This window comes from Kingella negevensis (assembly GCF_030177895.1).
In the GTDB taxonomy this organism is placed as follows: domain Bacteria; phylum Pseudomonadota; class Gammaproteobacteria; order Burkholderiales; family Neisseriaceae; genus Kingella_C; species Kingella_C negevensis.
This window is the reverse complement of sequence record NZ_CP123448.1, coordinates 1824229-1881899: the sequence shown is the minus strand read 5'-3', so window position 1 is coordinate 1881899 and position 57671 is coordinate 1824229. Positions and strand designations below refer to the sequence as shown.

Sequence of the window (57671 nt, the reverse complement as noted above, 5' to 3'; positions counted from 1 at the left end):
CGCGCACTTCATCTTTAAACAAATCGCGCAACGGTTCAAGCAATTTCAATTTCATGTTTTCAGGCAGCCCACCAACATTGTGGTGCGATTTAATCGCGTGGGCTTTTTTCGTTTTCGCACCAGCCGATTCAATCACATCAGGGTAAATCGTGCCTTGCGCCAACCATTTCGCGTTGGTTAATTTTTTCTCTTCCGCGTCAAAGACTTCAATAAATTCTGCGCCGATGATTTTGCGTTTTTGTTCAGGGTCGGTAACGCCAGCCAATTTGCCCATAAATTGCTCAGTCGCGTCAATGTGAACCACTTTCACGCCCAAATTACGCGCAAACATATCCATCACATTTTTGCCTTCATTCAAACGCAGCAAGCCATGGTCCACAAACACACAGGTTAATTGGTCGCCAATCGCACGATGAATCAACGCCGCCGCCACAGAAGAATCCACGCCGCCCGACAAGCCCAAAATTACTTCTTCATTGCCGACTTGTTCACGGATTTTCACAATCGCTTCTTCGATGTAATTCGGCATCGTCCAGCTCGGTTTCGCGCCGCAAATATCCAAAACAAAACGATTTAACAAAGCCTTACCTTGTTTCGTGTGGGTAACTTCGGGGTGGAATTGAATGCCGTAGAATTGTTTTTCCGCGTGTTCCATCATCGCAATCGGGCAAGACGGCGTGTCGCCAATCACAGCGAAACCCGTTGGCAATTTAGACACTTTGTCGCCATGGCTCATCCACACGTCCAACACGTTTGGCGTGCCGTCATGAATATCGCGCGTGAGTTCGCAATCAATCGTTTTCACTTGCGCGTAACCAAATTCGCGCTGATTGCCCGCCGACACTTCGCCTCCCAAATGGTGCGCCATAAATTGCATACCGTAGCAAATACCCAGCACAGGCACGCCCAAATCAAACAAACCCACGTCGGCTTGATAATCCGATTCATACACTGAATTAGGACCGCCAGATAAAATAATACCCTTTGGATTGAATGCTTTAATTTCGTCCAAAGGCATATCAAAAGAATGAAGTTCGCAGTAAACGTGCGCTTCACGAACACGACGCGCAATCAGTTGGGTAACTTGCGAGCCGAAATCTAAAATCAGAATTTTGTCTTGTTGCATGATGATGAGCTTTGTAAAGAGAAAAATGGATGAAAAAGTGTCGTTTTTGTAAGAAAGTGTTGCTTAAATTACAACACCAAAATTTATAAAAGCAATGACTATTTTAACATAGCGGGAAAATAAAGAATAATTTAATACAACTTATTGAAATTTATAAATATTTAATAAAAAATAGCTAAATCAATCACCAACAGTACATTTAATTATGATGATTAATAAATGCATCTTTTCCTATACTGGATAATTTATTTAAATATTTCCCCTATTTACTTAATTTATGGCGAGTTTTATAATTTCGGATAGTTTCTAGGCAGCAAAACAAACCAGTAATATAAAGCTGGTAAGTGGGAACCTGGTAACCATTAGGTCATGCAATAACACTGTTTTCGCATAAGCCTATGTGTTCAAAGTGAAGCTATTTCAGCTTTAAATCGCATATTTACATATATTATTTAGGAGCCTTTAAGAATGAATTACGATAACGCCGTATCTCAAATGTTGAATGTTGATGGTGCATTAGCTGCTGCCGTTGTAGACTTTTCAAGTGGTATGTTGTTGGCTGGTGGCGGTTCTGCTGCTATCGACTTGGAAATCGCTGCTGCTGGTAACACTGAAGTAATGCGCGCTAAAATGAAAACTATGCAAATGTTGGGTTTGAAAGACAGCATTGAAGACATCTTGATTACCTTGGGTAAACAATACCACTTATTGCGCCCATTGACTAAACACGATGGCTTGTTCTTGTACTCTGTATTGGATCGTTCTAAATCTAATTTGGCATTGGCTCGCCGCTCTTTGGTTGATACTGAAAACAGCCTGTAATCCATTTTATTCATTTATTAAAATGAAAAAAGCCAAACAACAATTTTGTTGTTTGGCTTTTATTTTTATTTTAAATCTGATTTTTTTCAAAGTTGATTTTACTCGTCTTTTCTTGCTTTTTCTTAGATTTTGCTAGACTTTTGGGGCTAATTTCGCCAAAATTGCGACTTCATAGCTAAAGATTCTTTAATCTTGCTGATTAAATTCTACAAAAATATGTTTTCAGGCAGCCTGAAAACATATTTTGCATAACTTGTTATTTTATACAGAAAGTATTTCAAAAATGGATTTACGTAAATTAAAAAAATTGATTGATTTGGTTGAAGAATCAGGCATTGCAGAAATTGAAGTAACCGAAGGCGAAGAAAAAGTGCGTATCACGCGCTCAGTGGCAGCACCTGCTGTGCAAACAGTTTACACGGCTGCACCACAAGCAGCACCTGCTCAAGCGGCTGCGTCTGTGGCAACTGCACCCGTTGCGGCTGCTCCTGCTGCACCAGCGAATAATCTAGCAAACGCGCAAAAATCGCCAATGGTCGGCACATTCTACCGCTCGGCTAGCCCAAGCTCGCCAGCATTTGTGGAAGTGGGCAGTACCGTAAAAGCTGGCGACACTTTGTGCATTATCGAAGCCATGAAACTGATGAACGAAATTGAAGCGGAAAAATCAGGCGTGGTTAAAGAAATTTTGGTGGAAAATGGTCAGCCTGTGGAATATGGCGAGCCATTATTTATCATTGAATAATGGTTTTCAGGCAGCCTGAAAACTAAAATTTAAGGAAACACCATGTTAAAAAAAGTATTAATCGCCAATCGCGGTGAAATTGCCTTGCGTGTGCTACGCGCTTGCCGCGAAATGGGCAGTGCAACCGTGGCAGTGCATTCCGAAGCCGACCGCGAAAGTTTACACGTTAAATTAGCAGACGAAAGCGTTTGTATTGGTCCTGCGCCATCGCCACAGAGTTATTTGAATATTCCTGCGCTGATTGCAGCAGCAGAAGTAACAGGTGCGGACGCAATCCACCCTGGGTACGGTTTCTTAGCTGAAAACGCGAATTTTGCCGAACAAGTGGAACAATCAGGTTTTATTTTCATCGGCCCACGCGCGGATACCATTCGCTTAATGGGCGATAAAGTTTCAGCGAAAAAAGCGATGATTGAAGCAGGCGTACCCTGCGTGCCAGGCTCTGATGGTGCGCTGCCTGAAAACCCTGATGAAATCTTAAAAATCGCGGACAAAGTCGGTTTTCCTGTGATTATTAAAGCATCGGCTGGCGGCGGCGGTCGCGGTATGCGTGTCGTTGAAAAGAAAGAAGATTTGCTGAAATCGATCGAGATGACCAAAGCGGAAGCTGAAGCAGCATTTGGCAACTCAATGGTTTACATGGAACGCTTTTTGCAACGCCCACGCCATGTGGAAATTCAAGTGTTGGCGGACGAACACGGCAACGCGATTTATTTGGGCGAACGCGATTGTTCAATGCAACGTCGTCATCAGAAAATCATTGAAGAAGCCCCTGCCCCATTCATCACACCTGAAGAGCGCGCAAAAATCGGCACAGCTTGCGCGGACGCTTGTAAACGCATTGGTTATCGCGGTGCAGGCACGTTTGAATTTTTGTATGAAGACGGCGAATTTTTCTTCATTGAAATGAATACGCGTGTGCAAGTGGAACACCCGATTACAGAATTGATTACCGATGTGGATATTGTGCAAGAGCAGTTACGCGTGGCGGCTGGTTTGCCATTGCAGTATGAGCAAAAAAACATCACAATCAAGGGACACGCGTTTGAATGCCGTATCAATGCGGAAGACCCCTACACGTTTATTCCAAGCCCCGGCTTGATTGATTCTTGCCATTTACCAGGTGGTTTCGGGATTCGCGTGGATAGCCATATTTATCAGGGCTACCGTATTCCGCCAAACTACGATAGTTTGATTGGCAAAATCTGCGTTCACGGCAAAACGCGCGAGCAAGCAATGGCAAAAATGCGCGTGGCAATGGCTGAATTGACCGTAAATGGCATTAAAACCAATGCGCCGTTGCATTTGGATTTGTTCAATGATGAAGGCTTTAGCAAAGGTGGCGTGAGCATTCATTATTTGGAACATTGGCTAGCAGAACGTAAAGCAAAGTTGGCAAAATAATCTGTTTTCAGGCTGCCTGAAAACAACAAAAACAGGACAGAGAAATATCTGTCCTGTTTTTGTTTGCAGCTTGAAAATGAAAAGTCGGCTTGGAAAGCCGACCTACCATTATTCGCAGCCTGAAAAATCAATCTGCATACTGTTTCTTCATGCGTTCACGGCGTTCTTGCGCTTCAACGGATAAAGTTGCCGTTGGGCGCGCCAGCAAACGACGCAAACCAATCGGCTCGCCTGTATCGCGGCAGAAACCGTATTCACCCTCTTCAATATCACGCAACGCAGCCTGAATTTTCGCCAACAATTTGCGTTCACGGTCACGGGTGCGCAATTCCAATGCGTATTCTTCTTCTTGAGAAGCGCGGTCTGCTGGATCGGGTGCAGCTTCGTGTTCTTTCATGTGCGTGGTGGTTTCGCCAGCTTTATGAATTAACTCATCTTGTTGTTTCAACAATAATTCTTTGAAAAATTCCAAGTGCTGGTCATTCATGTAATCGGCTTCGTCGCCGTTCCAAGCCACAATGTCTTGTTCAGTTAGTTTTGCCATAGTTATTTCATCCTTCTCATATTGTTAAGGCTGTTTGCAAAGCGGCGCATAATAGCACGTTTTTGCATGTGCGGCGTAAATTTGGATATAATGAATGAACAATTTTCAGGCTGCCTGAAAATCTTTACTTATCTTTTCATTTTGAAAGACAAAATCATGAAAAAATTTTTATTGACGACTGCGCTGTCTGCCATGATTGCCCAACCTGTTTTTGCAGAAGAATTGCATTACAACATTGTGGAATTTTACGAAAGTGCCAGCGTTTCTGTGCCAAACGATACGATGAACATTGTTTTGCGTGTGCAAGAAACGGGCAAATCGCGCAACGATGTGAGCAACAAAGTGAGCCGCCGCGTGAATGCGGTGTTAGCGAAAGCCAAAGCCAATCATGCGTTTGAAGTGGAATCGGGCAACCGCAGCGTGTACCCTGAATACGGCGAAAAGCGCACGATTACCAACTGGACAGATTCAGCAGATATTCGCGTGAAAAGCACGGATTTTGACGCGTTGAGCAAATTGGCGGCAGAGACGCAAGATGTGGCAATGTTGGAAAACGTGTCGTTTAGCGTATCGCCGGAAAAACGCGCGGCGGCGGTTGAGCAATCCAGTGAACAGGCATTGAAAGCATTTCAAACTCGTGCGAAAAGTGTGAGCAATAGCTTGGGTTTTAGCAGCTACAAAATTGTGCGTGTGCAGCTCAATCAATCGTTTGAAAACATGGACGACGTGATAAACTATTCTGCACCTATGGAGGCTTCTTTGCGTATGGTAAAAGTGCAATCTAATGATGTGATGAACACCAGCCCTGGCATGCAGGAAATCCGTCAAACGGTGCATGGTTCGGTTCAAATGCAATAACGAAAAAAGCAGCCTGAAAACATTTTCAGGCTGCTTTTTATAGTTGATGCAATTATTTTTTAAGACAAGGCGACAACGCCCGCCGTGTACAAATAGTACATAAGGGCGTTGGCAACGCTGTACTAATCTAAATTTAATTCACTATAACGTTTGCAGGCTGCAATTTTGAAGATTATGCAGCCCGAAATATAATCCTCCCATCACTTTTCAGGCTGCATTCTATGATTTACCACCACATCGCGCTCAACACCATTCTCCCCTTGCTCACTTATGCCCACCCCACCGAACTCCCACACGGTCGTCGCGTCATCGTGAAACTGCGCGGCAAGCCGCAAATCGGCATTGTATGGGCGAACCACGTCCAGCCTGATATTGACCCCAGCAAAATTCTGCCGATAGAACAAGTCTTTGAAAACGAGCCATTGCTGCCTGAAAACTGGCGCGATTTGGTGCAATTTACCGCGCGTTATTACCACTATCCGCTCGGTCAAACCGTGTTCACAGCCCTGCCAGCCCCACTCAAAGAAACCAAGCCGCTCGCCATTCCCGAACCTGAACTTTTTTACACGCTGAACGAAACAGGTAAAGCACAAACGCCGCCGTCTGAATCACGCGCTAAAAAGCAATGGCAATTTTGGCAAGCTCTGCTTTCAGGCTGCCTGAATGTGTCTGCGTTGAAAAAAATTCATCCGCAAGCCAAAACGCTGTTGGCAGAATACGCGGCGCAAAATTGGTTGGAAATCAGCACCGCCGCCACGCCAACCATTCCGCCATCTCAGCATATTTTGAATGAAGACCAATCTCGCGCCAGTCAATCGATTCAAAATCAATTGGATAATTATCACGTTCATTTGTTGCACGGCATCACGGGCAGCGGCAAGACGGAAGTGTATTTTGACATTATGGCAAATGTGTTGGCGCACGGTAAACAGGTGCTTTTTTTGCTGCCTGAAATCAATCTCACGCCGCAATTGTTGCAGCGCATTACGCAGCGTTTTCCTGATATGCCGACTGCGGTGTTGCACAGCCAAACCGCCGCAGGGCAACGTGGTCGTGATTATTTACGCGCGATGTTGGGGCAGGCGAAATTGGTTATTGGTACGAGATTGTCGGTGTTCACGCCGATTGAGCAGTTGGGGCTAATCGTGGTTGATGAAGAACACGATGGTTCATTTAAGCAGGACAATGAATTGCGCTATCACGCGCGTGATTTGGCGATTTGGCGCGCGAAACAGGCGAATTGTCCGATTATTTTGGGCAGTGCAACGCCAAGTTTGGAAACGTGGCACAAGGCGCAAATGGGGCAATATCAGTTGCACAGTTTGCCGAAACGGGCGAATGCTCAAGCGGTGCTGCCTGAAATTCAGTTGCTGGATATTCGCCGTCAGAAATTGGACAATGGTTTTTCTGCGCCTGCGTTGGCATTGTTGCAGGAGAATTATCGTCAGGGTGGTTTGTCGCTGGTGTATTTGAATCGGCGTGGGTTTGCGCCTGCATTGTTTTGTGGGGATTGTGGGCATACGTTTGGTTGTCCGCATTGTTCGGCGAAAATGGTGTTGCATCAACGTGCTGGGCAGTTGCGTTGCCATCATTGTGATTTCAGGCTGCCTATTCCACGCGCTTGTTCAGAATGTGGTAATCAGGATTTAACGGCGGTTGGGCAGGGTACGCAGCGTGTGGAAGAGACGTTGCGCCAAGCGATGCCGAATGCGAAAGTGATTCGTGTGGATAGGGACAGTACGCATCGTAAAACGGATTGGGCGAATTTGTATCGGGATATTCAGGAAAATCAGGTGGATATTTTGGTGGGAACGCAGATGTTGGCAAAGGGGCATGATTTTGCGAAATTGAATTTGGTGGTGATTTTGAATGCGGACGGTTCGTTATTTAGCAGTGATTTTCGTGCACCTGAGCGGTTGTTTACGGAATTGACGCAGGTGTCGGGTCGGGCGGGTCGGGCGGAAAAGGCGGGGAAGGTGTTGATTCAAACGCAATTGCCGAATCATGAGGTGTTTGCGGCGGTGAAGGCGCAGGATTATGTGCAGTTTGCAAATCATGAATTGGCGCAGCGTGAGTTGTTTAGTTTGCCGCCGTTTGGTTTTCAGGCTGCGATTCGGACGGACGCGTTGAAAATGGACGATGCGGTGTTGTTTTTGAATGAAATCAATAGCTTGGTTGCGCCGTTGTTGCCTGAAAATGTGTTTGTGTTTGGTGCGATTCCGATGTTAATGGCGCGTTTGGCGAAACGTGAACGGGCGCAGGTGTTTTTGGAAAGTACGGATAGGGTGGCGTTGCATCGGGCAATTTCGTTGTGGGAACAGGTGTTGGTGCAGTATCGTGATGCGCGGATTCGTTGGCATATTGATGTGGATTATCAGGAGATGTGAATAGCGTGGTCATTGTCGCCTTGTCCTGATTTGAATTTATAGTAAATTCAAAATAAAATAGTACAATTCTAATTTTATCTTTAAGGTACATAAAATGGCATATTCAATTGATTTACGAGAAAAAGCATTAAATTGTTACAAGCAATGTAACAATGCAAGTAAAGCTGCCAAAACCTATGGTATCTCAAGAAATACGCTTTACCTTTGGATTAAATTAGAAGAACAAACAGGTAGCCTGAAACATCAAGTCAAAGGGCAAAATGCCACTAAATTGGATACACAAGCACTCAAACAATATATTGAACAAAATCCTGATGCTTATCTCTATGAAATGGCTGAAATGTTTAGTTGCTCCACATCAACTATTTTTTATGCGCTCAAAAAATTAGGTATCACGCGTAAAAAAAGACCACCACTTACAAAGAACAAGACCCAAAAAAAGTAGCTCATTATTTAGCTCAGTTAGCCCAATTTTCGGACTACCCGCTTGTTTATTTGGATGAAACAGGATTTGATACCTCTTTCTTTCGTCCGTATGCTCGTAATCCGAAAGGGGAAATTGTTAAAACCAAGATAAGCGGTAGAAAATACCAACGCTTATCATTTAGTTGCAGCGCAAATTGGGCAAAATTTAATTGCGCCAATGATTTATCAAAATACAATGACCAGCGATTTTTTTGAAGCATGGCTTGAAACTATGCTATTGCCCAATTTACCTGAAAAGTCATTATGGGCAAATATTAAGAAATATATGCGTTCAATTTTGCCTAGTTATGATAATTTCACAGATGCGCTACTGTCCTATTTTTATTTTAATTAACTATAAACCACTATAAAAAAGCAGCCTGAAAACCAATTTCCTAGTTTTCAGGCTGCTTTTTGATTATTTTGCAGCAGCTAATGCTTGTTCCAAATCAGCTAACAAATCATCAATGTGTTCAATGCCAATACTCAAACGAATCATATCGGCAGGCACACCTGCGGCGGCGAGTTCGGTTTCGCCTAACTGGCGGTGCGTGGTAGTGGCTGGGTGAGTTGCCAGCGATTTGGCATCGCCGATGTTTACCAAACGCAAAAAGAGTTGTAATGCGTCAATGAATTTCGCGCCTGCTTCGCGTCCGCCTTTAATGCCAAAGCTGAGCAAGCCTGATGCTTTGCCGTTGTAATCGCGGTCAATCAGGGCTTTGTATGGGCTGCTGGCGAGTGCTGGGTAATTTACCCATGCAACTTGTGGATGATTTTGCAAAAATGCGGCAACTTTTTCGGCATTTTCGCAATGGCGTTCCATGCGTAGGGCGAGCGTTTCTAAGCCTTGTAATAACAAAAATGCGCTTTGTGGCGATAAGGCTGCGCCTGTGTTGCGCAGTGGTACAACGCGTGCGCGTGCAATATAGGCGGCTGCACCGAAGTGTTCGCAGTAGTTTACACCGTGATAGGACGGGTCAGGGTGGTTAAAAATGGCGTCAAATCGTGGATTGCCTGCCCATTGAAATTTGCCGCTATCGATGATTGCGCCACCAATGGTGGTGCCGTGTCCGCCGATGTATTTTGTTAGCGACTGCACAACGATGTCTGCGCCGTGTTCAATTGGGCGGAACAGGGCTGGCGATGGGACGGTGTTATCCACCACCAAAGGCAAACCTTGTGCGTGGGCGGCTTGGGCAAATGCTGGAATATCCACCACGTTAATCGCGGGATTGCCAATGGATTCGCAATAAACTAGGCGTGTGCGTTCATCTGTTTTGGCGGCGATTTCTTCTGGATTATTCGGGTCGATAAAGCGGACTTCTATGCCTTGGCGTGGCAAGGTGTGGGCGAAGAAGTTATATGTACCGCCGTATAGCGTTTGTGTGGCGATGATGTTGTCGCCTGCTTGAACGAGCGTTTGCACAGCATAGGTTACAGATGCCATGCCACTGGCAAGGGCAAGCGCAGCAATTCCGCCTTCTAGTTGCGCCACGCGTTCTTCCAGCACGGCGGTGGTGGGGTTCATAATGCGTGTGTAAATATTGCCTGCTACGTTTAAGTTGAACAAATCTGCGCCGTGTTGGGTGTCGTCAAATGTGTATGACGTGGTTTGATAAATGGGAACGGCGGCAGATTTGGTGGTGGGGTCAGATTTGTATCCTGCGTGTAGGGCGATGGTTTCGCGTTTCATGATGGCTTCCTTTTATGATTGATGATGTTTTTCAGGCTGCGACAGCCTGAAAACTATCTTATTCCTATATGAAACAATTGCCAAATGCGAAAATTTTGTCTTTTAAATGAACGTATTTCATGTAAATTTATTTCAAAACAAAATAATTCATAAAAAAGCAGCCTGAAAACCAGTTTCCTAGTTTTCAGGCTGCTTTTTATATCAGGTTAGACGTGGATTACATCATGCCGCCCATACCACCCATGCCACCCATAGGTGCAGCAGGAGCAGGTTTGTCTTCAGGGATTTCAGCAACCATGCAATCAGTTGTCAGCATCAAACCAGCGATAGAAGCCGCGTGTTGCAATGCAGAACGAGTAACTTTTGCAGGGTCTAACACACCCATAGCAATCATGTCACCATAAGTGTCGTTACCAGCGTTGTAACCAAAGTTACCTTCGCCTTCCAACACTTTGTTCACTACTACAGACGCTTCGCCGCCAGCGTTAGCAACGATTTGACGCAACGGTGCTTCAATCGCGCGCAATACAATTTTCACGCCAGCTTCTTGGTCAGCGTTGTCCGCAGCAACAGATTTCAATGCAGAACGTGCGCGTAACAGAGCCACGCCACCACCTGCAACGATACCTTCTTCAACCGCAGCGCGAGTCGCATGCAAAGCATCGTCCACGCGGTCTTTTTTCTCTTTCATTTCCACTTCAGTTGCCGCGCCCACTTTAATCACAGCCACGCCACCTGCCAATTTAGCAATGCGTTCTTGCAATTTTTCGCGGTCGTAATCGCTGTTTGTGGTTTCCAAGTGTTTACGCAATTCAGCCACACGCGCATCAACTGCTTCTTTACTGCCGAAACCATCAATGATGGTAGTGTTGTCTTTGCTCACTTCAATACGTTTTGCTTGACCCAGTTGTTCCAAAGTAGCGGTTTCCAAAGACAAGCCCACTTCTTCTGAAATCACAGTACCGTTAGTCAAAATTGCGATGTCGCGCAAAGTAGCCAAACGACGGTCGCCAAAACCTGGGGCTTTCACCGCGCAAGTACGCAATACGCCGCGAATGTTGTTCACAACCAAAGTTGCCAACGCTTCGCCTTCAATATCTTCCGCAATAATCATCAATGGGCGGTTGGTTTTTGCCACTTGTTCCAAAACTGGCAACAATTCGCGGATGTTGCTGATTTTTTTGTCAAACAACAATACCCAAGGGTTATCCAAACCAACGATTTGTTTTTCCATGTCGTTCACAAAATATGGAGACAAGTAACCGCGTTCAAATTGCATACCTTTCACAACAGCCAATTCATTTTCCAATGATTTGCCGTCTTCCACAGTAATCACGCCTTCTTTGCCCACTTCTTGCATTGCGTCTGCAATGATTTTGCCGATTTGTTCGTCCGCATTTGCAGAGATAGAACCTACTTGCGCGATTTGTTCGTAAGTTTCGCAAGGTTTAGCGATGTTTTTCAATTCATCAACCAAAGCCACCACAGCTTTATCAATACCACGTTTCAAATCAGTTGGGTTCATGCCTGCGGTAACAAATTTCATGCCTTCGGTCACAATCGCTTGCGCCAACACAGTTGCGGTAGTTGTACCGTCGCCAGCTACGTCGTTGGTTTTAGAAGCAACTTCTTTCACCATTTGCGCGCCCATGTTTTGGAATTTGTCTTTCAGCTCGATTTCTTTTGCTACAGACACACCATCTTTAGTGATGTATGGACCGCCGAAAGAGCGGTCTAATACCACGTTGCGCCCTTTAGGGCCCAAAGTTACGCGAACAGCGTTTGCCAATACGTTTACGCCATCAACCATTTTTTGACGCACATCTGCGCCGAATTGAACGTCTTTTGCTGTCATTTTGTATTCTCCAAAAATTAAAATTTTATTGCAGCCTGAAAACCGTTTTCAGGCTGCGTGAATCTTATTCTACGATACCGAAGATGTCTTCTTCACGCATCACCAGCAATTCCACGCCATCAGCTTTCACAGTTTGACCAGAATATTTGCCGAAAATCACTTTATCGCCCACTTTCACATCTAAAGCGCGGCGATTGCCATCTTTACCCACTTTGCCTTCACCAACTGCAATCACTTCACCCATATCAGGTTTTTCAGCAGCCGCACCCGGCAAAATAATACCAGAAGCTGTTTTCTCTTCAGCTTCCAAACGTTTCACGACAACACGGTCATGTAAAGGACGAATTTTCATTGTATTACTCCTATAAAGTGAGACGAAATTTAAATTTAAAGCAAACACTGCTTCAATAACAGTTTGCTACATTAAGGCACGCAGCCTGAAATTCAAGCACGATATTTTAAAAATTTTTAAAATATATATAACAAATTGATTAGCTAGAAAAAGTTTTTTATTTGCAAACATTTTTCAGGCTGTCATTTAAGTCGCATAAAATAACCAAAACGCTGCCTGAAAACATATTCTTACAAAAAATCACGAAATCTTGAATTTCTACTTGCATGAAACCCCATTTTTTTGTTTAATCCGCCTTGCTGCCGACCAACGAGTTTGGAACTAGGTGTTTTCCGAACGGCAACAACTTTATCCACTTTTATATGGGAATACACAATGAACAAAACACTGTTGGTTGCCGCGCTGACCTTATTCTTGGGTGCATGCGGCGGTTCGGACAAAAAAGCACAATCAGCCCAAGGCGGCAATCAGGCTGCTGCGTCCGAATCCGCAAATATCCCTCTAATCGCCACAAACGAATTAAATCTCTATATTTGGTCAGATTATTCTGACCCCTCAACCGTTACTCAATTTGGTAAAGACAACAAATTAACGATTAACGAATCGTTTTACGACAGCAACGAAATGTTGGAAGCCAAAGTGCTGACAGGTAAATCAGGCTATGACTTGGTTGCGCCATCACTTTCTAACGTTGCCCGTCAAATCAATGCAGGCGCATATCGCCCGATAGACAAAAGCCAAATCCCAAACTACAACAACATCGACCCATCGCTGTTAAAAATGATGGCGCAAGTGGACCCTGGTAATCAGTACGCCGTGCCATACTTCTGGGGGATTAACACTTTAGCAATTAACACCGATTTGGTTACCAAGCATTTAGGCACAGACAAGCTGCCTGAAAATGAGTGGGACTTGGTCTTCAATCCAGAATATACCCAAAAATTAAAACATTGTGGCATAAGCTTTTTCGATAGCCCAACCGAACAATTCCCATTGGTGTTGAACTACATCGGCAAAGACCCGAACAGCAGCAACCCTGATGATTACAAAGCTGCTTTGGAAGCCATGAAAAAAGTCCGCAATGATATTAAACGTTTCAGTTCATCAGGCTATATCGACAACATGGCACAAGGTGAATTGTGTGTCGCCATTGGTTACGGTGGCGATTTGAACATTGCTAAACGCCGTGCAGAAGAAGCTGGCAACAATATTCACATTAAAGTGCTAACTCCTAAATCGGGTGTCGGTATTTGGGTTGATTCGCTGATGATTCCAAAAGATGCGAAAAACGTTGCCAATGCGTATAAATACATCAATCATACTTTAGACCCTGTGATTGCAGCTAAAAATAGTAGTTATGTTACTTACGCGCCATCTAGTTTACCTGCACGTGAACACATGGATGCAGAGTTAGCAAAAGATGAATCTATCTTACCAAATGAACAAACCATGTCGCATAGCTTTGTAGTATTGCCAAAATCTACAGAAATCATGCGTTTACAAAATAATTTATGGTTATCATTGAAAGCAAATCGTTAAATGCAAAAAGAACAGAGATTGAAAAATCTCTGTTCTTTTTTTCAGGCTGCATTCAAATCAAAGCACCAAAAACAGCAAAGCCACCAAGCAGCAAATACGCCAACTGAATACACGTAGCAACCCAGCGCAAAATACGGAATTGCTTTTCCGCTTTTGGGCGACTGCGCTGACTGGCTTGCAAATATTACTGGCACGCCATTTCGCAGCTCATTTGAAAATCGGTTTCTTCATGCGAGAGCTTTTCCCAAAACGGCGAAAAGTCCGTGTATTCAGGCTGCGCGGATAATGTAACGCGCAGTAAACTGCTGATAATCAACAAAATCAAAGCTGAAATCACAAAGCAAAAAATATACAGCATCCATTCCACGTTTGCCGTGAATTGTTGCTCCATCAAAATTCGCCACACCAGTACCGAGAAAATCGTAAACAGCAAGCCTGTAAACGACCCCATGCGCACGGCGTTTTCATTGATTTGGCGATATCAAACAGCATTTTTAATTTTTCAATTTCTGCTTGTGTCATATTTTTCCTTTCTGGCTGCTTGAAATTATTTTGTATAAATAACTTTTTGATTTTTCAGTAAAATAATTTTTTTATCTTGTAAGTGTTGGAATAATTTTTCTACTTCTCCATCGCTGCATTTTGCGTGTGCTTTAATAACATTTTTCAATGATGCCATACGAGTTGGGCGTTTTTCATGTGCTACCGCCAATGATGCCAACACTTTTTGCCACATTTCAGAATTGGGTTGATATTTTTCAGGCTGCTTGGCAGTTTGCGCTACTGCTTGTGGCGGATTAGGAAACGGCGCATATTCAATTTTCCCATTATTTTGGCGAATCAATTCACGTTCACGCATATTCCGCGCTAATCCTTGAATATCGCCAACTTCAATTCTTACATCAAAATCCGCAACGCGTTGCGAAACGGCTGCCTGAAACTCTGCATACGTTTTCGGCTTAATATTTAAAATATAGCGTTGAATTTTCTCAAGAATATCACTATCACTTAAATGATATTGCACCGTATTCCGTTCATCATCAATCGTAATGAATTTTTGCGTTTTCAATTTGTTAATAGCTTCATTGACAATTTTATTGCGGTCATCATCATTTTTATTTTCCAACATATCGCGCAAAATATGAGTACGCAAATTTGATTCCAAATTGTGCAACCGCGTAGGCAAAAATGCGTTAGGTTGGCGCAATGCACGAAAAACAGCTTGAAAATACGGCGCAAGCGATACTGTTTCGGTTACAACTTTTTCTGTTGTTTCAGGCAGCTTTTCCGATTGATTTTCCGCTAAAACAACAGTTTCACTTGATTGAATATGGGCAATTTCTTCCACTTCATTCAAACTAGCCAAACGCACAATATCTTGCGCCTGATGTTCCGCCAAAATGTGTTCAACCAACACATCATAACCGCCATCACGCGATAAAATGCCAATCATCGCATTTTTATCCGTTGCCGTGATTTGCCCCAAATAATAGCTCAAATAAAAATCCAGCGCGTTTTTGCCTGATTTTTGCAACTGAACCAAATGCACACACTCGCCAAATCGTAACAATGATTTAACCAATTCAACCGACAAATTTTTCTGATTAACGCCCAAAAATAACCAAATATGCGTGTCAGTTTCGGGCAATTTATCTAAATTTTGCGGTTGTACATTTTCAAAATCAATCAATAAATGTTTCAATTTATTTCCTTTCAGGCTGCCTGAAATTAAATTTTATTACAAATTTTCAGGCAGCCTTTCTCATCAAAAAACGCTGCCTGAAACCTCAAAAAAATCAATTTTTCATAGACTGCACAGGCGCAGGAATCCGCCCACCGCGATTGATAAACACCTCACAGCTACCCTCTTTAGTCGGCATAATCGGCGCATAACCCAACAAACCGCCAAATTCCACACTCTCGCCCACATCTTTCCCAGTTACAGGAATAATGCGAACCGCAGTCGTTTTGCTGTTAATCATACCGATTGCCGCCTCGTCCACGATAATGCCCGAAATCGTCGCCGCGCTTGTCGTGCCAGCCACCGCAATCATATCCAAGCCCACCGAACAAACCGCCGTCATCGCTTCCAATTTATCCAGCGTTAAAATGCCGCTTTCTGCCGCCGCAATCATGCCCTCGTCTTCCGACACAGGAATGAACGCGCCACTCAAACCACCCACCGCACTGCTTGCCATCATGCCACCTTTTTTCACCGCGTCATTGAGCAACGCCAAAGCCGCCGTTGTACCGTGCGTACCACAAACCGACAAACCCATGCTTTCCAAAATTCGCGCTACGCTGTCGCCAATCGCAGGGGTTGGCGCAAGCGACAAATCCAAAATGCCAAACGGAATATTCAACATTTTCGCTGCTTCCTGCCCAATCAATTCGCCCACGCGTGTGATTTTGAACGCGGTTTTTTTCACCACTTCCGCAATTTCCGTCAAATCGTGGCTGTCGCAATCTTTCAAAGCAGCCTGCACCACGCCTGGCCCTGAAACGCCCACGTTAATCACTGCGTCCGCTTCGCCTGAACCGTGAAACGCGCCTGCCATAAATGGATTGTCTTCCACCGCATTGCAGAACACGACAATTTTCGCGCAACCGAAACCTTCGGGTGTGATTTCCGCCGTTTGCTTGATGATTTCGCCCGCTAATTTTACCGCGTCCATGTTAATGCCTGCGCGAGTTGAGCCGATGTTGATAGACGAACACACGATGTCGGTCGTTTTCATCGCTTCGGGAATGCTGCGAATCAAAATCTTATCGGCTGGCGACATGCCTTTTTGCACCAACGCCGAAAAGCCGCCAATAAACGATACACCAATCGTTTTTGCCGCCTTGTCCAACGTTTGCGCGATAGAAACGTAACTATCCGCATTGGTTGCCGCCGCGATTTGTGCGATTGGGGTTACGGAAATGCGTTGATTGACAATCGGCACACCGTATTTTGCGGATAAATGTTTGGCGGTTGCCACTAAATCTTTACCAATCGTTGTGATTTTATTGTAAATATTTTGGTTCAACACATTGATGTCGGGGTGAATGCAGTCGTGCAAATCAATGCCAATCGTAATCGTGCGAACGTCAAAATTTTGGTCGGAAACCATGCGAATGGTTTCTAGAATTTCGTTGCTGTGAATGTTGCTCATGTTTTAAGATTTCCTTGTTTTTTTGGTTTTCAGGCAGCCTTTTGGAATTAAAAACAACTATCAAATGTTTTTATTTCTTTTGTGGTAACACGATTTTGCTCGTCTAACCGAATAGTGAGTTCAGTAAAAAGACCATTGCAAGAAATAATGCTGCTTTTAAAAGGAAAATAGCCATTTGGTACGTTAGTAACGTATTTGCGATTGCTTAAATTAGGCTGTTCACCATTTTTGAGTAAACCATTTTGTTTTAACCATTGCGTTAGCTCGGTTTCGTTTGCGCCAACAGGCAAGGTTTCTAACTTGGTTTGCCATTCTTGTTTCACGCGCAATATGGCTTCTTCATCATAATGTCCCAAAGAACAGGCGGTTAATGAAAAGGCGATAACACACAAAGTTAGAACCCGTATTCACAAACAACTATTTGATAAATTTTAATATTTGTGAAATATACCCTAGTTTAACAAAATTTTCAGCAGATAAATTCGTCTGCTCAAAATCTTTTGCTAAACGTCGAGACCAACCTAACCATGCAAACGTTCGTTCTACAATCCAACGTTTGGGCAGAATATGCCAAGAAATATCTTGAATTCTCTTTGAAATCTCAACAGTTAAACCCAATTGCTCTGATACTTCACGCTCAAATGTATTCCGATAACCTGCGTCCGCACAGAAACCTTTTAAACTCGGATAGGTCTCAAACGCTTTTTTTGCTACAAAAATACCTGCTTTTGTGTCATGAATATTGGCTGCATGAACCACAACAGACAATAGATTACCCAACGTATCAACAGCTATATGTCGCTTACGACCTTTGATTTTTTTACCTCCATCAAAACCTTTATCATGTGCGCTAGAAGCTATTTTGACACTTTGTGAATCAATAATGGCATAAGTTGGCATTGCTTGTTTTTGATGGATTAAACGTTTTTTTGAATCAATGCCAAAAGAATTCTATCCCATAAGCCTGATTGGCTCTGCGATAGAAACTCCATACGGTTGAATAAGGTGGAAAATCATTGGGCAGCATACGCCATTGGCAACCTGTTTTGGTGATGTACAAAACGGCATTCACTAATTGACGTTTATCCCATTTGTAGTGGCGTAGCTGGTTAAAATGTGGCTCAATCGCTTGCCATTGGGCATCTGTTAAGTCTGTTGGGTAGGATTTTCTAGTCATAAAGATATTTTATCATTTTTGTGAATACAGGTTCTTAGAAATTTTTTCATGGGTATTTCCTTTTTCAGGCTGCCTGAAATAAAGTTCAGCGAAATTAAAATTTACAAGCGACTATTTGCCACATCATAAACTACGCTTTTATCGCGTTTACCAATGGCGATGACTGTAACCGTAATCACATTATCATCAACACGATAAACGAGACGATAGCCGATTTTACGCAATTTAATTTTGTAGCAATCAGGCATATTATGTAACGCAGCAGATGGAATGCGCGGATTTTCCAAGCGTTTGGCTAGCGCGGATTTAAATTATTGCTTGATGCTGTTGTCTAGCTTGCGCCATTCATCTTCCGCTTCGGCAACAAAGCGGTAATTTATAACTCATCTAGCGAAACCTCGCGGCTTGGTGAGTTAATACGCTCTTGAATGATTTGCGCGTCTTGCAAATCTTCCAAATAATCCATTAACTGCTCGTAATGCTGCGCTGGGATTAAATACGCTTCGGGCTTGTTGTGATTCAACACAGCAACCGCGCCTGTGGCTTCATCAATAATAGAAGCGTAATTGCGCTTTAATTCGGCAACGCTCACGGCGTAATCGGCTAATACGGCTTGCATGATGGATCTCCCAAAAAAATATTGTTGCGAATGTGCAGGCTGCTTTTCATCGCACAAAGCAGCCTGCACTTTTATTCCATTATTCAGCCCAATTTCTCTTTTTAGACGTATGCCCAATGCCCACGTTAAAGCTATTGGTTGGGTCTAATTGGCGATAGAAGGCTTTGAGTTCGGGTTTGGCTTCATACAAATGACCTACGTTGTGTTCCGCAGGATATTGCGCCCCACGTTTGTCCAACAACGCTAACATTTCATGTTCCAAAGCCACCCAATCGTTGCCTTTTTTCACAATGTAATCTTGGTGGAAAACGTGGCAGAAGAAGTGTCCGTAATACAATTTATGGCTGATTTTGCTGTTGATGCTTTCAGGCAGCGTTTCAAACCAGTCTTCATCATTGCGGCGCAAGGCGATGTCCAACGCCAAAATTTCTTCCACTTCATCGGAATGCACGGCGCGATAACGAACCGCCGCGCTTGCCACGGCAAATCGGTGCAACATGGCAGCTTGTGCTTCTTGTGGATTACACTCAAAAAACGCGCCTTTGCTGCTGTCGGCAAACAGATTTTTCAAGTATTCACGCGCTTCTGCCACGCCATCGCCGCCCATTTTGATAATCAGATGATGTTCGTATTGCTTGTGATAATCCATCATGCTTTGCGGCAAATGTTGCGGCAAGAGTTTTGAACCAACTTGCATAAAGCGGTCGGAAAAATCTTTTGGCAACACAGGCATTTTTTTCGCCAATCTGTCCACTTTCGCTTTTAAGTCAAACAGTTTAGGCAAGTTTGCTGTGCCTGCGTGTTTGATGACGTAGAACATATCTTTGCCATAATCCAGTGCAATATCAAACGCATCGCGGTGGATATACTCGCCTGAAATCGGCAAGTTTTTGAATTCTGCCAACATATTTCGGCGGATTTGCGTTAAAACGGCAGTGTTGTTTGTGCCAACGTAGAACACGGCGGTGTTTTTTTCAGAGACGAATGTGTCCAAACGTACGGCGAACACGGCTAATTTACCTGCGCTGCCTGATGCTTCGTAGTGGCGTGCTGGGTCTGCATTGAAACGCGCTGGCGTGTCGGCATCCACTTGGCGGACGTGATTGCAATAAGAATGGTCGTGTCCTTTGCCGCCCTCGTGAACGTCTTTGCGTTGATAATGATGTCCTTGTAAATTCGTCAAAATTTCTTCTGGCGTGTCGCCCAAATCAATGCCCAAGTGATTCACCAATTCCAATTCGCCGTTTTCGCCGATTTGAGCATACAAGGCCATTTCGGTGTAAGCAGGGCCGCGTTGCACCAACGAACCGCCCGAATTGTTGCACACGCCACCAATCACGCTCGCGCCAATGCACGAAGAACCAATCACGGAATGCGGTTCGCGCCCAAGCGGTTTGAGCAGCAATTCCAGTTCGTTCAAAGTTGCACCAGCTAGGCAGACGACTTGCGCGTTGTCGTTAATCAATTGCGTACCTTTGATTTTCATCGTGTTGATGATGACAATATCGCGGTCGTAATCCGAGCCTTGCGGTGTTGAACCGCCTGTTAAGCCTGTGTTTGACGCTTGGCTGATGATAATCACATTGGCATCCACACAGGCTTTAACGACTTGCCATTGTTGTAACAAGGTTTGCGGACGCACAACTGCCAACGCCGCTCCTGAACCAAAACGATAACCCTCGCGGTATTGCGCCGTTTGCGAAGGGTCGGTTAAAACATCTGCATTGCCAACAATTTGGCGAAGTTGTTCAACTAATTTGGGAGAAGCCATGATTTTTTCCTCTTTAAAAAAGTGATTTAGATACGGTGCATAGCGTTAAAAATCTCTTCATTTTGAATACGAATATCCAAAGCCAATTTTTGTCCTTCATTGGCAAACAATTCCGCTAATTCAGTTGGTTTCAGGCTGCATTTTTCAGCGTCCACCAAAATAATCATCGTGAAAAATTCGCCCATCAATTGCTGACTAATGTTCACAATATTAATTTGATTTCCCGCCAATAGCTTAGACACTTCGTACACAATACCCACGCGGTCTTTACCAACCACAGTTACCACAGATTGAGACATCATTTTCCTTTCAAAAAAGCGCGTAAAGGATTTCATTATAAAGCCGACTTTACAGCCTGAAAATCAAAAAATGTCCGTTTGCCAAAATAAGCAATAATCCCTAAAATACGCTTCTTTCAAGCTACTCAATAATAATATCAAGCGAGCATTCTATGGATTCCTTAAACAATTCTTTATCCGCAAAAACCATTGAAGACGGCTGGTTAATCGCCTATCGCCTGTATCAATTTGGCGTTATCAATCAACTTTACCGCGAAAACGAACACGCCGCGCAAGTGATTGCCCAACATTTTGCCACCGTTGCCGCCGCCAATAATTACTGGCGCAACACCCCATCTATTTCAGAATAAATCAACACAAATGCAGCCTGAAAACATTTTCAGGCTGCATTTTATACTAAAAGCTATGCGTTATCCCATTCTATTCAGCGCCCTATTTCTCACAGCCTGCCAAACGCTGCCCGACTTATCCACACGCACCCCCAGCATATACATCCCCACCGTCCATTCCGAGCGACTAGAGCAAGCCCTGCAACTGCCAGCCGCCAGCGAAACCGATACCGAAGTCCAAGCCACGTCCGAAACAAGCAAAGAACCCCTGTTCAACGGACAAGCCTACGTGCTAAACGACACACGCGACGCACTCGCCGCCCGAATCCAACTAATTGAAAACGCAGACGTATCCATAGACGCGCAATACTATATCTGGCACGACGACGTATCAGGCAGAATGCTGCTACGCAAATTGTTTCAGGCTGCCGAGCGTGGCGTACGCATTCGTCTATTATTAGACGACAACAACACGCGCGGCATGGACGACTTACTCGCCGCCGTGAATGCGCACCCCAACATACAAATCCGCCTGTTCAACCCATTTTTGCACCGCAAATGGCGCGCACTCGGCTACCTAAACGACTTTCCGCGCGTGAATCGCCGAATGCACAACAAATCACTTACCGCAGATAACCGCGCCAGCGTTGTAGGTGGACGCAACGTGGGCGACGAATATTTTGATGACAACCACGAAACCGCATTCGTCGACATGGACGTGTTAGTCAGCGGTGGCATCGTTACCCGAATTTCGCAAGAATTTGACCGTTATTGGCGCAGCGATTCAGCCTATCCATTTGAAATGATTGTAAAAAAAGCCAGCATTGAGCGCGGAGAAAAGCGTTTGCAGCAAGATGACACGCAAACCGAAGCGGCACAGCGTTACGCAGAAGATTTGTCGCAAGCCCCGTTAATTCAGGCTGCCGCACAAAAAAACGTGCCGTTTATTCAAACGCAAATGCAGCTTGTCAGCGACGACCCAGCCAAAGCGTTGGACAGAAAAGTGCGCGTAAACGTGAGCGAAGAAATCCGCCGTGCGCTTGGTTCGCCGCAAAAAGATATTTATCTCGTTAGCCCGTATTTTGTGCCGACCAAATCGGGCGTGGACGTGCTGAAGAAAATGGTTGAGCGTGGTGTGAAAACCACCGTTTTAACCAATTCTTTGGCGGCGACTGATGTAGCGGCGGTGCATTCGGGTTATGTGAAATATCGCAAGCCGATGTTGCTCGCTGGCGTCGATTTGTATGAATTTAAGGCGGACGGCAAACCGAGTTTTGCGAAGATGAAAGACACGGGGCTGACGGGCAGTTCGTCTTCCAGCTTACACGCGAAAACTTTTGTGGTGGACAGCAAGCGCGTGTTTGTGGGTTCGTTCAATCTTGACCCACGTTCTGCGCGGTTGAACACGGAAATGGGGCTGGTGTTGCATAGCCCTGTTTTGGCGCAAAACATGAATAGCAGCCTGAAAGATGAAATGGCGGTGGGCGCGTATCATGTTACGCTAAACGACAAAGGGCGTTTGCAATGGAACGACCCTGCGAATGATTTGCTGCCGAGTAAAAAAGAACCTGAAGCGGGCTTTTTCAAAAGAGTAATTAGTCGAGTTTTGTCTTGGTTACCGATTGAAAGATTGTTGTAAAAACAAGTATTTTTTCAGGAAATCATGGGCGAATGGGTTATAATTCATAGCTTTGAATTTACGTCTTTCAGGCTGCTTTTCTATAATGGCAGCCTAAAAATAATTTTTTGAAAACTATGGTTACTGCTCAACAAATCAATGCTCTTCTCCCCCAAACTCAATGCCGCGAATGCGGTTTTTCAGGCTGCTTACCTTATGCTGAAGCATTGGCACAAGGGGAAGCAGCTATCAATTTATGTAGCGCAGGCGGCGAAGTGGTGATGTTGGACGTGGCGAATTTGTTGAATCGCGCACCGTTGCAGCCTGAAAAAATCCAGCCAAAACAACTGGCTTGGATTGATGAAGCGGTGTGTATTGGTTGCACGGCGTGTATTCGAGCGTGTCCTGTTGATGCGATTATGGGCGCGTCTAAGCTGATGCACACGGTGCTGGCAGACGAGTGCATGGGCTGCGGTTTGTGTGTTGCGCCATGTCCTGTGGATTGCATTTATATGCAGCCGACTGAACAGGCGTTTTTGCCGATGGCGCGTGATTTGGCGCAAGGTGGGCAGCCTGAAAGATTTGCAGCGGCGGCGCATGCGTTGGCTCGGTTTGATAATCACACGCGCCGAAAAGCGCGCGATGAACAGGAACGTAAACAGGAAATTGTGGCGCGTCAGGCAAAATTGTTGGCAAAATCGCAGCCTGAAAATGTGAACGTGCCAAAGAAAACGGCGGCGGTGAATCCTGCTGATTTGATTGCTCAGGCAATGGCTCGGGCACAGTCGCAACAGGCGGCGCGTGTTGTGCCGAATAATCGTGAGTCGTTTCGCGAAATGGAAGTGAAAAAGGCGCAGGAAAAGGCGACTTTCCGCCGTTATATGAATACGGCAAAATATGGTTCTGGCGCGGAAAAAGAGGCAGCGATTGAATGGTTGCGTAAGCATAAGGAAGAGCAGGACGCTCGTTTAAGTTGATGTAGGTCGGATTCTTGAATCCGACACTCGTGAAATTTTGAAATGTCGGATTCGAGAATCCGACCTACTTTGTTTGTTGAAGGATTTGGAATGTCTCAAAAGCCTAAGGGTGGTTTGGGTAGGGGTTTGGATTCGCTGATTGCGCTTTCAGGCAGCCTGAATAATATGGAAGATGGCGACCGTTTGACGAATGTGCCTGTGGAGGCGGTTCGTGTGGGGCGTTATCAGGCGCGTGTGCAGATTGATGATGCGGCTTTGCATGAGTTGGCGGAATCGATTAAGGCGCAGGGGATTATTCAGCCTGTGATTGTGCGTGAATATGGTTTGGACGGCTATGAGTTGATTGCTGGGGAACGCCGTTGGCGTGCGGCGCAGTTGGCTGGATTGGCAGAAATTCCTGTGGTGGTGAAGCAAATCAATGATAAGTCTGCGATGGCGATGGGCTTGATTGAGAATATTCAGCGCGAGAATTTGAATCCGATTGAGGAGGCGCAGGGCTTTCGCCGTTTGATTGATGAGTTTGAATTGACGCATGAGGCGGTAGCGGAAGCGGTTGGGCGTAGCCGTAGTGCGATTACGAATAGTCTGCGTTTGCTGAAGTTGCCTGAGCCTGTGCAGGAAATGTTGTTTAGCCGTGATTTGGAAATGGGACACGCGCGTGCGTTGTTGAGTTTGCCTGTGAATGAGCAGCTTGATGTGGCGCAGAAGGCGGTGAAAAATGGCTGGTCGGTGCGCGAAACGGAAAAGCGTGGGCAATCTCTGTTGCAAGGTAAGCAGCCTGAAAAAGTGGCAAGAATTGACCCTGATATTGTGCGAATTGAAGAAGAGCTGACTGAGAAGTTGGGCTTGGTGGTGCAGATTAAGACGCGCGATAGGAAGAAGGGGAGTGTAGTTATTCAGTTTGATTCTGTGGATGGGTTTGAGCGATTATTGAATCAATTAGGTATAAAATCAAATAGTTAATTATGAAATTAAAAAAATTAAGGGGCTGTCCTAGATAACTAGGTCTTGTTGAACATTCATAGCTTGGGCCATTGATACGCAAGGGCTAGAGCGACATTATTTTCATAATTTCGCTTTAGTTTATCAAACCGTGTAGCAATAGCTCGGTAGTTTTTAATTTTGTTAAATTGGTTTTCTACAACATGGCGACATTTATATAAATGCCAGTCCATGTGATGATTACCTTTTTTCTTGTTATTTGATTTTACTGGTATATTTGAATGAGTATCTTCAGCTTCAATTTGCTCACGAAAAGGTTCTGAATCATAACCTTTGTCTGCACAAACTATTGATGTTTCACTTAAATCCAATTTAGCAATCCATTCAGGCGCAACTTTAACATACTGCTAGATGAATTTTACTCGTGTTGCCACCAACACTTTGACCAATTGCTTGTGCTTTAGGATTGGCAACATTGCTGTGTTGATGTGCTTTAACGTAAGTTCCATCAATCAATATCCATTCCATATCAGGATAATCAATGAGTTGCTTAAATATGTCCATAAATTTATTAGCAGCAGACCAACGGTTAAATGTTTTATAAATCGTGTTAGATTTACCAAAATATTTTGGCAAATCTCGCCAAGGAATGCCTGTTCTCATGTGGTATAAAATACCTTCGACGGTTTTACGCAAATTTTCTTTGTCGTAAATACCTTGTTTGAGTAAAATAGCTTTCAGTCTTGTCCATTGTTTGTTATTGAGCATTAGGCGAGGCATGGCGAATGGTAAGGTTTTTTGTAGAAATTAAATTTTACTCATTCGCCATTTTTTTATCTAATCAATTATGGATACTCATTTTTTTAAATGAAATGCCCACACGACCTATTATGAAAATCCTAGTAACAGGCGGCGCAGGCTTTATCGGCTCTGCGGTCATCCGCCACATCATCAACGACACGCCAGACAGCGTAGTCAATTTAGACAAACTCACTTACGCAGGCAATTTGGAAAACCTTGCCAGTGTTTCAGGCAGCTCGCGTTATGTGTTTGAGCAAGTGGACATTTGCGACCGCGCCGAATTAGACCGCGTGTTTGCACAACATCAACCCGATGCCGTGATGCACCTAGCCGCTGAAAGCCATGTAGACCGCAGTATTGACAGCGCAGGCAAATTTATCCAAACCAATATCATCGGCACATTCACATTATTGGAAGCAGCGCGAAAATATTGGCAAACCATGCAGCCTGAAAAACGCGCAAAATTCCGTTTTCATCACATTTCCACCGATGAAGTCTATGGCGATTTGCACGGCACAGATGATTTATTCACGGAAACCACGCCTTACGCGCCAAGTTCGCCGTATTCCGCCAGCAAAGCCAGCAGCGACCATTTAGTCCGCGCATGGTTACGCACTTATGGCTTGCCTACGATTGTTACCAACTGCTCAAACAATTATGGCTGCTTCCATTTCCCTGAAAAATTGATTCCGTTGATGATTTTGAACGCATTGAACGGCAAACCATTACCTGTTTACGGCAACGGCTTGCAAATCCGCGACTGGTTGTATGTGGAAGACCACGCTCGCGCTTTGTATCAAGTGGTCACACGCGGCGAAATCGGTGAAACCTACAACATCGGCGGTTTCAACGAGAAAACCAATATTTCAGTCGTGCAAACCATTTGCCAATTATTAGAAGAACTTGCGCCAAACAAACCGCAATGCGTGGCGCATTATGCTGATTTGATTACGCACGTTACCGACCGCGCAGGGCATGACGTTCGTTACGCGATTGACGCACGCAAAATTGAACGCGAATTGGGTTGGAAACCGCAAGAAACATTTGAAACAGGCATTCGCAAAACCGTTAAATGGTATTTGGCAAACCGCGAATGGTGTAATCGCGTGTTGGACGGTTCGTATCAATTAGAGCGTTTAGGCTTAGGGAAATAAACTTTCAGGCTGCCTGAAATTAAATAAACTTTGTAGGGTGGGTTTTACCACCAATTCCTTGAATATCAAAAGATTTGATGGATAAAATTCACCCTACAATTAACATTTCAGGCAGCCTGAAAACTATCCACAACAAAACAGGAGAAATCACATGAAGGGCATCGTATTAGCAGGCGGTAGCGGCACTCGCCTTTATCCGATTACACGCGGCACGTCTAAACAGCTTTTGCCTGTTTATGATAAACCGATGATTTATTACCCGATTTCTACGCTGATGCTCGCAGAAATCCGCGATATGCTTGTGATTACTACGCCCGAAGACAACGCCAGTTTTCGGCGATTATTGGGCAATGGCAGCGATTTTGGCGTGAATATTCAATACGCGATTCAGCCCCGCCCTGACGGTTTAGCGCAAGCGTTTTTGATTGGCGAAGAATTTATTGGCGATGACAGCGTGTGTTTGGTGTTGGGCGACAATATTTTTTATGGTCAATCGTTTACGCAAATGCTCAAAACCGCCACAGAACGCAAGCACGGCGCAACCGTATTCGCCTACCAAGTGAAAGACCCTGAACGCTTTGGCGTAGTGGAATTTGACGAAAACCAATGCGCTTTGTCTATTGAAGAAAAACCGTCTAAACCGAAATCGGATTACGCCGTTACAGGCTTGTATTTTTACGATAATCGCGTTGTGGAAATGGCGAAACAGGTCAAACCGTCTGCGCGTGGCGAATTGGAAATTACCACGCTCAACGAGATGTATTTGCAAGACGGCAGCCTGAATGTGCAGGTTTTGGGGCGCGGTTTTGCGTGGTTGGACACAGGCACGCATGAAAGTTTGCACGATGCGGCGGCGTTTGTTCGCACGATTCAGAATGTGCAAAATCTGCAAGTGGCGTGTTTGGAAGAGATTGCGTGGCGCAATGGTTGGTTATCGTCTGACAAAATCCGCGCATTAGCCGAGCCGATGAAGAAAAATGAATATGGGCAGTATTTGTTGCGCTTGGTTAATCAATAATATTTTCAGGCTGCTTGATGATTTCAGGCAGCCTGAAACGCAAAAGAAAGTTTAATGATGCCCATTTATCATCGCTCAATTAGCAACCACCGATTGAAAAAACTTAATTCTCGCCAACGCAAAAAATTTCATTTAGGCGAATTTACTTGCCTAGATTTCAGCGTAAAAGGTGCGCTGCTGCCTAAATTTCATAATACAAAATCAACGACTTTGTTTATGGATAATCTTATTGATTTTATTGAAAATCATAAAATTCACATGGGCGGCAGTATTCATTTAGAAAATGGCGATTTTGAATTGATTTTTGACCACAAGCGAACTTTAACGCTGCAAGATAAAGATTTGATAATCAACTGGTTAATGAAACGGTACGATGTCGCGCAGTTGGTATCAAGCGATTTATTTAATGCTTATTATGGCGATGTGTCAGCCTACGAAATTTATCCACATATTCACAAATAAATTTCAGGCAGCCTGAAAACCAAAGGAAACCCAAAAAAAATGAAATACTTAATCACGGGCGCAAACGGACAAGTCGGCAGCCAATTAGTCGCGCAATTACAAGGCAAAGCCGACATTTTCGCCGCCGACCGCGCCGCGCTAGACATTACCAACCGCGAAGCTGTTTTTCAGGCAGCGCGAACATTCCGCCCCGACATCATCATCAACGCCGCCGCCCACACGGCTGTGGACAAAGCCGAAAGCGAACCCGATTTAGCCCACGCGATTAACTGCACAGGCGCGGAAAATCTCGCCCTTGCCGCGCAAGAAGTTGGCGCAATCGTCTTGCACATTTCCACAGACTATGTATTTGACGGCAAAGGCGAAACCGCCTACCGCGAAACCGACCCAGTCGCACCGCAAAGCACTTACGGCAAAAGCAAATTGGCTGGCGAACAAGCCGTTCAGGCTGCCTGCACGCGACACATTATTTTGCGAACCGCGTGGGTGTTTGGCGAACACGGCAACAATTTTGTGAAAACCATGCTGCGTTTGGGCGCAAGCCGCGACACGTTGGGCGTGGTTGCCAACCAATTCGGCAGCCCGACTTATGCTGGCGACATCGCGGCGGCGTTGATTGCGATGGCGGCACAGCTTGCTAATCAACAAGATAGCGAAAAATTTGGTGTGTACCATTTTTCAGGCAGCCCTTATGTTTCGTGGCACGGTTTCGCCAGCGAGATTTTCACACAAGCAGCGGCGCAAGGTGTGTTAGCCAAATCGCCTACGATCAACGCCATCACAACTGCAGATTACCCTACCCCTGCGGTGCGCCCTGCCAATTCGCGTTTGGATTGCGGCAAAGTGCAAGCTGCTTTTGGGATTGCGCCTAGCGATTGGCGTAAGGCATTGTTAAACTTGAAAGATTACGTTCAGGCAGCCTGAAAAATATAGATAATCTTGCAAATAATACGCGTAAAAAAGCAGCTTACTTCCGCGCCAGTTGCACCTGATTTAGAACCAGTCCACCGCTGAAACGCCCGAAACATTCGGAAGTCAAGCTGCTGATATTACGGAATTAGAATAACTATCGAGCTTATCCAATAATGACCGAGCAAAAGACCTATCGCGCAACGTAATATCATTTACTATCCTGTATGAAATGGGCTAATTAGTCAAAAAATACATTGATTTATAGAAAATATCGGATTCAAGAATCTGATCTACGAGAAAGAAAATATGAATATCATCGACACCAAAATCCCCGAAGTAAAATTATTAGAACCCAAAGTATTTGGCGATTCACGCGGTTTTTTTATGGAAACATTCCGCGATAACTGGTTTCGCGAAAACGTCGCCGACCGCATGTTTGTGCAAGAAAATCACAGCAAATCCAGCAAAGGCGTATTGCGCGGTTTGCATTACCAAACGGAAAACACACAAGGCAAATTGGTTCGCGTGGTTTCAGGCAGCGTTTTAGATGTAGCGGTGGATATACGTAAAAGTTCGCCGACTTTCGGGCAATGGGTCGCAGAGGTTCTGTCTGATGAAAACAAACGACAACTGTGGGTGCCTGAAGGTTTCGCGCATGGTTTTTATGTGTTGAGCGACAGCGCGGAATTTGTGTATAAATGCACGGATTATTACAACCCAAACGCGGAACATTCGCTGATTTGGAACGACCCAACTGTTGGCATTGATTGGCAATTAGACGGCGAACCGAATTTGTCACCAAAAGATTTGGCTGGCAAAGTGTTAGCCGAAGCGGTTACATTTGAATAAACAAAAAGCAGCCTGAAAATGATTTTTCAGGCTGCTTTTTTATAATTGATAATAACAAAGGGATTGTATTTTCAGGCAACCTGAAAACCTTGCTAGTGCTATAATTAACCTTTCGTTTTTTCCGCCAAAATATCAAAATATGCTTATCGCACTCAACAAACCCTATGGCGTGATTTGCCAATTTTCAGCGCACGAAAAACATCGCAGCCTGAAAGAATTTGTCCCCGTTCCCAATGTTTACCCAGCAGGACGATTGGACACCGACAGCGAAGGTTTGCTTCTACTCACCGACGACGGCAAACAACAAGCCCGAATTGCCGACCCACGCAACAAAGTCACCAAAACCTATTGGGCGCAGCTAGAAGGCACGCCCGACGAAGCCAAACTCGCACTTTTGGAGCAACCGCTAGATTTGGGCGATTTTATCGCGCAGCCCGCACAAGTTCGCGTGTTAAGCGCAGACGAAGTGGCGAAAATCTGGCAACGCAATCCCCCTATTCGCGAACGCAAAACCGTTCCCGATTTCTGGGCGCAAATTCAAATTCGCGAAGGCAAAAACAGGCAAGTCAGGCGGATGACTGCCAAAGCAGGTTTCCCTTGTTTACGACTGATTCGTGTCGGCATTGGTCGCGTGAATCTGTTTGATTTGGGACTGGAATTGGGCAAATGGCAAGAGTGCCAAACTTTACCGTAAATTTTCAGGCTGCCAATTCAATTGCAGCCTGAAAACGTGAAAACCCGTAGGTCGGATACTCGTATCCGACACAATCGCAAAATGTCTATTTATTGAAGATACTATGAAACTACAACAAACCTTAACCCAACAAATTGAACAAGCCTTTGCAGCCGCAGGCATCGCAGGCAACAACATCGCCTTGCAACCCGCCAAAGACCCAAAATTCGGCGATTTCCAAGTAAACGGCGTAATGGGCGCAGCCAAAGCCAGCAAACAAAACCCACGCGAATTGGCACAAAAAGTCGCAGAAGAATTGCAAGGCAAAGGCGTGATTGCCACAGCTGAAGTCGCAGGACCAGGCTTCATCAACTTGCGCCTGTCGCCAGCATTTTTGGCAGAAAAACTTTCAGGCAGCCTGAAAAACGACCACTTGGGCGTAGAACAAGCCGCGACACCGAAAACCGTTGTGATTGACTATTCATCGCCAAACTTGGCAAAAGAGATGCACGTTGGACACTTGCGTTCTTCCATCATCGGCGACAGCATTGCGCGTGTATTGGGCTTTTTGGGACACAAAGTTGTCCGCCAAAACCACGTTGGCGACTGGGGGACACAGTTCGGTATGCTCGTTGCCTATATGGTTGAGCAGCAAAAAGACAATGCCACTTTTGAATTGGCGGACTTGGAACAGTTCTATCGCAACGCGAAAGTGCGTTTTGATGAAGACGAAAACTTTGCCAACACCGCGCGTGATTATGTGGTGAAACTGCAAGGCGGCGATGAAAACGTGTTAGCGTTATGGCGTCAATTTGTGGACATTTCTTTGAACCACGCCGAAGCGGTTTATCGCAAATTGGGTTTGCTGCTGCAACGCGATGATGTGGCTGGCGAATCTAAATACAACGATGATTTGAAAAACGTGGTGGACAAACTGACTGAGCAAGGCTTGGCAGTGGACGATAACGGCACAAAAGTGGTGTTTTTGGACGAGTTTGCCAACAAAGATGATGAACCTGCGCCGTTTATCGTGCAGAAAAAAGACGGTGGTTTCTTGTATTCCACAACGGATTTGGCGTGCGTGCGCTATCGTGTGAGCCAGTTGCACGCAGACCGCATTATTTATGTGGTTGATGCGCGTCAGTCTTTGCACTTCCAACAAATGTTTACGGTTTCGCGCAAGGCTGGTTGGCTGCCTGAAAACGTGTCGGCAGAACATATTGGCTTTGGCACGATGATGGGCAAAGATGGTAAACCGTTCAAAACGCGCTCGGGCGACACGGTGAAATTGGTGGAATTGTTGGACGAAGCGGTGGAACGCGCGTTGGCGTTGGTGAAAGAGAAAAATCCTGAATTGTCCGCAGAAACGGCGGCGAAAATCGCTCACGCAGTCGGCATTGGTGCGGTGAAATATGCGGATTTGAGCAAAAACCGTAACAGCGATTATGTGTTTGATTGGGAAAATATGTTGTCGTTTGAAGGCAATACTGCGCCTTATTTGCAATATGCTTACACGCGCGTGCAAAGTGTGTTCAAAAAAGCAGGCGATTGGAATGTTCAGGCTGCGATTGTGTTGCAAGAGCCTTTGGAACAACAGCTTGCGGTGGAATTGCTGAAATTTGAAGATGTGTTGCAAAGCGTGGCGGAAACGTCTTTCCCACATTATTTGGCGAACTATTTGTATCAGTTGGCGGCGTTGTTTAGCCGTTTCTATGAAGCGTGTCCGATTTTGAAAGCGGAAGGCGATGTGCGCGATAGTCGTTTGCAGTTGGCGAAATTGACTGGCGCGACGATGCAGCAGGGTTTGGCTTTGTTGGGGATTGAAACGCTTGATGTGATGTAATTTTTTGGCAGCCTGAAAGTTTTTTCAGGCTGCTTTTTGTGTATTTGCAGCCTGAAAAACGAAAGGAAACTTTTATGAACCGTATTTTACTAATGGGATTATTATTCGCCACTTCAACGGTTTACGCGCAAACTTCGGCGCAAATCGTGCAGAAATTTTATCCAAACTATTCAAATAAATTGAAATGCCGTATCGCGGAAACGGAAGACGGCACTTATTGTATGCGCGTTTTGAAAACGGAAACGCGTACCACGTTGCAAGGCAAGCTGATGTATTTATTGTTCGGTGGCAATTTTGTGAATACGGACGAGTGGAAAGAAGAGCCAGTTCACGCGGCTTCGGGTTCGGCTGGCGTGTTTGTGTTGCGCGAAAAAGCGGCGAATGATTGGGAATTGGTGGCAGCGTCGCCAAACAATACGGTGGGTTCATTTGGGACTGCGCCTGCAAAATCAAAGTGGTCGTTCCGTGAATTTGGCAAAGACAAATGGGGCTTTTTAACCACGCACAGCGATGTTCATCAGGGGCATTCAGGCAGCCATTATGTGATTTTGGCGCACGATGGCGGCAGAAAAATTGGCGCAAGTTGGTTGGGCGCAAACATTGATGATACGGGTGCGTATGGCGCGGATTGTGAATATGCGCCCAGCGAAGGTGATACGCCTACTGTGGCGGAGCGTCGTAAATGTATGCGGAAATTGAAAAGCGCGGAAAGCAGCCTGAAAATTTTGCCAAATGGGAAAACGGTGGGCGGTTTTTATCCGCTTCAACTGACTTTGTCGGGGAAATTAGGCAGCAAAACATATCGCAATCAAGCCTATGTTGTGCCGTTTAATGCGGCAAAAGGGCAATATGTTGCACCGAAAAATTATCCATTATCGGATATAGATTATTGAATAATTGATATAAGGCCGCAGCCTGAAAAGTTTTCAGGCTGCCTTTTATGTTAAAATCGCGCCTTTGAATTTTGACAGACGAAAGAAGTTTTTATGAGCTTAAAATGTGGCATCGTTGGTTTACCAAATGTCGGAAAATCTACTCTTTTCAACGCTTTAACGCAATCTGGTATTGAAGCAGCAAACTACCCATTCTGCACGATTGAGCCAAATGTCGGCATCGTGGAAGTGCCTGACCCACGCATGGCGGAATTAGCGAAAATCGTCAATCCACAAAAAATGCAGCCTGCAATCGTGGAATTTGTAGACATCGCTGGCTTGGTGGCGGGCGCAAGCAAAGGCGAAGGTTTAGGCAACCAATTCTTGGCAAATATCCGAGAAACAGATGCGATTGTGAACGTAGTACGTTGTTTTGATGACGATAATATTATCCACGTTGCGGGCAAAGTGGACCCAATCGCGGACATTGAAACGATTGGCACAGAATTGGCGTTGGCGGATTTGGCGAGCGTGGAAAAAGCGGTTTTGCGTGAGGGCAAACGTGCAAAAGCTGGCGATAAAGACGCGCAAAAATTGGTGGCGATTTTGGAAAAATTGTTGCCGCATTTGAATGAAGGTAAACCTGTTCGCTCGTTTGGCTTGGATAAAGAAGAAATGGCGTTGATTAAACCATTGTTTTTATTGACGGCTAAACCTGCGATGTATGTCGGCAATGTGTCAGAAGACGGCTTTGAAAATAATCCGCATTTGGCGCGTTTGCAAGAATTAGCAGCGAAAGAAAATGCGCCTGTGGTGGCAGTTTGCGCGGCAATAGAAAACGAAATTGCGGAATTAGACGCAGACGAGAAAGTGGAATTTTTAGCGGAAATGGGCTTGGAAGAACCAGGCTTGAACCGCTTGATTCGTGCTGGTTATGACTTGCTTGGCTTGCAAACGTATTTCACGGCTGGCGTGAAAGAAGTTCGCGCGTGGACAATCCACAAAGGCGACACCGCTCCGCAAGCGGCTGGCGTGATTCACACGGATTTTGAACGCGGCTTTATTCGTGCGCAAGTGATTGCTTATGATGATTTTATTGCACTGGGCGGCGAGGCAAAAGCGAAAGAAGCGGGTAAAATGCGCGCGGAAGGCAAGGAATATATTGTACAAGACGGAGATGTGATTCATTTCTTGTTTAATGTGTAATATAACAAATGGTTTTCAAATCAGTACTACGCGTATTATTGCCTTGTTTTGATTTGAATTTAACATTATATTTTCAGGCTGCGTTTTATCTCACAAATGCAGCCTGAAACTTTATCCTAATATTGTTTTAATTTTTTACCCACAAACTTCGCAGCCTGAAAAATGACCGTTCACGCCCCACAATTCACCCCCGAACTCCTCCAATATCTCCATCAAATCAGTGAACCCGAACACCCTATTCTCGCTCAAATGCGCCAAGAAACCGAGTCGCACCGACTGGGCAAAATGGCAATCGCCCCCGAACAAGCCGCCTTGCTGACATGGCTTGCACGACTCATGCGCGTAGAAAACTACCTAGAAATTGGCACATTCACAGGCTACAGCAGCACCGCCATGGCACTCGCGCTGCCTGAAACCGCCAAAATCACCTGCTGCGACATCAACGTAACCTTTACCGACATCGCACAGCAAAACTGGCAACGCGCAGGCGTGTCCCACAAAATCACGCTGCACCTACAGCCCGCCATCATCACGATGGACGAAATGCTTGCCAACGGCGCAGCAAATAGTTTTGACATGATTTTCATCGATGCCGACAAACCTCCTACCCCGCATTACTATCACCGCAGCCTGAAACTCATCAGAAGCGGCGGCATCATCGCCATTGACAACATTTTGCTTAACGGACGAATCATCAACCCCGTTAGCGAAAATAGCCCAGCCAGCCACGCTATTTTGCGCCAATTCAATGCCGAATTAGCCCAAGACCCAAGAATCGTCACACTCACCGTGCCGCTAGGCGACGGCTTAACCCTAATCCTAAAAAAATAAAAACATCATGCAAACCAAAACCCTACTCCCCACACTCATCGCATTCAGCCTAAGCGCATGTAACACAATCGCCCCAAATAGCAGCCTGAAAACCCAAACGCCTACCCCTGTTTACGAAGAAGAAAAGCCCGAAGCCTCAATTCCCTATCCCACACCCTCGCACCAAGAAGAATACGAACAGCTTGCCATGCAAGTCGCCAAACTTGAGCAAAAAGTAGAGCAGCTACAAACCCGCGTGCACCAGCTAGAAAAACGTCCAGTGGCCCAGCAGCCCACAAAAAAGCAATCCAAACCCCAAACCCAAAGAACCGCCGCGCAACCCACCATCACCCTATCCGACCCACTCGTAAACCTACTAGAAACCGCCCAGCAGCAATATAAAAAAGGCGATTACCGCGCCGCCACCCAAACCCTGCACGACGCAGACTCAGGCGGCGACGGCAGCCACACCGCACAGCAAGCCATGTATTTATTGCTGCAAAGCCACCAAAAACTCAACAACTGCCAAAGCGTCATCAATATCGGGCAACGCTACGCCACCCGATTTTCAGGCAGCAACACCGCCGCCGAAGCCTTGTATAGCGTAGGCGAATGCCAATGGAAAATTCAACAGCAAGACATCGCCAAAGACACATGGCGCAACCTGCAACGCAGTTATCCCAACAGCAGCGCAGCCAAACGCGCCCAAACCAAATTAACCAAATACCCCAAAATGGAGCGTCGGCGGCTCGCCGACAAATCCAAAAAGTAGCCTGAAAACCCTCAAATCAAGAAAGTAATCCCATGAACATTCTCATTTCAAACGACGACGGTTACCTATCCCAAGGCATCGCCCTACTCGCCCGAATTGCAGGCGAATTTGCCAACGTCCGCGTCGTTGCTCCCGAAAGCAACAAAAGCGGCGTCAGCAACTCTCTCACACTAGAAACCCCCCTCAAAATCCGCAGCGCAGAAAACGGCTTCTATTATGTGAACGGCACACCCACCGACTGCATACACATCGGCTTACACGCCCTCAAAGATTTCAAACCCGACCTAGTGTTATCAGGCGTAAACCACGGCGCAAACATGGGCGACGACACCCTCTATTCAGGCACAGTCGCCGCCGCCACCGAAGCCTATCTCATGGGTATTCCAGCCGTAGCCTTCTCGCTCAACAGCAACCACTTCAGCCAATACAGCAACACCGTAGAACGTGCTGTATGGGCAACTTTGCGCCACCTACTCAGCCAGCCGCCGCGCAACCCAATCCTCTGGAACATCAACATTCCCGCGGTGCAGCCTGAAAAACTGCAAGGACACAAAATCACACGCTTAGGACGACGCCACCATATACAAAACGTTATCCACAGCACCGACCCACGCGGCAGCGACATCTATTGGATAGGACCCGCAGGCGACATCGCCGATTTTGAAAGCGACACCGATTTCGCCGCTTGCGAAGCAGGCTACATCAGCATGACGCCGCTACAAATCGACCTGACCGCCTACAACCAACTGCATGAACTCAACCATTTTTGGCACGATTTAGAGCTTTAAAAAACAAAATGCAGCCTGAAAAACTTTTCAGGCTGCCATTTAATACACGACACAAAATGGAGCGTCGGCGAGCCGCCGACGCTCCAAAATAAAAATTGTCATGTACTATAGTTGATGCAATTATTTTTAAGACAAGGCGACAACGCTCGCCGTGTACGCATAGTACATAAGGGCGTTGGTAACGCAGTATTATAAAGATAAGTGCATTAACTATAAAAAGCTGCAAAAAGGAACAACCCATGCCCACCCAAAGAGAATGGCTTACCCAACACATCGCCAACCAATACGGCACAGAACCCGAATACCTTTGGACAAAACACCCCGATTACGCCGTATATCGCCACAGCAGTAACCGCAAATGGTTCGCCATCATCATGCGCGTTTCAGGCAGCCAAATCAGCTTAAGCGATGTGGACGAACTCGACATCATCAACGTAAAATTGCCGCCCGAATGGATAACCCAATTAAGCGGACAACACGGCTTCGCCCCAGCGTATCACATGAACAAAAAACACTGGCTCAGCGTCCGATTAGACAACACGCTGCCTGAAAACCAAATCTTAGATTTACTGAAAACCAGTTTTGCACAAACCCAGTAGGGTGCGCCCCGCGCACCAAAATCTTCAGGCAGCCTGAAAATCCCCAAACCCACAAAGGAACACAATGTTTAAAACCGCCAAAGAATTCAGCTTTGATATGGCACACATGCTAGACGGACACGACGGCAAATGCCAAAACCTCCACGGACACACCTACATCTTACAAGTCGAAATCACAGGCAGTCTGCATGAAACAGGCGCAAAAAAAGGCATGGTAATGGATTTCGCCGACCTAAAAGCCCAAGTCAAAACCCACATTCTGGACAAGATGGACCACGCCTTTATCTACGACACCACTAGCGAGCGCGAAAGCCAAGTCGCCCAGTTACTCAATCAACTCAACTCCAAAACCTACGGCATTCCCACACGCACCACCGCCGAAGAAATGACACGCCACATCTACAACGTATTAAAAACCCAAGCCCAGCTCCCCATTTCCCTCGTCCGCCTATGGGAAACCCCAACCTCATACTGCGAGTACAGCGAATGACACACCAGCCCACCTACAGAATCGTCGAAATTTTTGAAACCCTGCAAGGCGAAGGCTACAACACAGGTATGCCCAGCATTTTCATTCGCTTTGGCAAATGCAACCTCGCCTGCCATTGGTGCGACACCAACTACAACGAATTTGGCACAATGAGCTTGTCGCATATTTTGGACAAAGTACATGGTTTCACAGCAAAAAACATCATCATCACAGGCGGCGAACCCACCATACAACCCCAAATAGAAACCTTGCTAGACCAACTCAAAGCAGAAAACTACTACATCGCAATAGAAACCAACGGGCTGAAAGACGTACCGCCGCAAATCGACTACATCGCTACCAGCCCAAAGCGTTTATACGCCCAAGCCTATGAAAAAAACTGCATCAAAAAAGCCCACGAAGTCCGAATAGTCGTCGATAGCGAAGAAACAGAAACCTTCTGCCACCAAGTCGAACAAAAAATTCAAGCCGACCGCTACTACCTCTCCCCGTGTGAAATCAACGGCAAAATGAACCTACTCGAAACCATCACTTTGCTTGGCAAACTCAACGAGCGCAGCAATACACCCCACTGGCAACTCAGCATTCAAACTCATAAACTATGTGGCATTGAATAACTTTCAGGCAGCCTGAAAACTCCACACAAGGAAATACCATGTCCGCCCACAACCATTCTCACGACCACCACACAGAAAACAAAAAAATCCTGCTGATTTCCTTTGCCGTGATTGCAAGTTTCATGCTGGTAGAAGCCGCCGCTGGCTGGTTAAGCAACAGCTTGGCATTGCTTTCGGACGCAGCTTCATTAGCATTAGCTTTGCTCGCGTTTAAATGGGCAGAAAAAGCCGCCAATTCGCAAAAGAGTTTCGGCTATCAGCGCGTGGAAATTTTAGCGGCGGCACTCAATGGCTTAACGCTCGTTATTATGGCAGCGTGGATTATTGTTGAAGTCATTATTCGGGCGTTTAAACCCGTGACAGTTTCCAGCACGGCGATGCTGGTTGTGGCAGTGTTGGGTTTGCTTGTGAACACGCCGCTTGCGACCATGTGCATGAACATTGATTTTTCAGGCTGCCTGATAGCACACAACAGTTTTTCCGTAGGGTGTACCCCGCGCACTATTTTTTTAATCAAATCAATATTTCAGGCTGCCTGAAGATTTTGGTGCGCGTGGCACACCCTACTAATGACGTGTTTTATCGTGTACTCAAAAGCAGCCTGAAAAGTTTAACCCTTATCAAATATAGTGAATTAAAATCGCAATGATACAGCGTTGCCAACGTCCTTATGTGCTATTCGCACACGGCGGACGTTGTCGCCTTGTCTCATTTTTATTTTAATTCACTATAGTTATCAAGTTAAAGCTGTTTCAGGCTGCATAAATCCGCTACAATCTTATTATTTCTTAACCTTTCCAAACAAAATGAAAACCAAGTTACTCAACATCGCCGCCAAACTTTTCCGTGGCGGTTTATATTTGTTTGTGGCATTCATCACAGGCATACGCCCCAAATTTGACGGCGATATTCCCTTTGCCACAGAAAAAAAAGTCTATTTTGCCAACCACAACAGCCACGGCGATTTTGTGATGGTGTGGATTTCCCTGCCCAAACGCTGGCGCACCATGGCTCGCCCCGTTGCAGGCGCAGATTATTGGCTCAAAGGCAAATTCCGCCGTTTCATCAGCAACCGCGTTTTCAATGGCTTGCTGATTATGCGCAACGGCAACGACCCCAAATCCATCACCAAACAAATGTCAGACGCGATTAACGAAAATTCATCGCTGATTATCTTTCCCGAAGGCACACGCAACACCAGCGACGATATTTTGCTACTGCCCTTCAAAAGTGGTATTTACCACTTGGCAAAAGCCAACCCCGAAATCGGCTTCGTCCCCATTTGGATTGACAACATCAAACAAGTCTTACCAAAAGGCAAACTCGTCCCCGTTCCCATGCTCTGCGATGTGCATATCGGCAACGAACTCTTTTTGCAGCCTGAAGAATCCAAAGACGATTTCTTGCAACGCGCGCGCACAGCCATGTTGGATTTAGTACCACCAGAGAAAAAAGTACAATATAAGGAGGGGACAGTATGAATTCAGGTTTCTACTTACCCGTGTTAGCAGGCATGGTGTTTTTTGGCATTTTCATTTTGCTCGGCATTGCCGCTCTGCTGGGAAAATGGTGGGAAAAACGCCACAACGGCGCACGTCCGCCCCTGTTAAAACAATACCAAGCACGCGTTTATATGTGGTGGACGACCTCGCTGATTTTGCTCGTTGCCTCATGGTTTGGGCGCGGCGGTATGATTGCCCTCACATTTGTCGCATCGTTTGCCGCCCTACGCGAATTTATGACCCAAATCTACCGACATCGCGGCGACCACAACGCCGTTGCAACGTGTTTTTATATTTTGCTGCCGCTGCAATACTATTTCGTGTCGATTAACTGGTTCAGCATGTTCACCATTCTGATTCCCGTGTACGCCTTTTTATTGCTGCCAATTATCGTGCAATTATCAGGCGAAACCGCGCATTTCTTTGACCGCACCGCCAAATTGCAATGGGGCTTGATGATAACGGTTTACTGCCTATCGCACGTCCCTGCGCTGATGAGTTTGCCAATTAAAGGCTTTGAGGGTTATCACATTTTGCTTGTTTTGTTTATGCTTGTCGTCGTGCATACAGGCGATATTATTTACTATCTATGGCGACACACAGGCGGCAAACAAGGTAATCGTTCCGTGCCAATGGGCGCTATTCTCAGCATTTTGGTGGCGACTATTTTGGCAATGTGTCTGTATTGGATTACACCGTTTAATCCGTTTCAGGCTGCTATGGTGGGCACAGTGTTAAGTACCGTTGGCTTTTTTGGTAGCAACGTCATGCGTCAAATCAAACGCAGCGTTGACGTTCGCCATTGGGGCAAAGACACCACGCGCGGCGCAGGCAATGTATTAGACCGTGTGGACAGTTTGTGTTTTGCCGCACCGATTTTCTTCCACTTGATTCGTTATTATTGGACATGAAACCAAACGCAGCCTGAAAACTATTTTTCAGACTAAAATTTATGCAAACTGCCATTTAGTAGGGGCAGGGTTTATCCCTGTCCTTTTGCTATTTTCAGAAAAAATAAAAATTTCAGCAGGTTAAAAATTGGACAAGGATAAACCTTGTCTCTACCAAATAAATATTTCTTGGTTTTACAAAGATTTCAGGCTGCGTTTACTCTTTCTCAAAAAACAAAATTGCGTTAAAATTGCGCGTTTTACATCCACCCCTTTTATTGAAAGAAACACAATGAAAACAGCACAAGAATTGCGCTCAGGCAACGTATTTATGATTGGCAGCGACCCTATGGTTGTGCAAAAAACCGAATACATCAAAGGCGGTCGTTCATCAGCTAAAGTAAGCTTGAAATTGAAAAACTTGCTGACTGGCGCAAACAGCGAAACCATCGTAAAAGCAGACGACAAATTTGACGTAATCATCTTGTCTCGCAAAAACTGCAAATACAGCTACTTTGCAGACCCAATGTACGTATTCATGGACGACGAGTTCAACCAATACGAAATCGAAGCAGAAAACATCGGCGACGCATTGCAATTCATCGTTGATGGTATGGAAGACGACTGCGAAGTGACATTCTACGAAGGCAACCCAATCTCTGTTGAATTGCCAACTATCATCGTTCGCGAAGTAGAATACACTGAACCTGCTGTTAAAGGCGATACTTCTGGTAAAGTGATGAAAACTGCGCGTTTGGTAGGCGGTACTGAAATCCAAGTGATGTCTTACGTTGAAAACGGCGACAAAATTGAAATCGATACACGCACTGGCGAATTCCGCAAACGCGCTTAATCGCTAAAAAATAAAAAGCAGCCTGAAAGATTTTTCAGGCTGCTTTTTTATATGGCTATACAGTATATACAAGAAAAAAGAGAGTAAGTTTTAAAACTTACTCTCTTTAGCGATTTGGTGCCCAGGGTCGGACTCGAACCGACACACCTTGCGGCGGGGGATTTTGAGTCCCCTGCGTCTACCAATTTCGCCACCTGGGCTTGCTTGGAAAGATTCGAATTATACAGCAGTTTTATTTTTTGTAAACTAATCAAACCTTAAATATATTTAACATTTTGTTTCAAAATAAAATTTAATTTTCTCATTTCTCTTTCAGGCTGCCTGAAAATAATTACCACACTGATTTAAAAGCAAAAACCCTTTTCTTCAACAATAGAAACCGTTATAATACGCCAAATTTCCCAATTACCCCTGAGAAATGACCCAAGCGGTCATTTTTTTGTTTATATAGACTATAGAAATTAAATAAATCATGGAAGTACAAAATATTTTAGATACAACTTTACCAGGTTTGGGCTACGAACTGGTAGATTTTGAATTAACTGCACAAGGCACTTTGCGCGTGTTTATCGACAAAGAAGGCGGCATTACCGTTGAAGATTGCGCCACAGTGAGCAACCACTTAAGCCGCGTGTTTATGGTGGAAGACGTGGACTACAAAAACCTAGAAATTTCCAGCCCAGGTTTAGACCGCCCACTGAAAAAAGCCAGCGACTTCGTGCGTTTTTTAGGCAGCATGGTTAAATTGAAAACCCGTTTACCCGTGGACGGTCAAAAAAACTTTATCGCTCGTCTCGATTCATTTGATGAAGCAACGCAAACCATTCACTTGTCGTTTGACGGCAAAGTGGCTGCGATTGAATTGTCTAATGTGGACAAAGCGCGTATTAAACCCGAATTTAAATTTTAATCACAGGAGAAATTCCGAATGAGTCGCGAAATTTTGCAACTTGCTGAAGTGTTGGCGAGCGAAAAACGAGTAGATATTGACGTGGTATTTGAAGCTTTGGAAACGGCTTTAGGCATTGCGGCAACCAAAAAAGCTGACCGCGAACAAATGAACTTGGCGGTGCGTATCAACCGCGAAACAGGCGATTACGTTACCGTTCGCAAATGGTTAATCGTAGAAGATTTGGACTACACCTATCCTGAATTGGAAAAAACAATTGAGCAAATCCAAGAAGAAATCCCAGGTATTCAAATTGAAGTAGGCGATTACTACGAAGAAGAAATCCCGAATGAAGCGTTTGGTCGCCAGGCTGCACAAACAGCGAAACAAATTATTCTGCAAAAAATTCGTGATGCAGAACGTGAACAAATCTTAAATAACTTCTTGGCAATTCGCGAAGACGTGATTCTCGGCACGGTAAAACGTGTAGAACGCCACGGCATTATTGTGGAACTTGCGCCAAAATTGGACGCTTTGATTCCACGCGAAGAAATGTTGCCACGCGAAAACTTCCGTGGCGGCGACAAAATCCGCGCATTGTTCTTGAAAGTGGAAGAATTTACAGGCGGTCGCAAACAAATCATGATGACGCGTTCATCGCCTGAATTTTTGAGAAAACTGTTTGAATTGGAAGTGCCTGAAATCCGTGATGGCATTTTGGAAATCCGTGAAGTGGCGCGCGACCCAGGTCAACGTGCCAAAATCGCAGTTCACACCAACGACCAACGCATCGACCCACAAGGCACTTGTATCGGTGTACGCGGTTCGCGCGTGAATGCTGTGTCTAACGAAATCGGTGGCGAGCGCATTGACGTGGTGCTGTGGGACGAAGATACGGCACAATTTGTGATTAACGCACTGTCGCCTGCACAAGTGAGCCGCATTGTGATTGATGACGAAACCAATTCAGTTGATGTGATTGTGAATGAAGACCAACTAGCTTTGGCGATTGGTCGTAGCGGTCAAAACGTGCGCTTAGCAGCAGAATTGACTGGCTTGCAGTTGAACATTATGACTGTGAAAGAAGCAGAAGAACGCGATGAAGCGGAAGACAACGCTGCTCGCGAATTGTTTATGACGCAATTAAATGCTGATGAAGCAACCGCAAACGCATTAGTACAAGAAGGTTTCACAAGCATTGAAGAAATCGCTTATGTACCTGCTTCTGAATTGGCAGAAATTGAAGGCGTGAGTGAAAAAGCAGCAGAATCTTTGCGTGCGACTGCGCGTGAAGTGTTGCTGAAAGCGGCTCAAGAAATAGAAGAAAAATTGAGCAATGTGGCTGATGATTTGCGCAATTTAGAAGGCGTTGATGAAGATATGTTGAGCCACTTGGCTGAGGCAAACATCAACACGCGTGATGACTTGGCTGAGTTGGCGATTGATGAATTGGTAGAAATCACAGGCGTAACGGCTGAAGAAGCGGAAAAAGTGATTATGGCTGCGCGCGCTCACTGGTTCTCTGAAGACAATGCAGAAACTTCGGAATAAGGATAAGAAATATGAGTAATACACCAAAAAAACCTGTTGTTGAACACAAAAAACGCCGCTCTGCCCCTTCAAAAGAAGAATTGGTGGCAATGTTGCAGGCTGAAAAAGATGGCAAAGACGTTTCAGGCAGCCTGAAAGAAGAGCCCGTTGTTGAAGCGGTTGCGCCACAACAACCGCAGCCTGAAAACAATGCGGCTGAAGAAGCAGAACGCGCGGCAAAACGTGCAGCGGCTGAAGCAGAAGCAGCGCGTTTGAAAGCAGCAAAATCAGGTAATAAACCTGCAAAAACTGAAGAAAAACCTGTTGCAGAAGCCACTCCAGCGCAGCCTGAAAAAACACAATCACATCCTGAAAAACCTGCTGAACCAAAAGAAAAACGCAATCGCAATCGCAATCGCGGCGGCAAAAACAAAGACAAGGCAAAAGAAGCAACGCCTGAACCTTTACCAACGCCTGTTGAAGTGGTAAGCGCAGAAGAAGCGGCGCGCCGTGCGGAAGAAGCTGAACGTGCAGCGAAAATGCGTGAAGCCCAAGAAAAATTGCAACGCGAAAAACAAGAACGTGCGGAACGTCAAGCACGCCGTGAAGAAGCGAAACGTCAAGCGGCTGAAGAAGCGCGTTTGGCTGCTGCTGCGAAAAAAGACGGTAAAGACGGCAAAGGTCAGCGCATTGCGAAACCAAGCGAAGAAAAATTGGCTCAAAAAGCGCAAGAAAACAAAGCCGCAAAAGCCAATAAACCTGCGGAAAAACCTACTAAATCTTCAGGCAGCCTGAAAACGGCTACTGAAGCCGAAAATCCAAGCAGCGGCAGTCGCAAAAAAGAAGACCGTCGCCATAGCCGTGATGAAGACAATATGCCACGCGGTGGCGGCAAAAATGCCAAAGGCAAAGGTCGTGATAGCCGAAATGGTGGCGATGATGAACGCGTACGCGGTGGCGGCAAAAAAGGTAAAAAATTGAAACTTGAGCCAAACCAACACGGTTTCCAAGCGCCGACTGAGCCTGTTGTGCATGAAGTTTTAGTGCCTGAAACCATTACCGTAGCCGATTTAGCGCACAAAATGGCGGTTAAAGGCGTGGAAGTTGTGAAAGCCTTGATGAAAATGGGCATGATGGTAACGATTAACCAATCGCTTGACCAAGACACCGCGCTGTTGGTCGTGGAAGAAATGGGACACATCGGCAAACCTGCGGCGATTGACGACCCTGACGCATTCTTGAATGAAGAAACGAAACACAATGTAGAATCTTTGCCACGTCCGCCAGTTGTTACGGTAATGGGACACGTGGACCATGGTAAAACGTCGCTGTTGGACTACATTCGCCGCACAAAAGTGGTAGCTGGCGAAGCAGGCGGTATTACGCAACACATCGGTGCGTATCACGTTGAAACGCCAAAAGGTGTGATTACGTTCTTGGATACGCCGGGGCATGAAGCGTTTACTGCGATGCGTGCACGTGGTGCGCAAGCGACTGACATCGTGATTTTGGTGGTAGCAGCCGATGACGGCGTGATGCCGCAAACGATTGAAGCGATTGCCCACGCAAAAGCGGCTGGCGTACCGATCGTGGTGGCGGTAAACAAAATTGATAAAGAAGCGGCAAACCCTGAACGTATCCGCCAAGAATTGACGCAACATGAAGTTGTGTGCGATGAATGGGGCGGCGATGTGCAATTTGTTGATGTATCTGCGAAAAAAGGCTTGAACATTGATAAATTATTGGAAGCGGTATTGCTGGAAGCGGAAGTTTTGGAATTGACTGCGCCAGTTGATGCACCTGCAAAAGGCTTGATTGTGGAAGCACGTTTGGACAAAGGTCGCGGCGCGGTCGCCACTTTATTGGTACAAAGCGGTACTTTGCGTAAAGGCGATATGCTGTTGGTGGGTTCATCATTCGGTAAAATCCGTGCGATGAGCGATGAAAACGGTAAGCCAATTAACGAAGCGGGTCCGTCTATTCCTGTGGAAATTTTGGGTTTGTCGGACGTGCCAAAAGCAGGTGAAGACGCGCTGGTGTTGGAAGACGAGAAAAAAGCGCGTGAAGTGGCTTTGTTCCGTCAAGGTAAATTCCGCGACGTGCGTTTGGCGAAACAACAAGCGGCGAAATTGGAAAACATGTTCAACAATATGGGCTGCGAACAAGCGCAAAATCTGCCAATCATTGTGAAAGCGGACGTGCAAGGTTCTTACGAAGCACTTTCAGGCAGCCTGCAAAAATTGTCTACCGATGAAGTTCGCGTGCAAGTGTTGCATAGCGGCGTGGGCGGCATTACTGAAAGCGATGTGAACTTGGCGATTGCGTCGGGCGCGTTGATTATCGGCTTTAACGTGCGTGCTGATGCGTCTGCGCGTAAGTTGGCGGAAACGGAAGACGTGGAAATCCGTTACTACAACATTATTTACGATGCGATTGACGATGTGAAAGCTGCCATGAGCGGTATGTTGTCGCCTGAAGAGAAAGAACAAATCACAGGTACGGTGGAAATCCGTCAAGTAATTTCGGTTTCCAAAGTCGGCAATATTGCTGGTTGTATGGTTACAGATGGCTTGGTGAAACGCGACAGCAAAGTGCGCGTTATCCGTAATAATGTGGTGATTCACACAGGCGAATTGTCTTCATTGAAACGCTACAAAGACGACGTGAAAGAAGTGAAACAAGGCTTTGAATGCGGCTTGATGATTAAAAACTTCAACGAAATCATGGAAGGCGACCAGTTGGAATGCTTTGACGTGGTGGAAGTGGCGCGTACGCTGTAATAAACAAAAGCAGCCTGAAAATAGTTTCAGGCTGCTTTTTTTATATCAAAAAAACGCGATTGGAAAGAGTCAAATTTCAATCGCGTTTTTTCCCATTTTCAGGCTGCCTGAAAATTATAGTTAATTAAAATAAAAATAGGACAGTAGTGCATCTGTCAAATTATCATAACTAGGCAAAATTGAACGCATATATTTCTTAATATTTGCCCATGTTTTTTTCTATTGGATTTAATTTAGGCAAATAAGGTGCAAGCGGTAGCATTTTATGCCCCAAATGATGCGCCATTTCTTGCAGAATACCCATTCTATGAAATCTAGCATTATCTAAAATAATCAATGACTTTTCGGGTAAATTGGGCAATAGCATAGTTTCAAACCATGCTTCAAAAAAATCACTGGCATAAATTCAATGAGATATTTTCAGGCTGCCTGAAAAACAAAAGCAGCCTAAAAATCTTTCAGGCTGCTTTCCATTTAACCATAAACCAAATGGCTGGCTTTGCCACGGAATACCCAGTAAGCAAAAATACTGTAAGCAATAATACACGGCACGGTAATACTCACGCCAATCAGCGTCACCACCAAAGTCGGCACGCTCTCCGCCGCTTGCCAAACGGTTAATTGACCAATCACCGCATTTGGAAACAGGCTAATCCCCAAACCCATCGCGCACAAAATCAGCGTAGCGATGATGTAAGCAAACGGTTGCCAAATGCGTTGCTGCAAAATTTCAGGCTGCCGCAGCAAGCGAAACACACGCCACAAGCAAAACGCCGCCACTAACGGAATCGGCGCAAGCAACAACATATTCGGCATAGAGAACCATTTTTCTGCCACGTGCGGACTTACCCAAGGCGTTGCCGCGGAAATCAGCAGCAAACAGAAAACCACAGGATACCAAGATTGTTGCGCCCACGTTCTGGCTTTTTCTTGCAACGCACCTTCTGTTTTGGCGACCAACCAAGTTGCACCCAGTGCCACATACACGGCAGGCACGGTAAACATAATCGCCAGCGCAAAAACATACGCGCTCAAGTCAGTTGCAAAGCCCGTAATATAACGCCCCAACATCCAGCCTTGTGTCAAAGCCATGCCAGCCGAACCCAGCACAAATGCGATGTTCCATAATTCTTTATAAGCGTCATCGGCTTTCACGCGGAAATCAAACGCTGCACCGCGAATAATTAGTGCAAACAACATAAATGTGGCAGGCAGATACAAATTGCCTAAAACAACCGTGTTCGCTTTGGGAAAGGCGATAAACAACACGCCCGCGCCCAACACCAGCCATGTTTCATTTGCGTCCCAAAATGGACCAATGGAACCAACCATCGTATGCTGTTCCTCTTTCGATGCGCGGGGCAGCAACATACCTACGCCCAAATCGAAACCGTCCAGAATCACATACACCGTCATCACAAAACCCAGCAAGCCAAAGAAGACTAAGGGTAACCAGTATTCCCAATTCATGATTTTACCTCCTCATGTTCAGGGTGTTCCGCCATGTGTTTAATCACCATCACGTAAGACAGCAAAATAAACGCATACAACAAAATATATAGCACCAAAGTTAAGCCCACATCACTCGCAGGCACAATTTTTGTTACCGCTTCCGAAATCGGCAAAATACCGTAAACCAAAAATGGCTGACGGCCAATTTCTGTTACATACCAACCAGCTAAAGTCGCTACCCAGCCTGAAAACGTCATCGCCACAAATGTGCGCAGCAACCAAGGCGACAATTTTTCAGCCTGCCATTGCACTTTGCGCAATTTCCACCAACCTAACCAAGCAGTCAGCAGCATCAACATGCCCACGCCCACCATAATGCGGAAAGAATAGAACACTGGCGCAACAGGCGGTTTATGTTCAAATGCGCTCAAACCTTCAATTTTGCCGTTCAGTTCATGTGTCAAAATCAACGAACCGAGTTTGGGAATTTTGATAGCGTAATCCGTGGTTTGTGTTTTTTCGTTTGGAATACCAAATAACGTTAAAGCCGCTCCCTCTTCTGTGTGCCAAACAGCTTCAATCGCTGCTAATTTAGCCGGCTGATATTCTTTGGTATTCAAACCATGCGCGTCGCCAGCAAAAATCTGCAACACAATCGCCACCGCTGCCACGCTCACGCCTGTTTTTAGGACTTTATTTGTGGCTTCTGTTGCTGTTTTCTTCAGAATTTGCCACGCTGAAACGCCCATCAATAAAAACGCTGCTGTCAGCGCAGAAGCTAACAATTTATGCGTGAAACGATACGAGAAAGATGGGTTAAAAATCACTTCCAGCCAGCTTTTCACGTGCAAGACTTTTTGGTCGTCAATCCAATAACCTTGCGGCGTTTGCATAAACGAATCCAACGCCAAAATCCAAAACGCAGAAATGGTTGTCCCCACAGCGACCACTGTAGAGGCAATCATATGCACTTTTTGGCTGACGCGTTCACGCCCAAACAGCATAATCCCCAAAAATCCTGCCTCTAGGAAAAACGCTGTGAGCACTTCATAGCCCAGCAATGGGCCTGCGATATTGCCTGCTCGTTCCATAAAGCCAGGCCAGTTAGTGCCGAATTGAAAACTCATCGTTACCCCAGACACCACGCCCACGGCAAATGTTACCGCGAAAATTTTTGCCCAAAAGCGATAAGCCTGTAGCCAAGCTGCATCGTGTGTTTTGCCTGCTTGATGGCGGAAATAAACCACAAACCACGATAAAGCAATGGAAATAACTGGAAATAAAATATGAAAACTGATATTCACCGCAAACTGAATGCGGCTGAGCATAAGTGTATCCATAGTTCTCTTTCTAAATAAAATAAGTGTTGCAATATTTTCAGGCTGCTTTTGAATAAAAATAGCCTGAAATTTATTTTTTGAAAAAAATAATGCCATCAATACCCAAAAATACTCGATATTATTGGCTGGAGAGATTATAAACGGCGGAATAGATACGCCATTTTATTTAATCTAAATGGCTGTGATTGATAATACAAAAGCAGCCTGAAAGATAATCTTTCAGGCTACTTTTTTTGAGATTGATTAGGTCGTGTTGAACATTCATAGCTTGAGCCATTGATACGCAAGGGCTAGAGCGACATTATTTTCATAATTTCGCTTTAGTTTATCAAACCGTGTAGCAATAGCTCGGTAGTTTTTAATTTTGTTAAATTGGTTTTCTACAACATGGCGACATTTATATAAATGCCAGTCCATGTGATGATTACCTTTTTTCTTGTTATTTGATTTTACTGGTATATTTGCATGAGTATCTTCAGCTTCAATTTGTTCACGAAAAGGTTCTGAATCATAACCCTTGTCTGCACACACTATTGATGTTTCCGAATGGTAAGGTTTTTTGTAGAAATTAAATTTTACTCATTCGCCATTTTTTTATCTAATCAATTATGGATACTCATTTTTTAAATGAAATGTCCACACGGCCTAGTTATCTAGGACAGCCCCATAATTTTTTGTCGTGTACTTAAAGGCAGCCCGAAATGCTTAATCACGTAGGTCAGATTCTTGAATCCGACAACTTTTCAATTTTCTAAGCAAATTGAATTGCGTGCGGAATTTAAAATGTCGGATTCAAGAATCCAACCTACGGCTACTGCGAAGTTGCGGAAACGTTTTCAGGCAGCCTATTCATTTTTTAGCAAAAATAAATAGGCTGCCTGAAAACGTTAATCCATAGCTTTGACTTTGCTTTCAATAAAGGCGATTTCGGCTTTGCTTAAACCGTATTTTTCATACAATTGGCGGTCAATGTCGGCAATAGACGCAGTCCAGTCAATGTCGCTTTGGGCGGTGAAGTCTTGCAGGGGAATATCAGACCAAACAGGCACAGGATTATCTTGCGTAATTTTTTGAATACCAAGCAATGCTCGTGCAAATTTAGTTTTGATATATTTAGCACAATTTTCCGCTTCAGCTTGAGAATTAAACATACCAATTCGCAAAAATGTAGGCGTAGATGTTGCATTGCGATGACCAATTAAAGGCTCGCTCAATGTTTCGCCAAATTGTCCTGATGCCATACTTTTCGGCACAAATACCTTATAAAAACCAATATTGTTATTATCAGGTCGGCGTGTAGTTAAAAATGCTTTTTCTATCCAGCCTGAAACACGTTTATTGTTTACAACACCAACAACTTCATAAAAATCATCGCTGTTTGTTGGTTTTTCAGATTGAAACGCATACGACAAAACATCAAGCGTTGATGTAACAATTTCATTATCTGAACCTGATGCTAATTGTTCAGGAATTGTTCCACCTTTATTTCTTGCTGTTTCTTGAATAGCATTTAATAAATCAGCTTTCGCATTTGGATATGCTTTATGAAATTCTTGATTCATCAAGAAATCAGCACGTCCGCCAATCATAATTGAACTAAATGAAATAAATTCAGATTGATGAATACGGTTATACAAATTCCGAATTTCATTGGTTTTAATGAATTTTTTAATTGCTCCAAATTTTTTATTTGCATTGCGATAAACAACAGCAACACCGCCTTTAATATCGGTTGTTGGAAATACTTTGCTTGCGTCATCTTCATAAAATAAAACTTTCAGATGTTCATCATCAAGCATTTTTTGATTCCATTGTTTATTCGTCAAACCCCTATCAAATAAAAATCTAGCTGGGCTAATCAATGCGGATTGATTAGCGATTTTGAACGATAAATCATAAAAATGCGGATAAATCGGTGTTTTACGATTGTTCGTTGTTTCTTCGTCTTGATACGGCGGATTGCCGACTACAACATCAAATTTCACTTCTTTTCCTAATTTTTCGGTTAAGGCTGCCTGAAAACCTGCCACGTCATTCGCCATCGCGTAAGGCGTGGTATCCAAATTCATCAGATTTTGGCTGCCGATGTTTTCCATATTGTTCAAGCCAAACATAAATTGCCGTGCAATGCGATAAATAATTTCGCTGGGCGCAAATCCATAAACTTGATTTTCTAAAATGTGTTTGAGCCGTTGCGCGTCATCGGGAATTTGATCTTTCAAGCCAATATGCAAGCGTTTCACAATCTCGGTGAGATACAAACCCGATTTGACATATAAATCCGCAAATTTGGTTTCAGGCTGCCTGAAAACATTGGGGTTTTCGGCTTCCAGTTTGTCAATTATCATTTTCATGACTTTTTTGGGCGTGTAAATTTGGTTGTTTTGTTGCGGTGGAATGTAGTCAAAAATGTCTTCGCGTTGGTGTTCGTCAAAATAGTTGGCAAGCGTTTCGCGTTTGTTGAGAAATTCTTGCACGGATTGGTTGAAGACGATTTCATCAAAAAATTCATATTCATCACGCAACAGGCGAAATTCGTCCAATGTGATGTTGGTAATGGCGTGGAATACGTCCGCGTCAATGCGTTCATCAAAATTGTTGAGTTGCGTGTCGCGGTCGCCATACGCCATGAGAAACGCAGGAATGGTGCGTGTGAAGCTGCGAAGTTGTTTGCGAAATTCGTCTTCTACGGTGTTTTGCTTTTTGTCTTCGGCTTGTTGCAATATGATTTGCGTGGTTTTGGCGGTTTGCACTTGGGTTTGTTCAGCAACGGTTTGGGTGATTTTTTGCACAGTTTGTTGCTGAATTTCTTGTTTTTTCACTTCGTAGGCTGCCTGAATTTCGGCGAGCTTTTGCGTGTCGCTTGGCGCAATTTGAGCAACGGCTTTTTGGTAAACGGTTTCGGCGGTTTTTTGCTCAATGTCGGCTTGGCGTTGGACGATTTCAATTTCTCGCGCCAAGACTTGTGCTTGTGCTTTAACCACGTTTTCGGCGGCTTTTGGCGTGATTTTGACTTCTTTGGCGAGTGCTTTGGCGTTTTCGGTTACTTGTTGGGTAAATTGTTGGGCAATCGCGGTGGCAATGTTTTCAGGCGTTTTGGTAATAATTTGTTCGGCGGCTGCCTGAATGTTGGCGTACACTTTTTCGCCAAATTTCGCTGCGGTTTGGACGATGACGATTTCAGGCTGCACGATGGCTTTGCCGTTTTCGTCAATTTCTACGTTTTGGGTGTCAATTTCGCTGGCTTGACGAAGTTTGCCATCTTCGTAAGTCGGGATTTTTTCCAAAATGGCGCGAACGGCTGGCGATGCAAAAATGCCTGATACGTTTTGAAACAGCAGGTTGGACATAAATCCACGCCGTACCACTTCGTTGGCTTTCAGCATTTTGGGAATGGTCATGATTTGATTGACATCTAATTCAACCATTTTTCCGTTGCTGTCTTCACCAATCACGGGGAAGAAGTTGAGTAGCTGTTGAATGTTTTGGCTGCGTGTTTCGCTTGTGCCTTTGCCGTTGCTGGTGTCGCTGGATAAATCGTTGGCAAATTCATCGTAAATAATGAGTGTGCGTTCGGGCGCGAAATCAAAAACGTAGGCGTTTTCTTTTTGGTAATTTTTGCCGTTAATCGTGTATTGCCATGGATTTTGGGCGCGAAAGGCTGCCTGAATGTAGTCGCTTGATGATTTCATGTTGGAAAGCATCAAAACGGCAGTCCATTCGGGTACGGTTACGCCTGTCGTGAGTTGTCCGACCGATAGGGTAATGGTTTTGTCGTACTTGGCAATGGCTTTTCTGACGCGGTCTAGCGATTTTTGGTTGCTCGCTTCGCTCATGTCTTCGTCTAGGCTACGTCCATCGCCAGCCGCTAAAATGATTTCGTAATTTTCAAAAACGGGGTGGTCTTTGAGTAATTTTTCCAATGCCTTAGCACTGGCTACGCGGTTGAGTAACCAAAACGTGTGTTTCAATTCATCGCGCAATGCTTTGGTGGAAAAGGGGTATTTTTCGTTTTTTGTAAGTGTGTCTAGCCATTTATTGACATCGGCTTCGTGAATGAATTTGCCGCTATCGTTTGTCGCAAAAAATTCATTTAAATCAAATGCGAAATCAATATTTTCGCCGTCAATATTTGCGCCTTGATTCACTTGGTCGGTAATCATTTGGCTCATTTGATACGAAAATAGGTTTAGGCGTGGCAAAGCGGCGTAGGGGTTGTTTTGTTCGTTTTCGGGATTCCATTCGGCTTTTTTGCGTTGTTCGTCAGCGTATGTCCAGTTGAAAATTTCGTCTTGCTGGAATTTGTCTCGCGCAATCGCTTTAAATGGTGTGCCTGATAAATGGAGCGTGAAATTGCGTTTGATGTTGTTGAACGCAACATCGGTTTTTAGGGTGTCCACGCCTTCGTGGGCTTCGTCAATAACGAGTAAATCCCAGTTCATTTGGCTAACCCAATCCAATTTGTCGTGTTGTCCGTCAAAGCAAATTGCGCCTTTTAAATCTTGTAGTGAGATAAAGGCGAGCATATTTTGTTTGCCATTTTTGTGCTGATTTAAAAAATTATCGCGTGTCATCACAGAGCGATTTTTCAGCGTGTCGGCGGTGGACACAAAAGCAAAATCGGTTTGCCATGCGATGAATTTTTCAAAATCGTCAAACCATGAGTTTGCAATGGCTGGGCGGTTGGTTACGATAAGCACTTGGGCGGCTTTGAGTTCGCGAGCCAAATCGTAAGTGGTCAGCGTTTTGCCAAAGCGCGGTTTGGCATTCCACAGAAATTTGCCGTTTGGGTTTTCTTGGAAATAGGCAAGCGTTTGAGCAACGGCTTCGCGTTGTTCTTCGCGGAGTTGGTAATCGTCATTTTTGGCGTATTATTGCGAGTAGTCGCGCTGAATAAAATCTTGAAAATGGCGTTGGGCGTGTTCGGGATTGCCGTTGTAGTAAAACCATTCGGATTTGTCTTCTGCTTGTTGAATGTGTTTGATTTTGCGCAAATAGGCGTGGAGCTGTTTGCCTTTGAACCATTCGTCTGAATCGCGGAATTTAGCAGGTTCTGCCCATAATTTGTCGTAATTTAGGCGAACGGCTGCGGTGTGGGTTTGTTCTTTAATGCGTTCGTCTGCATTTTCGCGTTCGGTGTAGCCGATTTTAATCCAGCCGTTTTTGTCGGGCATTTCAGGCAGCCTGTAAGCGTAAATTTGCGGGTAAATCAGTTTAACGGTTTTAATGTCAGTTGGATTGCTCATAATTTTAGCTCTTTATCAAAATATTCCATTTTTTTGGTGTTCCAGTTCATGATTTTCACGCGCTTGCCTGCCTGAATGCGCCATTCTTCATTGGCTGGTCTTTCATCAAATAAAGATAACTGCTGAATGATGATTTTTTCGCGTTTTTCCGACAGCGGAATGATGTATTTTAAACCGTCCATTTGAAAAACGTTGTAGCTGATGATTTCTGCGATGTCTTTGAATAAATCGTGTAGTGGCTCTTCTTGCCATTTGTCGTAGTAAAAATCGCGGTAAGTGTAGAGTAAATTTTCACGCGCCAATAACAGTGAATCGCCATTCCATTCAAAACCGTAGCTGGCTTGATAAGCGAGCATTGCCATTCTGTGCCATTCTGTGCCATTCTGCTTTGTCTTGAATGTGTTGATTGATTCGGCACAATTTTCGGTCAATAAAGCCGACACGTTCGGCTAGGGAAATGAGTTTGCCTGTTTCCATGTCGTAGCGCGTGGTCATATACGGCGCTTCGCCGCAAGTGATTTCCAGCCATTTTCGTCTGATGTAGGTTTCCAAATCGTCATCGGCATAGTTTTCATCAAGCGCGTCATTTTGTATTTTCACCACCCATGTTGGCGTGAAAACTTCGGCTTTGGATTTGGTGCGTTCTTTTTGTAATTCTTGCGATTTTAAAGCGCGTGGCATGATGTGGGGTGTGTGTTCGCCTGTAATCAAATCTATTTTAATCGGCGAAGTGGCGGCGTAATGTTGTTCGCCATACGCGATGTAATTTTCATTTGCCCAAATAATATTTTTAATGGTTCCGCTGGTAGAAGTAGTACGGTCAATCAGTAAAATTTCCAAAATTTCAGGAATGTGCATTCGCATATGATTTTCGGAAATGTCGGCGGAATGGGGTTGGGTTGGTGTGGAAATGGGGGTGGCAAAAGTCATCATTTTGTTTGTTTAATTAAATATGGTGAATATTATAGTGGATTCAAAAAAATTCAGGCAGCCTGAAAACCAACTTTTCAGGCTGCCTGAATTTTATTTACACCACAATATTAACCAACCGTTTCGGCACAACAATCACTTTCTTTGGCTCTTTGCCTTCCATGAATTTTTGCGCCCCTGCTGTGGCAAACGCCGCCGCTTTAATCGCGTCTTCGCTCGCATCAACGGCCACATTGATTTTATCGCGCAATTTACCATTCACTTGCACCATCAACTCAATTTCCGTTTGCACCAAAGCCGATTCATCAACCACCAACCAGCTCGTTTCCCACAACTTACTGCCAGCGTTCAATTCCGCCCACAGCGTTTCGCAAATATGCGGCACGATTGGCGACAGCAAAATAATCACCGCTTCCAACACTTCACGTGCCACCGCTTGACCTTGTTCGCTGCTGCAATCCGTTTTATCGTATTGATTCAGCAATTCCATCACCGCCGCAATCGCTGTGTTGAATTGCTGACGGCGGTCGTAATCATCGGTAACTTTCGCAATCGTGCTGTGCAATTTAAAGCGCAAATCTTTCAGGCTGCCTGAAAGTTCGCCGCCCGAGAATTTCGCCACATTCGCGCCATCGTTTTTCACAAACTCAAACACCGTGCGCCACAAACGACTCAAGAAACGATGCGCCCCAGCTACGCCAGCGTCCGACCATTCCAACGATTGTTCAGGCGGCGATGCAAACATCATAAACAAACGCGCCGTATCCGCGCCGTAAGCGTCAATAATTTGCTGTGGGTCTACGCCATTGTTTTTGGATTTGGACATTTTTTCCACGCCACCAATCACAACAGGCTGCCCGTCTTCTTTCAAAATCGCCGAAACAGGGCGACCTTTATCATCGGTTTGCACGTCCACATCGGCAGGGTTAAACCAATGTTTTTTACCGCTTTCATCTTCACGATAATAAGTCGCTTGCAACACCATGCCTTGCGTCAATAATTGTTTGAACGGCTCGCGCACGTTCACAATGCCTTCATCATTCATCAATTTTGTGAAGAAGCGCGCATACAGCAAGTGTAAAATCGCGTGTTCAATACCGCCAATATATTGGTCAGCTTGACCCCAATACGCCGCCGCGCTTGGCTCAACCATGCCACCGTCAAATTTTGGCGACATATAACGGAATTGATACCAGCTAGACTCCATAAACGTGTCCATCGTATCCGTTTCGCGGCGCGCTGGCGAACCACATTCAGGGCAAGTCGTTTCGTAATATTCAGGCATTTTGCTCAATGGCGAACCCGAACCGTCAGGCACGATATTTTCAGGCAGCACGACTGGCAAATCTTGTTCAGGAACAGGCACATCGCCGCATTTTTCGCAATGAATAATCGGCACAGGACAGCCCCAATAGCGTTGGCGAGAAATGCCCCAATCGCGCAAACGGTATTGCGTTTTCGGTTCGCCCAAATTTTTCGCTTGCAAAAATTCTGCCATTTTGTCAAAGGCTTGGAAAATATTTAAACCGTTAAATTCGCCTGAATGGATTAACGCGGTTTGCTCATCTTTTTGACCGTACCACTCTTGCCAATTTTGGTTATCGTAAGCGGCTGGTGCGTTGGTAATATCCACTACTTGCTTGATTGGCAAAGAATATTTTTGCGCGAAAGCAAAATCGCGTTCATCGTGCGCTGGCACAACCATTACCGCGCCAT

At 45.1% G+C, this 57671-nt stretch carries 56 protein-coding genes, 1 tRNA gene and 5 pseudogenes (2 of these 62 only partly in view); 33 read left to right on the top strand and 29 right to left on the bottom strand.

From position 1 onward, the window contains the following. Positions 1–1126, bottom strand: partial view of a glutamine-hydrolyzing GMP synthase gene (gene guaA / locus QEO93_RS10265; RefSeq protein ID WP_032137875.1) — the 5' portion only. 443 nt of this gene lie to the left of the window's left edge; the window shows 1126 of its 1569 coding nt (coding positions 1–1126); it begins with the start codon at positions 1124–1126; the stop codon falls past the left edge of the window. A gap of 468 nt (positions 1127–1594) precedes the next feature. Here guaA and QEO93_RS10260 point away from each other — a divergent pair, with 468 nt between their 5' ends. From QEO93_RS10260 to accC, 3 genes are all read left to right on the top strand, one after another. Beyond that, the gene (locus QEO93_RS10260; protein ID WP_032137874.1) at positions 1595–1948 is read left to right on the top strand and encodes a hypothetical protein; all 354 of its coding nucleotides are present in this window, start codon (positions 1595–1597) and stop codon (positions 1946–1948) included. A gap of 283 nt (positions 1949–2231) precedes the next feature. Continuing rightward, positions 2232–2693: an acetyl-CoA carboxylase biotin carboxyl carrier protein gene (gene accB / locus QEO93_RS10255; RefSeq protein WP_032137891.1), complete on the top strand. Its 462-nt coding sequence runs from the start codon at positions 2232–2234 to the stop codon at positions 2691–2693. A 42-nt stretch (positions 2694–2735) separates the two neighbouring features. Further along, the gene (gene accC, locus QEO93_RS10250; RefSeq protein ID WP_032137873.1) at positions 2736–4097 is read left to right on the top strand and encodes an acetyl-CoA carboxylase biotin carboxylase subunit; all 1362 of its coding nucleotides are present in this window, start codon (positions 2736–2738) and stop codon (positions 4095–4097) included. A 127-nt stretch (positions 4098–4224) separates the two neighbouring features. Here the strand turns inward: accC and dksA are convergent, their stop codons facing one another. Continuing rightward, complete coding sequence (gene dksA, locus QEO93_RS10245; RefSeq protein WP_032137872.1) at positions 4225–4641, bottom strand: RNA polymerase-binding protein DksA; 417 nt, start codon at positions 4639–4641, stop codon at positions 4225–4227. A gap of 156 nt (positions 4642–4797) precedes the next feature. Here dksA and QEO93_RS10240 point away from each other — a divergent pair, with 156 nt between their 5' ends. From QEO93_RS10240 to QEO93_RS10230, 3 genes and pseudogenes are all read left to right on the top strand, one after another. Then, positions 4798–5499, top strand: coding sequence for an SIMPL domain-containing protein (locus tag QEO93_RS10240; RefSeq protein ID WP_052368837.1), 702 nt, complete (start codon positions 4798–4800; stop codon positions 5497–5499). A gap of 221 nt (positions 5500–5720) precedes the next feature. Further along, the gene (locus QEO93_RS10235) at positions 5721–7886 is read left to right on the top strand and encodes a primosomal protein N' (RefSeq protein WP_032137871.1); all 2166 of its coding nucleotides are present in this window, start codon (positions 5721–5723) and stop codon (positions 7884–7886) included. A 94-nt stretch (positions 7887–7980) separates the two neighbouring features. Further along, positions 7981–8706 (top strand): annotated as a pseudogene (locus tag QEO93_RS10230) (IS630 transposase-related protein). A 63-nt stretch (positions 8707–8769) separates the two neighbouring features. Here the strand turns inward: QEO93_RS10230 and QEO93_RS10225 are convergent. The 3 genes from QEO93_RS10225 to QEO93_RS10215 all read right to left on the bottom strand — a co-directional run bounded on the left by QEO93_RS10225 (position 8770) and on the right by QEO93_RS10215 (position 12251). Next, on the bottom strand, positions 8770–10044 hold the full coding sequence (locus QEO93_RS10225; protein WP_032137869.1) for an O-acetylhomoserine aminocarboxypropyltransferase/cysteine synthase family protein: 1275 nt from the start codon (positions 10042–10044) through the stop codon (positions 8770–8772). A gap of 217 nt (positions 10045–10261) precedes the next feature. Further along, entirely contained in the window at positions 10262–11899 is a 1638-nt protein-coding gene (gene groL, locus QEO93_RS10220; RefSeq protein WP_032137868.1) for a chaperonin GroEL, read from the bottom strand. A 64-nt stretch (positions 11900–11963) separates the two neighbouring features. Beyond that, positions 11964–12251, bottom strand: coding sequence for a co-chaperone GroES (locus QEO93_RS10215; RefSeq protein ID WP_032137867.1), 288 nt, complete (start codon positions 12249–12251; stop codon positions 11964–11966). A 375-nt stretch (positions 12252–12626) separates the two neighbouring features. Here QEO93_RS10215 and QEO93_RS10210 point away from each other — a divergent pair, with 375 nt between their 5' ends. After that, positions 12627–13790, top strand: coding sequence for a polyamine ABC transporter substrate-binding protein (locus tag QEO93_RS10210; protein ID WP_032137866.1), 1164 nt, complete (start codon positions 12627–12629; stop codon positions 13788–13790). Between the two features lie 52 nt (positions 13791–13842). Here QEO93_RS10210 and QEO93_RS10205 read toward each other — a convergent pair whose 3' ends face one another. From QEO93_RS10205 to QEO93_RS10155, 11 genes are all read right to left on the bottom strand, one after another. Beyond that, entirely contained in the window at positions 13843–13971 is a 129-nt protein-coding gene (locus tag QEO93_RS10205) for a hypothetical protein (RefSeq protein WP_257875030.1), read from the bottom strand. Positions 13972–13974: 3 nt separating this feature from the next. Further along, positions 13975–14241, bottom strand: a complete 267-nt coding sequence (locus tag QEO93_RS10200) for a hypothetical protein (RefSeq protein ID WP_032137865.1) — start codon at positions 14239–14241, stop codon at positions 13975–13977. Between the two features lie 96 nt (positions 14242–14337). Next, a complete protein-coding gene (locus tag QEO93_RS10195) occupies positions 14338–15492 on the bottom strand; it encodes a PIN domain-containing protein (protein WP_085815409.1) in 1155 nt (384 codons plus the stop codon). A gap of 94 nt (positions 15493–15586) precedes the next feature. Continuing rightward, positions 15587–16945 carry a PFL family protein gene (locus QEO93_RS10190; protein ID WP_032137863.1) on the bottom strand — a complete coding sequence of 453 codons (1359 nt, stop codon included), beginning with the start codon at positions 16943–16945 and terminating at the stop codon, positions 15587–15589. 47 nt (positions 16946–16992) lie between these two features. Further along, positions 16993–17337 (bottom strand): hypothetical protein, encoded by a 345-nt coding sequence (locus tag QEO93_RS10185; protein ID WP_245190682.1) that lies wholly within the window; start codon positions 17335–17337, stop codon positions 16993–16995. A gap of 25 nt (positions 17338–17362) precedes the next feature. Further along, positions 17363–17845: an IS5 family transposase gene (locus QEO93_RS10180; RefSeq protein ID WP_085815636.1), complete on the bottom strand. Its 483-nt coding sequence runs from the start codon at positions 17843–17845 to the stop codon at positions 17363–17365. 34 nt (positions 17846–17879) lie between these two features. Next, a complete protein-coding gene (locus tag QEO93_RS10175) occupies positions 17880–18122 on the bottom strand; it encodes a transposase (protein ID WP_284627589.1) in 243 nt (80 codons plus the stop codon). Between the two features lie 101 nt (positions 18123–18223). Then, positions 18224–18409 carry a type II toxin-antitoxin system RelE family toxin gene (locus tag QEO93_RS10170; protein WP_003790309.1) on the bottom strand — a complete coding sequence of 62 codons (186 nt, stop codon included), beginning with the start codon at positions 18407–18409 and terminating at the stop codon, positions 18224–18226. A gap of 89 nt (positions 18410–18498) precedes the next feature. After that, positions 18499–18741, bottom strand: coding sequence for a type II toxin-antitoxin system Phd/YefM family antitoxin (locus QEO93_RS10165; protein WP_032137843.1), 243 nt, complete (start codon positions 18739–18741; stop codon positions 18499–18501). Between the two features lie 79 nt (positions 18742–18820). After that, positions 18821–20512, bottom strand: a complete 1692-nt coding sequence (gene dld / locus QEO93_RS10160) for a D-lactate dehydrogenase (protein ID WP_032137777.1) — start codon at positions 20510–20512, stop codon at positions 18821–18823. A gap of 26 nt (positions 20513–20538) precedes the next feature. Next, positions 20539–20811: an ACT domain-containing protein gene (locus QEO93_RS10155; RefSeq protein WP_032137844.1), complete on the bottom strand. Its 273-nt coding sequence runs from the start codon at positions 20809–20811 to the stop codon at positions 20539–20541. A gap of 152 nt (positions 20812–20963) precedes the next feature. Here QEO93_RS10155 and QEO93_RS10150 point away from each other — a divergent pair, with 152 nt between their 5' ends. The 4 genes from QEO93_RS10150 to QEO93_RS10135 all read left to right on the top strand — a co-directional run bounded on the left by QEO93_RS10150 (position 20964) and on the right by QEO93_RS10135 (position 24698). Further along, complete coding sequence (locus QEO93_RS10150; protein WP_032137778.1) at positions 20964–21161, top strand: hexameric tyrosine-coordinated heme protein; 198 nt, start codon at positions 20964–20966, stop codon at positions 21159–21161. 55 nt (positions 21162–21216) lie between these two features. Next, a complete protein-coding gene (locus tag QEO93_RS10145; protein ID WP_032137779.1) occupies positions 21217–22779 on the top strand; it encodes a phospholipase D family protein in 1563 nt (520 codons plus the stop codon). A 116-nt stretch (positions 22780–22895) separates the two neighbouring features. Next, positions 22896–23735: an RnfABCDGE type electron transport complex subunit B gene (locus tag QEO93_RS10140; protein ID WP_032137780.1), complete on the top strand. Its 840-nt coding sequence runs from the start codon at positions 22896–22898 to the stop codon at positions 23733–23735. A gap of 90 nt (positions 23736–23825) precedes the next feature. Beyond that, positions 23826–24698 (top strand): ParB/RepB/Spo0J family partition protein, encoded by an 873-nt coding sequence (locus QEO93_RS10135; protein ID WP_032137781.1) that lies wholly within the window; start codon positions 23826–23828, stop codon positions 24696–24698. A 56-nt stretch (positions 24699–24754) separates the two neighbouring features. On the opposite strand, the pseudogene QEO93_RS10130 reads toward QEO93_RS10135, so the two are convergent. Next, positions 24755–25457: pseudogene (locus QEO93_RS10130) on the bottom strand (IS5 family transposase). A 107-nt stretch (positions 25458–25564) separates the two neighbouring features. Between QEO93_RS10130 and rfbB the strand changes: the two are divergent. The 19 genes from rfbB to efp all read left to right on the top strand — a co-directional run bounded on the left by rfbB (position 25565) and on the right by efp (position 41788). Beyond that, a complete protein-coding gene (gene rfbB, locus QEO93_RS10125) occupies positions 25565–26632 on the top strand; it encodes a dTDP-glucose 4,6-dehydratase (protein ID WP_032137845.1) in 1068 nt (355 codons plus the stop codon). 151 nt (positions 26633–26783) lie between these two features. After that, positions 26784–27650, top strand: a complete 867-nt coding sequence (gene rfbA / locus QEO93_RS10120) for a glucose-1-phosphate thymidylyltransferase RfbA (RefSeq protein WP_032137782.1) — start codon at positions 26784–26786, stop codon at positions 27648–27650. 54 nt (positions 27651–27704) lie between these two features. Then, positions 27705–28112 (top strand): 50S ribosome-binding protein YggL, encoded by a 408-nt coding sequence (locus QEO93_RS10115; protein WP_052368822.1) that lies wholly within the window; start codon positions 27705–27707, stop codon positions 28110–28112. Positions 28113–28151: 39 nt separating this feature from the next. Then, complete coding sequence (gene rfbD / locus QEO93_RS10110; protein ID WP_032137783.1) at positions 28152–29036, top strand: dTDP-4-dehydrorhamnose reductase; 885 nt, start codon at positions 28152–28154, stop codon at positions 29034–29036. Between the two features lie 294 nt (positions 29037–29330). Then, a complete protein-coding gene (gene rfbC / locus QEO93_RS10105; RefSeq protein WP_032137784.1) occupies positions 29331–29873 on the top strand; it encodes a dTDP-4-dehydrorhamnose 3,5-epimerase in 543 nt (180 codons plus the stop codon). A 139-nt stretch (positions 29874–30012) separates the two neighbouring features. Continuing rightward, the gene (locus QEO93_RS10100; protein WP_032137785.1) at positions 30013–30567 is read left to right on the top strand and encodes a pseudouridine synthase; all 555 of its coding nucleotides are present in this window, start codon (positions 30013–30015) and stop codon (positions 30565–30567) included. Positions 30568–30670: 103 nt separating this feature from the next. Then, positions 30671–32389 carry an arginine--tRNA ligase gene (gene argS, locus QEO93_RS10095; protein WP_032137786.1) on the top strand — a complete coding sequence of 573 codons (1719 nt, stop codon included), beginning with the start codon at positions 30671–30673 and terminating at the stop codon, positions 32387–32389. Between the two features lie 74 nt (positions 32390–32463). Continuing rightward, positions 32464–33282: a hypothetical protein gene (locus QEO93_RS10090; RefSeq protein WP_032137847.1), complete on the top strand. Its 819-nt coding sequence runs from the start codon at positions 32464–32466 to the stop codon at positions 33280–33282. Between the two features lie 93 nt (positions 33283–33375). Next, the gene (gene ychF / locus QEO93_RS10085) at positions 33376–34467 is read left to right on the top strand and encodes a redox-regulated ATPase YchF (RefSeq protein WP_032137787.1); all 1092 of its coding nucleotides are present in this window, start codon (positions 33376–33378) and stop codon (positions 34465–34467) included. A 162-nt stretch (positions 34468–34629) separates the two neighbouring features. Then, positions 34630–35298: an O-methyltransferase gene (locus QEO93_RS10080; RefSeq protein WP_032137788.1), complete on the top strand. Its 669-nt coding sequence runs from the start codon at positions 34630–34632 to the stop codon at positions 35296–35298. Between the two features lie 7 nt (positions 35299–35305). Further along, positions 35306–36049 carry a tetratricopeptide repeat protein gene (locus QEO93_RS10075; RefSeq protein ID WP_044250394.1) on the top strand — a complete coding sequence of 248 codons (744 nt, stop codon included), beginning with the start codon at positions 35306–35308 and terminating at the stop codon, positions 36047–36049. Positions 36050–36081: 32 nt separating this feature from the next. Beyond that, positions 36082–36837 carry a 5'/3'-nucleotidase SurE gene (surE, locus tag QEO93_RS10070; protein WP_032137789.1) on the top strand — a complete coding sequence of 252 codons (756 nt, stop codon included), beginning with the start codon at positions 36082–36084 and terminating at the stop codon, positions 36835–36837. A 239-nt stretch (positions 36838–37076) separates the two neighbouring features. After that, positions 37077–37436, top strand: a complete 360-nt coding sequence (locus tag QEO93_RS10065; protein WP_032137790.1) for an MmcQ/YjbR family DNA-binding protein — start codon at positions 37077–37079, stop codon at positions 37434–37436. A gap of 64 nt (positions 37437–37500) precedes the next feature. Continuing rightward, positions 37501–37926: a 6-carboxytetrahydropterin synthase QueD gene (queD, locus tag QEO93_RS10060; protein WP_032137791.1), complete on the top strand. Its 426-nt coding sequence runs from the start codon at positions 37501–37503 to the stop codon at positions 37924–37926. After that, complete coding sequence (locus QEO93_RS10055) at positions 37923–38543, top strand: 7-carboxy-7-deazaguanine synthase QueE (RefSeq protein WP_032137792.1); 621 nt, start codon at positions 37923–37925, stop codon at positions 38541–38543. The genes queD and QEO93_RS10055 overlap by 4 nt, the downstream gene beginning before the upstream one ends. A gap of 38 nt (positions 38544–38581) precedes the next feature. After that, positions 38582–39082, top strand: a complete 501-nt coding sequence (locus QEO93_RS10050; RefSeq protein ID WP_081907012.1) for a cation diffusion facilitator family transporter — start codon at positions 38582–38584, stop codon at positions 39080–39082. A 267-nt stretch (positions 39083–39349) separates the two neighbouring features. Continuing rightward, positions 39350–40024 (top strand): lysophospholipid acyltransferase family protein, encoded by a 675-nt coding sequence (locus tag QEO93_RS10045; protein ID WP_032137793.1) that lies wholly within the window; start codon positions 39350–39352, stop codon positions 40022–40024. Then, positions 40021–40956, top strand: coding sequence for a phosphatidate cytidylyltransferase (locus tag QEO93_RS10040; RefSeq protein ID WP_032137794.1), 936 nt, complete (start codon positions 40021–40023; stop codon positions 40954–40956). Before QEO93_RS10045 ends, QEO93_RS10040 begins: the two co-directional genes overlap by 4 nt. Positions 40957–41227: 271 nt before the next feature. Next, the gene (gene efp / locus QEO93_RS10035; protein WP_032137795.1) at positions 41228–41788 is read left to right on the top strand and encodes an elongation factor P; all 561 of its coding nucleotides are present in this window, start codon (positions 41228–41230) and stop codon (positions 41786–41788) included. Between the two features lie 115 nt (positions 41789–41903). Here efp and QEO93_RS10030 read toward each other — a convergent pair. Further along, positions 41904–41988 (bottom strand) — tRNA-Leu (locus QEO93_RS10030). 272 nt (positions 41989–42260) lie between these two features. Here QEO93_RS10030 and rimP point away from each other — a divergent pair. Genes rimP through infB form a run of 3 tightly spaced genes read left to right on the top strand, consistent with a single transcriptional unit; the run spans position 42261 to position 46987 of the window. After that, positions 42261–42698: a ribosome maturation factor RimP gene (gene rimP / locus QEO93_RS10025; RefSeq protein WP_032137796.1), complete on the top strand. Its 438-nt coding sequence runs from the start codon at positions 42261–42263 to the stop codon at positions 42696–42698. An 18-nt stretch (positions 42699–42716) separates the two neighbouring features. Beyond that, positions 42717–44228 (top strand): transcription termination factor NusA, encoded by a 1512-nt coding sequence (gene nusA, locus QEO93_RS10020; protein WP_032137797.1) that lies wholly within the window; start codon positions 42717–42719, stop codon positions 44226–44228. 11 nt (positions 44229–44239) lie between these two features. Further along, positions 44240–46987, top strand: coding sequence for a translation initiation factor IF-2 (infB, locus tag QEO93_RS10015; RefSeq protein ID WP_032137798.1), 2748 nt, complete (start codon positions 44240–44242; stop codon positions 46985–46987). Positions 46988–47107: 120 nt separating this feature from the next. Here infB and QEO93_RS10010 read toward each other — a convergent pair. The 11 genes and pseudogenes from QEO93_RS10010 to leuS all read right to left on the bottom strand — a co-directional run. After that, a pseudogene (locus tag QEO93_RS10010) lies at positions 47108–47378 on the bottom strand (transposase); the annotation flags it as partial. An 83-nt stretch (positions 47379–47461) separates the two neighbouring features. Then, a complete protein-coding gene (locus QEO93_RS10005) occupies positions 47462–48457 on the bottom strand; it encodes a cytochrome d ubiquinol oxidase subunit II (protein WP_032137799.1) in 996 nt (331 codons plus the stop codon). Beyond that, positions 48454–49779 (bottom strand): cytochrome ubiquinol oxidase subunit I, encoded by a 1326-nt coding sequence (locus QEO93_RS10000; protein ID WP_032137850.1) that lies wholly within the window; start codon positions 49777–49779, stop codon positions 48454–48456. The genes QEO93_RS10005 and QEO93_RS10000 overlap by 4 nt, the downstream gene beginning before the upstream one ends. A gap of 261 nt (positions 49780–50040) precedes the next feature. Next, positions 50041–50322, bottom strand: a pseudogene (locus QEO93_RS09995) (transposase); the annotation flags it as partial. A gap of 344 nt (positions 50323–50666) precedes the next feature. Continuing rightward, entirely contained in the window at positions 50667–51893 is a 1227-nt protein-coding gene (locus tag QEO93_RS09990) for an Eco57I restriction-modification methylase domain-containing protein (protein ID WP_431606462.1), read from the bottom strand. Positions 51894–54161: 2268 nt separating this feature from the next. Further along, positions 54162–54572, bottom strand: a pseudogene (locus tag QEO93_RS09985) (DEAD/DEAH box helicase family protein); the annotation flags it as partial. Beyond that, entirely contained in the window at positions 54518–54640 is a 123-nt protein-coding gene (locus QEO93_RS09980; RefSeq protein WP_268864932.1) for a hypothetical protein, read from the bottom strand. The pseudogene QEO93_RS09985 and the gene QEO93_RS09980, both read right to left, overlap by 55 nt. 10 nt (positions 54641–54650) lie before the next feature. Next, positions 54651–55025, bottom strand: a complete 375-nt coding sequence (locus tag QEO93_RS09975; RefSeq protein WP_209434867.1) for a GIY-YIG nuclease family protein — start codon at positions 55023–55025, stop codon at positions 54651–54653. Next, positions 55022–55387, bottom strand: a complete 366-nt coding sequence (locus tag QEO93_RS09970) for a hypothetical protein (protein ID WP_230311272.1) — start codon at positions 55385–55387, stop codon at positions 55022–55024. Before QEO93_RS09970 ends, QEO93_RS09975 begins: the two co-directional genes overlap by 4 nt. Next, positions 55350–55958 carry a hypothetical protein gene (locus QEO93_RS09965; RefSeq protein ID WP_230311273.1) on the bottom strand — a complete coding sequence of 203 codons (609 nt, stop codon included), beginning with the start codon at positions 55956–55958 and terminating at the stop codon, positions 55350–55352. Before QEO93_RS09965 ends, QEO93_RS09970 begins: the two co-directional genes overlap by 38 nt. A 94-nt stretch (positions 55959–56052) precedes the next feature. Continuing rightward, a protein-coding gene (gene leuS, locus QEO93_RS09960; RefSeq protein ID WP_032137851.1) for a leucine--tRNA ligase crosses the window boundary here: on the bottom strand, positions 56053–57671 show its 3' portion. Its footprint extends 1018 nt past the window's final position; the window shows 1619 of its 2637 coding nt (coding positions 1019–2637); the start codon falls outside the window, past its right edge — the gene reads right to left on this strand; the stop codon is at positions 56053–56055.

Coding starts and splice junctions, on each gene's coding strand:
- QEO93_RS10000 (WP_032137850.1), bottom strand. CDS start 49,779: ATGGATACACTTATGCTCAGCCGCATTCAGTTTGCGGTGAATATCAGT.
- QEO93_RS10080 (WP_032137788.1), top strand. CDS start 34,630: ATGACCGTTCACGCCCCACAATTCACCCCCGAACTCCTCCAATATCTC.
- QEO93_RS10235 (WP_032137871.1), top strand. CDS start 5,721: ATGATTTACCACCACATCGCGCTCAACACCATTCTCCCCTTGCTCACT.
- QEO93_RS09990 (WP_431606462.1), bottom strand. CDS start 51,893: ATGTTTGGCTTGAACAATATGGAAAACATCGGCAGCCAAAATCTGATG.
- QEO93_RS10180 (WP_085815636.1), bottom strand. CDS start 17,845: ATGCCAACTTATGCCATTATTGATTCACAAAGTGTCAAAATAGCTTCT.
- argS (WP_032137786.1), top strand. CDS start 30,671: ATGAAACTACAACAAACCTTAACCCAACAAATTGAACAAGCCTTTGCA.
- QEO93_RS10175 (WP_284627589.1), bottom strand. CDS start 18,122: ATGACTAGAAAATCCTACCCAACAGACTTAACAGATGCCCAATGGCAA.
- rfbC (WP_032137784.1), top strand. CDS start 29,331: ATGAATATCATCGACACCAAAATCCCCGAAGTAAAATTATTAGAACCC.
- ychF (WP_032137787.1), top strand. CDS start 33,376: ATGAGCTTAAAATGTGGCATCGTTGGTTTACCAAATGTCGGAAAATCT.
- QEO93_RS10215 (WP_032137867.1), bottom strand. CDS start 12,251: ATGAAAATTCGTCCTTTACATGACCGTGTTGTCGTGAAACGTTTGGAA.
- groL (WP_032137868.1), bottom strand. CDS start 11,899: ATGACAGCAAAAGACGTTCAATTCGGCGCAGATGTGCGTCAAAAAATG.
- rfbD (WP_032137783.1), top strand. CDS start 28,152: ATGAAATACTTAATCACGGGCGCAAACGGACAAGTCGGCAGCCAATTA.
- accC (WP_032137873.1), top strand. CDS start 2,736: ATGTTAAAAAAAGTATTAATCGCCAATCGCGGTGAAATTGCCTTGCGT.
- rimP (WP_032137796.1), top strand. CDS start 42,261: ATGGAAGTACAAAATATTTTAGATACAACTTTACCAGGTTTGGGCTAC.
- QEO93_RS10100 (WP_032137785.1), top strand. CDS start 30,013: ATGCTTATCGCACTCAACAAACCCTATGGCGTGATTTGCCAATTTTCA.
- QEO93_RS10210 (WP_032137866.1), top strand. CDS start 12,627: ATGAACAAAACACTGTTGGTTGCCGCGCTGACCTTATTCTTGGGTGCA.
- QEO93_RS10150 (WP_032137778.1), top strand. CDS start 20,964: ATGGATTCCTTAAACAATTCTTTATCCGCAAAAACCATTGAAGACGGC.
- QEO93_RS10050 (WP_081907012.1), top strand. CDS start 38,582: ATGTCCGCCCACAACCATTCTCACGACCACCACACAGAAAACAAAAAA.
- surE (WP_032137789.1), top strand. CDS start 36,082: ATGAACATTCTCATTTCAAACGACGACGGTTACCTATCCCAAGGCATC.
- QEO93_RS10055 (WP_032137792.1), top strand. CDS start 37,923: ATGACACACCAGCCCACCTACAGAATCGTCGAAATTTTTGAAACCCTG.
- dksA (WP_032137872.1), bottom strand. CDS start 4,641: ATGGCAAAACTAACTGAACAAGACATTGTGGCTTGGAACGGCGACGAA.
- QEO93_RS10165 (WP_032137843.1), bottom strand. CDS start 18,741: ATGCAAGCCGTATTAGCCGATTACGCCGTGAGCGTTGCCGAATTAAAG.
- QEO93_RS10260 (WP_032137874.1), top strand. CDS start 1,595: ATGAATTACGATAACGCCGTATCTCAAATGTTGAATGTTGATGGTGCA.
- QEO93_RS10155 (WP_032137844.1), bottom strand. CDS start 20,811: ATGTCTCAATCTGTGGTAACTGTGGTTGGTAAAGACCGCGTGGGTATT.
- infB (WP_032137798.1), top strand. CDS start 44,240: ATGAGTAATACACCAAAAAAACCTGTTGTTGAACACAAAAAACGCCGC.
- QEO93_RS10040 (WP_032137794.1), top strand. CDS start 40,021: ATGAATTCAGGTTTCTACTTACCCGTGTTAGCAGGCATGGTGTTTTTT.
- QEO93_RS10045 (WP_032137793.1), top strand. CDS start 39,350: ATGAAAACCAAGTTACTCAACATCGCCGCCAAACTTTTCCGTGGCGGT.
- accB (WP_032137891.1), top strand. CDS start 2,232: ATGGATTTACGTAAATTAAAAAAATTGATTGATTTGGTTGAAGAATCA.
- dld (WP_032137777.1), bottom strand. CDS start 20,512: ATGGCTTCTCCCAAATTAGTTGAACAACTTCGCCAAATTGTTGGCAAT.
- QEO93_RS09970 (WP_230311272.1), bottom strand. CDS start 55,387: ATGGCAATGCTCGCTTATCAAGCCAGCTACGGTTTTGAATGGAATGGC.
- nusA (WP_032137797.1), top strand. CDS start 42,717: ATGAGTCGCGAAATTTTGCAACTTGCTGAAGTGTTGGCGAGCGAAAAA.
- QEO93_RS10240 (WP_052368837.1), top strand. CDS start 4,798: ATGAAAAAATTTTTATTGACGACTGCGCTGTCTGCCATGATTGCCCAA.
- QEO93_RS09975 (WP_209434867.1), bottom strand. CDS start 55,025: ATGAGCAATCCAACTGACATTAAAACCGTTAAACTGATTTACCCGCAA.
- QEO93_RS09965 (WP_230311273.1), bottom strand. CDS start 55,958: ATGATGACTTTTGCCACCCCCATTTCCACACCAACCCAACCCCATTCC.
- QEO93_RS10075 (WP_044250394.1), top strand. CDS start 35,306: ATGCAAACCAAAACCCTACTCCCCACACTCATCGCATTCAGCCTAAGC.
- QEO93_RS10005 (WP_032137799.1), bottom strand. CDS start 48,457: ATGAATTGGGAATACTGGTTACCCTTAGTCTTCTTTGGCTTGCTGGGT.
- QEO93_RS10090 (WP_032137847.1), top strand. CDS start 32,464: ATGAACCGTATTTTACTAATGGGATTATTATTCGCCACTTCAACGGTT.
- QEO93_RS10065 (WP_032137790.1), top strand. CDS start 37,077: ATGCCCACCCAAAGAGAATGGCTTACCCAACACATCGCCAACCAATAC.
- queD (WP_032137791.1), top strand. CDS start 37,501: ATGTTTAAAACCGCCAAAGAATTCAGCTTTGATATGGCACACATGCTA.
- QEO93_RS10225 (WP_032137869.1), bottom strand. CDS start 10,044: ATGAAACGCGAAACCATCGCCCTACACGCAGGATACAAATCTGACCCC.
- QEO93_RS10200 (WP_032137865.1), bottom strand. CDS start 14,241: ATGGGGTCGTTTACAGGCTTGCTGTTTACGATTTTCTCGGTACTGGTG.
- rfbA (WP_032137782.1), top strand. CDS start 26,784: ATGAAGGGCATCGTATTAGCAGGCGGTAGCGGCACTCGCCTTTATCCG.
- efp (WP_032137795.1), top strand. CDS start 41,228: ATGAAAACAGCACAAGAATTGCGCTCAGGCAACGTATTTATGATTGGC.
- QEO93_RS10140 (WP_032137780.1), top strand. CDS start 22,896: ATGGTTACTGCTCAACAAATCAATGCTCTTCTCCCCCAAACTCAATGC.
- QEO93_RS10115 (WP_052368822.1), top strand. CDS start 27,705: ATGATGCCCATTTATCATCGCTCAATTAGCAACCACCGATTGAAAAAA.
- QEO93_RS10135 (WP_032137781.1), top strand. CDS start 23,826: ATGTCTCAAAAGCCTAAGGGTGGTTTGGGTAGGGGTTTGGATTCGCTG.
- QEO93_RS09980 (WP_268864932.1), bottom strand. CDS start 54,640: ATGACGATTACCAACTCCGCGAAGAACAACGCGAAGCCGTTGCTCAAA.
- QEO93_RS10145 (WP_032137779.1), top strand. CDS start 21,217: ATGCGTTATCCCATTCTATTCAGCGCCCTATTTCTCACAGCCTGCCAA.
- QEO93_RS10190 (WP_032137863.1), bottom strand. CDS start 16,945: ATGAGCAACATTCACAGCAACGAAATTCTAGAAACCATTCGCATGGTT.